Origin of the sequence: Nitrosomonas sp. Is37 (assembly GCF_033063275.1) — a bacterium.
GTDB lineage: Bacteria > Pseudomonadota > Gammaproteobacteria > Burkholderiales > Nitrosomonadaceae > Nitrosomonas.
This window is the reverse complement of sequence record NZ_JAWJYP010000004.1, coordinates 1-57,671: the sequence shown is the minus strand read 5'-3', so window position 1 is coordinate 57,671 and position 57,671 is coordinate 1. Positions and strand designations below refer to the sequence as shown.

At 44.3% G+C, this 57,671-nt stretch carries 54 protein-coding genes, 1 tRNA gene and 2 pseudogenes; 32 read left to right on the top strand and 25 right to left on the bottom strand.

Annotated features, from left to right (window positions below; genetic code table 11):
• The first annotated feature begins 61 nt into the window (after nucleotides 1-61).
• Nucleotides 62-820: a sulfite exporter TauE/SafE family protein gene (locus tag R2Q26_RS03005; RefSeq protein ID WP_317534909.1), complete on the top strand. Its 759-nt coding sequence runs from the start codon at nucleotides 62-64 to the stop codon at nucleotides 818-820.
• A 726-nt stretch (nucleotides 821-1,546) separates the two neighbouring features.
• On the opposite strand, the gene mgtE is transcribed toward R2Q26_RS03005, so the two are convergent.
• From mgtE to R2Q26_RS02985, 4 genes are all read right to left on the bottom strand, one after another.
• Entirely contained in the window at nucleotides 1,547-2,989 is a 1,443-nt protein-coding gene (gene mgtE, locus R2Q26_RS03000; RefSeq protein ID WP_090569748.1) for a magnesium transporter, read from the bottom strand.
• Between the two features lie 703 nt (nucleotides 2,990-3,692).
• On the bottom strand, nucleotides 3,693-4,517 hold the full coding sequence (aroE, locus tag R2Q26_RS02995) for a shikimate dehydrogenase (RefSeq protein WP_317534908.1): 825 nt from the start codon (nucleotides 4,515-4,517) through the stop codon (nucleotides 3,693-3,695).
• A gap of 78 nt (nucleotides 4,518-4,595) precedes the next feature.
• Nucleotides 4,596-5,501: an energy transducer TonB gene (locus R2Q26_RS02990; RefSeq protein WP_317534907.1), complete on the bottom strand. Its 906-nt coding sequence runs from the start codon at nucleotides 5,499-5,501 to the stop codon at nucleotides 4,596-4,598.
• A 293-nt stretch (nucleotides 5,502-5,794) separates the two neighbouring features.
• Entirely contained in the window at nucleotides 5,795-7,645 is a 1,851-nt protein-coding gene (locus R2Q26_RS02985) for a ribonuclease catalytic domain-containing protein (protein ID WP_317534906.1), read from the bottom strand.
• A gap of 868 nt (nucleotides 7,646-8,513) precedes the next feature.
• Between R2Q26_RS02985 and R2Q26_RS02980 the strand changes: the two genes are divergently transcribed.
• The 5 genes from R2Q26_RS02980 to grxD all read left to right on the top strand — a co-directional run bounded on the left by R2Q26_RS02980 (nucleotide 8,514) and on the right by grxD (nucleotide 12,750).
• On the top strand, nucleotides 8,514-8,927 hold the full coding sequence (locus tag R2Q26_RS02980; RefSeq protein WP_371113277.1) for a CreA family protein: 414 nt from the start codon (nucleotides 8,514-8,516) through the stop codon (nucleotides 8,925-8,927).
• Nucleotides 8,928-9,059: 132 nt separating this feature from the next.
• Entirely contained in the window at nucleotides 9,060-10,313 is a 1,254-nt protein-coding gene (gene hemA / locus R2Q26_RS02975) for a glutamyl-tRNA reductase (protein WP_317534905.1), read from the top strand.
• On the top strand, nucleotides 10,310-11,389 hold the full coding sequence (prfA, locus tag R2Q26_RS02970) for a peptide chain release factor 1 (RefSeq protein ID WP_317534904.1): 1,080 nt from the start codon (nucleotides 10,310-10,312) through the stop codon (nucleotides 11,387-11,389). Before hemA ends, prfA begins: the two co-directional genes overlap by 4 nt.
• A gap of 41 nt (nucleotides 11,390-11,430) precedes the next feature.
• Nucleotides 11,431-12,276 (top strand): peptide chain release factor N(5)-glutamine methyltransferase, encoded by an 846-nt coding sequence (gene prmC / locus R2Q26_RS02965; RefSeq protein ID WP_317534903.1) that lies wholly within the window; start codon nucleotides 11,431-11,433, stop codon nucleotides 12,274-12,276.
• Nucleotides 12,277-12,441: 165 nt separating this feature from the next.
• Entirely contained in the window at nucleotides 12,442-12,750 is a 309-nt protein-coding gene (gene grxD, locus R2Q26_RS02960) for a Grx4 family monothiol glutaredoxin (RefSeq protein WP_317534902.1), read from the top strand.
• 44 nt (nucleotides 12,751-12,794) lie between these two features.
• Here grxD and R2Q26_RS02955 read toward each other — a convergent pair whose 3' ends face one another.
• The 3 genes and pseudogenes from R2Q26_RS02955 to metE form a co-directional block, all read right to left on the bottom strand.
• Nucleotides 12,795-13,214 carry a YqaA family protein gene (locus R2Q26_RS02955; RefSeq protein ID WP_317534901.1) on the bottom strand — a complete coding sequence of 140 codons (420 nt, stop codon included), beginning with the start codon at nucleotides 13,212-13,214 and terminating at the stop codon, nucleotides 12,795-12,797.
• Between the two features lie 160 nt (nucleotides 13,215-13,374).
• Nucleotides 13,375-13,512, bottom strand: coding sequence for a hypothetical protein (locus R2Q26_RS02950; RefSeq protein ID WP_317534900.1), 138 nt, complete (start codon nucleotides 13,510-13,512; stop codon nucleotides 13,375-13,377).
• A gap of 173 nt (nucleotides 13,513-13,685) precedes the next feature.
• A pseudogene (metE, locus tag R2Q26_RS02945) lies at nucleotides 13,686-15,959 on the bottom strand (5-methyltetrahydropteroyltriglutamate--homocysteine S-methyltransferase).
• Nucleotides 15,960-16,075: 116 nt separating this feature from the next.
• On the opposite strand from metE, the gene R2Q26_RS02940 reads away from it, so the two are divergent.
• Nucleotides 16,076-17,047, top strand: a complete 972-nt coding sequence (locus tag R2Q26_RS02940) for a LysR family transcriptional regulator (protein WP_411182315.1) — start codon at nucleotides 16,076-16,078, stop codon at nucleotides 17,045-17,047.
• Nucleotides 17,048-17,332: 285 nt separating this feature from the next.
• Here the strand turns inward: R2Q26_RS02940 and R2Q26_RS02935 are convergent, their stop codons facing one another.
• The 3 genes from R2Q26_RS02935 to R2Q26_RS02925 form a co-directional block, all read right to left on the bottom strand.
• Nucleotides 17,333-17,728, bottom strand: coding sequence for a glycine zipper family protein (locus R2Q26_RS02935; protein ID WP_090569788.1), 396 nt, complete (start codon nucleotides 17,726-17,728; stop codon nucleotides 17,333-17,335).
• Nucleotides 17,729-18,088: 360 nt separating this feature from the next.
• Nucleotides 18,089-18,832: a CADD family putative folate metabolism protein gene (locus tag R2Q26_RS02930; RefSeq protein WP_090569791.1), complete on the bottom strand. Its 744-nt coding sequence runs from the start codon at nucleotides 18,830-18,832 to the stop codon at nucleotides 18,089-18,091.
• A 257-nt stretch (nucleotides 18,833-19,089) separates the two neighbouring features.
• A complete protein-coding gene (locus R2Q26_RS02925) occupies nucleotides 19,090-19,827 on the bottom strand; it encodes an RNA methyltransferase (protein WP_317534898.1) in 738 nt (245 codons plus the stop codon).
• Between the two features lie 47 nt (nucleotides 19,828-19,874).
• On the opposite strand from R2Q26_RS02925, the gene R2Q26_RS02920 reads away from it, so the two are divergent.
• From R2Q26_RS02920 to R2Q26_RS02895, 6 genes are all read left to right on the top strand, one after another.
• Nucleotides 19,875-20,690, top strand: a complete 816-nt coding sequence (locus tag R2Q26_RS02920) for an inositol monophosphatase family protein (protein ID WP_317534897.1) — start codon at nucleotides 19,875-19,877, stop codon at nucleotides 20,688-20,690.
• A gap of 47 nt (nucleotides 20,691-20,737) precedes the next feature.
• On the top strand, nucleotides 20,738-23,107 hold the full coding sequence (gene hsdR, locus R2Q26_RS02915) for an EcoAI/FtnUII family type I restriction enzme subunit R (protein ID WP_317534896.1): 2,370 nt from the start codon (nucleotides 20,738-20,740) through the stop codon (nucleotides 23,105-23,107).
• A 63-nt stretch (nucleotides 23,108-23,170) separates the two neighbouring features.
• The gene (locus R2Q26_RS02910) at nucleotides 23,171-24,643 is read left to right on the top strand and encodes a class I SAM-dependent DNA methyltransferase (RefSeq protein WP_317534895.1); all 1,473 of its coding nucleotides are present in this window, start codon (nucleotides 23,171-23,173) and stop codon (nucleotides 24,641-24,643) included.
• Nucleotides 24,640-24,810, top strand: a complete 171-nt coding sequence (locus tag R2Q26_RS02905) for a hypothetical protein (RefSeq protein ID WP_317534894.1) — start codon at nucleotides 24,640-24,642, stop codon at nucleotides 24,808-24,810. Before R2Q26_RS02910 ends, R2Q26_RS02905 begins: the two co-directional genes overlap by 4 nt.
• Nucleotides 24,788-25,558, top strand: a complete 771-nt coding sequence (locus R2Q26_RS02900; protein ID WP_317534893.1) for a transposase — start codon at nucleotides 24,788-24,790, stop codon at nucleotides 25,556-25,558. Before R2Q26_RS02905 ends, R2Q26_RS02900 begins: the two co-directional genes overlap by 23 nt.
• A complete protein-coding gene (locus tag R2Q26_RS02895; RefSeq protein WP_317534892.1) occupies nucleotides 25,555-27,384 on the top strand; it encodes a restriction endonuclease subunit S in 1,830 nt (609 codons plus the stop codon). Before R2Q26_RS02900 ends, R2Q26_RS02895 begins: the two co-directional genes overlap by 4 nt.
• On the opposite strand, the gene scpB is transcribed toward R2Q26_RS02895, so the two are convergent.
• From scpB to R2Q26_RS02865, 6 genes are all read right to left on the bottom strand, one after another.
• The gene (gene scpB, locus R2Q26_RS02890; RefSeq protein ID WP_317534891.1) at nucleotides 27,359-28,045 is read right to left on the bottom strand and encodes an SMC-Scp complex subunit ScpB; all 687 of its coding nucleotides are present in this window, start codon (nucleotides 28,043-28,045) and stop codon (nucleotides 27,359-27,361) included. The two genes, R2Q26_RS02895 and scpB, sit on opposite strands and share 26 nt — an antisense overlap.
• Complete coding sequence (locus R2Q26_RS02885; protein ID WP_317534890.1) at nucleotides 28,011-28,820, bottom strand: ScpA family protein; 810 nt, start codon at nucleotides 28,818-28,820, stop codon at nucleotides 28,011-28,013. Before R2Q26_RS02885 ends, scpB begins: the two co-directional genes overlap by 35 nt.
• 198 nt (nucleotides 28,821-29,018) lie before the next feature.
• Complete coding sequence (locus R2Q26_RS02880) at nucleotides 29,019-30,221, bottom strand: tryptophan--tRNA ligase (protein WP_317534889.1); 1,203 nt, start codon at nucleotides 30,219-30,221, stop codon at nucleotides 29,019-29,021.
• 102 nt (nucleotides 30,222-30,323) lie between these two features.
• Nucleotides 30,324-30,998 (bottom strand): site-2 protease family protein, encoded by a 675-nt coding sequence (locus tag R2Q26_RS02875; protein ID WP_317534888.1) that lies wholly within the window; start codon nucleotides 30,996-30,998, stop codon nucleotides 30,324-30,326.
• On the bottom strand, nucleotides 30,991-31,623 hold the full coding sequence (locus R2Q26_RS02870) for an L-threonylcarbamoyladenylate synthase (RefSeq protein WP_090569822.1): 633 nt from the start codon (nucleotides 31,621-31,623) through the stop codon (nucleotides 30,991-30,993). Before R2Q26_RS02870 ends, R2Q26_RS02875 begins: the two co-directional genes overlap by 8 nt.
• Nucleotides 31,624-31,698: 75 nt before the next feature.
• Nucleotides 31,699-32,541, bottom strand: coding sequence for a 3',5'-nucleoside bisphosphate phosphatase (locus R2Q26_RS02865; RefSeq protein ID WP_317534887.1), 843 nt, complete (start codon nucleotides 32,539-32,541; stop codon nucleotides 31,699-31,701).
• 155 nt (nucleotides 32,542-32,696) lie between these two features.
• Between R2Q26_RS02865 and R2Q26_RS02860 the strand changes: the two genes are divergently transcribed.
• From R2Q26_RS02860 to R2Q26_RS02845, 4 genes are all read left to right on the top strand, one after another.
• Nucleotides 32,697-33,935, top strand: coding sequence for an NnrS family protein (locus R2Q26_RS02860; RefSeq protein WP_317534886.1), 1,239 nt, complete (start codon nucleotides 32,697-32,699; stop codon nucleotides 33,933-33,935).
• A gap of 18 nt (nucleotides 33,936-33,953) precedes the next feature.
• Entirely contained in the window at nucleotides 33,954-34,403 is a 450-nt protein-coding gene (locus R2Q26_RS02855) for a GNAT family N-acetyltransferase (protein ID WP_317534885.1), read from the top strand.
• Between the two features lie 125 nt (nucleotides 34,404-34,528).
• Nucleotides 34,529-34,696 (top strand): phosphate-starvation-inducible PsiE family protein, encoded by a 168-nt coding sequence (locus tag R2Q26_RS15450; protein WP_411182314.1) that lies wholly within the window; start codon nucleotides 34,529-34,531, stop codon nucleotides 34,694-34,696.
• Entirely contained in the window at nucleotides 34,693-34,986 is a 294-nt protein-coding gene (locus R2Q26_RS02845; protein ID WP_317534883.1) for a hypothetical protein, read from the top strand. The genes R2Q26_RS15450 and R2Q26_RS02845 overlap by 4 nt, the downstream gene beginning before the upstream one ends.
• On the opposite strand, the gene R2Q26_RS02840 is transcribed toward R2Q26_RS02845, so the two are convergent.
• Entirely contained in the window at nucleotides 34,978-35,232 is a 255-nt protein-coding gene (locus R2Q26_RS02840; RefSeq protein WP_317534882.1) for a hypothetical protein, read from the bottom strand. The genes R2Q26_RS02845 and R2Q26_RS02840 overlap by 9 nt on opposite strands.
• 81 nt (nucleotides 35,233-35,313) lie before the next feature.
• On the opposite strand from R2Q26_RS02840, the gene R2Q26_RS02835 reads away from it, so the two are divergent.
• Entirely contained in the window at nucleotides 35,314-37,152 is a 1,839-nt protein-coding gene (locus R2Q26_RS02835) for a hypothetical protein (RefSeq protein WP_317534881.1), read from the top strand.
• A gap of 85 nt (nucleotides 37,153-37,237) precedes the next feature.
• Here the strand turns inward: R2Q26_RS02835 and R2Q26_RS15445 are convergent, their stop codons facing one another.
• The 6 genes from R2Q26_RS15445 to R2Q26_RS02810 all read right to left on the bottom strand — a co-directional run bounded on the left by R2Q26_RS15445 (nucleotide 37,238) and on the right by R2Q26_RS02810 (nucleotide 41,125).
• A complete protein-coding gene (locus tag R2Q26_RS15445) occupies nucleotides 37,238-37,516 on the bottom strand; it encodes an MBL fold metallo-hydrolase RNA specificity domain-containing protein (RefSeq protein ID WP_411182313.1) in 279 nt (92 codons plus the stop codon).
• Entirely contained in the window at nucleotides 37,434-37,712 is a 279-nt protein-coding gene (locus tag R2Q26_RS02830) for an MBL fold metallo-hydrolase (RefSeq protein ID WP_411182312.1), read from the bottom strand. The genes R2Q26_RS15445 and R2Q26_RS02830 overlap by 83 nt, the downstream gene beginning before the upstream one ends.
• A 75-nt stretch (nucleotides 37,713-37,787) precedes the next feature.
• Nucleotides 37,788-39,140, bottom strand: coding sequence for an adenosylmethionine--8-amino-7-oxononanoate transaminase (gene bioA, locus R2Q26_RS02825; RefSeq protein WP_317534880.1), 1,353 nt, complete (start codon nucleotides 39,138-39,140; stop codon nucleotides 37,788-37,790).
• Nucleotides 39,141-39,777: 637 nt separating this feature from the next.
• Entirely contained in the window at nucleotides 39,778-40,044 is a 267-nt protein-coding gene (locus R2Q26_RS02820) for a hypothetical protein (RefSeq protein WP_317534879.1), read from the bottom strand.
• A 113-nt stretch (nucleotides 40,045-40,157) separates the two neighbouring features.
• Nucleotides 40,158-40,805: a nucleoside deaminase gene (locus tag R2Q26_RS02815; protein WP_317534878.1), complete on the bottom strand. Its 648-nt coding sequence runs from the start codon at nucleotides 40,803-40,805 to the stop codon at nucleotides 40,158-40,160.
• A gap of 179 nt (nucleotides 40,806-40,984) precedes the next feature.
• On the bottom strand, nucleotides 40,985-41,125 hold the full coding sequence (locus tag R2Q26_RS02810) for a hypothetical protein (RefSeq protein ID WP_317534877.1): 141 nt from the start codon (nucleotides 41,123-41,125) through the stop codon (nucleotides 40,985-40,987).
• 267 nt (nucleotides 41,126-41,392) lie between these two features.
• On the opposite strand from R2Q26_RS02810, the gene groES reads away from it, so the two are divergent.
• From groES to R2Q26_RS02740, 14 genes are all read left to right on the top strand, one after another.
• The gene (gene groES / locus R2Q26_RS02805) at nucleotides 41,393-41,683 is read left to right on the top strand and encodes a co-chaperone GroES (protein WP_317534876.1); all 291 of its coding nucleotides are present in this window, start codon (nucleotides 41,393-41,395) and stop codon (nucleotides 41,681-41,683) included.
• A 55-nt stretch (nucleotides 41,684-41,738) separates the two neighbouring features.
• Nucleotides 41,739-43,382 (top strand): chaperonin GroEL, encoded by a 1,644-nt coding sequence (gene groL, locus R2Q26_RS02800; RefSeq protein WP_317534875.1) that lies wholly within the window; start codon nucleotides 41,739-41,741, stop codon nucleotides 43,380-43,382.
• A 265-nt stretch (nucleotides 43,383-43,647) separates the two neighbouring features.
• A complete protein-coding gene (locus tag R2Q26_RS02795; protein WP_090571745.1) occupies nucleotides 43,648-44,406 on the top strand; it encodes an SDR family NAD(P)-dependent oxidoreductase in 759 nt (252 codons plus the stop codon).
• 59 nt (nucleotides 44,407-44,465) lie between these two features.
• Nucleotides 44,466-44,551, top strand: a tRNA-Leu gene (locus R2Q26_RS02790).
• Between the two features lie 91 nt (nucleotides 44,552-44,642).
• Nucleotides 44,643-45,959 carry a trigger factor gene (gene tig, locus R2Q26_RS02785; RefSeq protein WP_317534874.1) on the top strand — a complete coding sequence of 439 codons (1,317 nt, stop codon included), beginning with the start codon at nucleotides 44,643-44,645 and terminating at the stop codon, nucleotides 45,957-45,959.
• 46 nt (nucleotides 45,960-46,005) lie between these two features.
• A complete protein-coding gene (gene clpP, locus R2Q26_RS02780) occupies nucleotides 46,006-46,584 on the top strand; it encodes an ATP-dependent Clp endopeptidase proteolytic subunit ClpP (RefSeq protein ID WP_317534983.1) in 579 nt (192 codons plus the stop codon).
• A gap of 91 nt (nucleotides 46,585-46,675) precedes the next feature.
• Nucleotides 46,676-47,962 (top strand): ATP-dependent Clp protease ATP-binding subunit ClpX, encoded by a 1,287-nt coding sequence (gene clpX / locus R2Q26_RS02775; protein ID WP_317534873.1) that lies wholly within the window; start codon nucleotides 46,676-46,678, stop codon nucleotides 47,960-47,962.
• Nucleotides 47,963-48,128: 166 nt separating this feature from the next.
• Nucleotides 48,129-50,552, top strand: coding sequence for an endopeptidase La (lon, locus tag R2Q26_RS02770; RefSeq protein WP_317534872.1), 2,424 nt, complete (start codon nucleotides 48,129-48,131; stop codon nucleotides 50,550-50,552).
• Nucleotides 50,553-50,824: 272 nt separating this feature from the next.
• On the top strand, nucleotides 50,825-51,208 hold the full coding sequence (locus tag R2Q26_RS02765; protein ID WP_317534871.1) for a DciA family protein: 384 nt from the start codon (nucleotides 50,825-50,827) through the stop codon (nucleotides 51,206-51,208).
• Nucleotides 51,209-51,954: 746 nt separating this feature from the next.
• The gene (locus R2Q26_RS02760; RefSeq protein ID WP_317534870.1) at nucleotides 51,955-52,704 is read left to right on the top strand and encodes an IS630 family transposase; all 750 of its coding nucleotides are present in this window, start codon (nucleotides 51,955-51,957) and stop codon (nucleotides 52,702-52,704) included.
• A 289-nt stretch (nucleotides 52,705-52,993) separates the two neighbouring features.
• Complete coding sequence (locus R2Q26_RS02755) at nucleotides 52,994-53,518, top strand: cytochrome C oxidase subunit II (RefSeq protein WP_317534869.1); 525 nt, start codon at nucleotides 52,994-52,996, stop codon at nucleotides 53,516-53,518.
• Nucleotides 53,519-53,564: 46 nt separating this feature from the next.
• Nucleotides 53,565-55,046, top strand: a complete 1,482-nt coding sequence (locus R2Q26_RS02750) for a cbb3-type cytochrome c oxidase subunit I (RefSeq protein ID WP_317534868.1) — start codon at nucleotides 53,565-53,567, stop codon at nucleotides 55,044-55,046.
• Nucleotides 55,047-55,183: 137 nt separating this feature from the next.
• Entirely contained in the window at nucleotides 55,184-55,810 is a 627-nt protein-coding gene (locus R2Q26_RS02745) for an SCO family protein (protein WP_090571733.1), read from the top strand.
• Entirely contained in the window at nucleotides 55,794-56,363 is a 570-nt protein-coding gene (locus R2Q26_RS02740) for a hypothetical protein (RefSeq protein WP_317534867.1), read from the top strand. Before R2Q26_RS02745 ends, R2Q26_RS02740 begins: the two co-directional genes overlap by 17 nt.
• A gap of 47 nt (nucleotides 56,364-56,410) precedes the next feature.
• Here R2Q26_RS02740 and R2Q26_RS02735 read toward each other — a convergent pair whose 3' ends face one another.
• Nucleotides 56,411-57,289, bottom strand: coding sequence for a formate/nitrite transporter family protein (locus R2Q26_RS02735; protein ID WP_317534866.1), 879 nt, complete (start codon nucleotides 57,287-57,289; stop codon nucleotides 56,411-56,413).
• A gap of 303 nt (nucleotides 57,290-57,592) precedes the next feature.
• Nucleotides 57,593-57,671 (bottom strand): annotated as a pseudogene (locus R2Q26_RS02730) (IS5/IS1182 family transposase); the annotation flags it as partial.

The window sequence follows — 57,671 nt, the reverse complement described above, 5'->3', positions numbered from 1 at the left end:
GTCGACACATACTTATGTGATAAGAACCAATGTCTGTTCAGAATATTACTCCAAAAAGTAAATGTCATTAAACGAAGCATTTCAGTTTTTGATCACGAGTCCATTACAGCTTATGCTGGCATGTTTCGTCGCATTCAGCGCTTCGATTTTGGCAGGATTATCTGGCTATGGCACTGGTTTGATTCTACCAGTCTTCTTGGTTCCGCTTGTAGGGGTAACCAACGTTATTCCCGTAATGGCTGTCGCTATGCTCTTGAACAATGGTAGCCGGGTCATCGCGTTCTGGCAAGAAATTCAATGGCTTCATGTGCGACATATACTTGTTCTGGGTTTACCTGCGTGTATCACTGGCGCGTACAGCTACACGCTGCTCAGCGCTGACTGGATTGCTCTCCTCCTTGGTTCATTCCTGCTAGCAAGTGTTCTATTGCGAAGAATCTTGCGCAATGCGCAACTCAGGTTTTCGACTACTACTGAACTTGGTGCAGGCGCAGCATTTGGGTTCATCAATGGTGGCATGACGGGCACGGGTGCTATTCTAATTTCTATGCTGATGTCAGTTGGGGTTAATGGCAGTGCTCTTGTTGCAACAGATGCGGTTATTTCTGTCACATTGGGTATAGCGAAAATTATTCTTTTCGGCAGTTTCGCCGTACTCAATCTAGAGCTGGCTCTGATGGGTCTTCTCATTGGACTTTGCACTGCACCGGGTGCGTTTGTTGCGCGTGTAATGTTAAAACATATTCCGGCAGGCATACACGCTTGGTTCATGGAATTAGTAATCATTGCAGGCGCTATTGCACTATTTTCACGTGTTTAATAGTAAATTCTCCAAAAAGATTAGATTGTTATGTTTATGTAAAGAGGTGGATTATCAACGGCTCGATACTGGCTGCATCGTAGCTCAACTTACGACGGGTATTCATTGCTCTTCGTTTCCCTGCTAGCTTCGCTGCCTTCATCACAGAGTAATCTGTGAGACACCTACCTAGTCAAGAGTTTAAAAGCTTTAGTGTCATGATAGTGCAATATTGAGCTCCTAAAATAATATAGACTAAGTGATTCTCTTATCTTAGTCAGGTGCCAGTGTTTCCTCCCATTCTGTGTCCTCGCTGGCACCTTTCATTTGAGAATAGGATCGTAGATCTTGTTCTTAATAACAAAAATAGATGGTTTCTCTGGACCAGTCAATATTACCGTTCCTACTAATATTAAGATTGATTTATGTATAACTTTGATTCTCTAAAGTATATTTAGGTATATTAATCAATTAGTTGATTATTCACACCTCGGTGCGCTCAGAGCATCACTTCCTTTTCGCCAAGCGTATAGCAATAAGTTTGATGTATTGAAAAAACTACAGGGGATTGGTGACGACAATAATGTAAATGCACACAATCTTATTTTCAATACTAAGAGTATTGTGAAAAAGCAGTTATGTGATCTGGCTGCTGTATTATTATTCCGCTTGATAATATTTTGTTTTATAAACTAAATTAATTTTCTATTGCCTATGAGTGCTATTTAGTGGTTGTTTCAGGATTACTCATAACAAGAAGAGCGTGGCAAGTCCCAGAAAAATGAAAAAACCACCGCTATCGGTTACTGCGGTAATCATGACGCTGGAGCCAATGGCTGGATCGCGACCCATTTTTATTCGAGTCAATGGAATGAGTACTCCTACTAATGCAGCTAGCAGCAAGTTCAGAACCATAGCGAAAGCCATGACGAGACCAAGTGGGATATTCTGATAGATGAGATAGGTAAAAAATCCAACGATACTCCCCCATACCAAACCATTTATCAGGCTGACACCAATCTCTTTACCAATCAGTTTAAGTGTGCTATCGGTGCTGACCTGGCCTAGCGCAATGGCACGAACGATCATAGTAATGGTTTGATTGCCGGAATTTCCGCCCACCCCTGCTACAATGGGCATCAGCGCAGCCAGTGCAACCAATTTCTCGATGGAATCCTCAAACAGACCAATAACACGTGATGCAATAAACGCTGTTACCAAATTAATGGCAAGCCATGCCCAACGGTTTTTGACACTTTTCCAGATCGGTGCAAACAAATCCTCTTCTTCACTCAGACCTGCCTGGCTAAGAGCTTCGCTTTCAACTTTCTCACGAATGAAATCTAACACCGAATTAACGGTTACTCGTCCTAATAGTTTCCTATCTGCATCAACTACTGAGGCAGAAACAAGATCATAGCGTTCAAAAGCCTTGGTTGCCTGTTGTGCTTTGTCATAGGGGTGAAATTTAACCATTTCAGCAGTCATTGCCTCGCTGACCATAACGTCAGGATCAGTTACCAAAAGCTGATTCAGTAGCAAGACCCCTTTGAGATGTTCATTGCGATCGACGACAAATAGTTGGTCGGTATGGTCTGGTAATTCACCCAGGCGCCGTAAATAACGCAATACCACCTCAAGCCTGACATTCTCGCGTATCGTAATGACATCAAAATCCATGAGTGCTCCCACAGAGTCTTCTGGGTAGGACATTGCAGCGCGCAGTTGCTCACGCTCTTCTAGAGGCAGCGCCCGAAATACATCCTCGATGACTTCGCTGGGTAAATCTGGTGCAAGATCAGCAATTTCATCTGCATTCAGTTGCTCAGCTGCTGCCACCAATTCGCTGCTGCCCATGTCTGCAATGAGTGTTTCGCGGACAGCATCGGAAACTTCAAGTAACACCTCTCCATCATTTTCAGTCTTGACCAGACTCCATATGAAGAGACGGTCTTCCAATGGCAATGTTTCCAGAATATGCGCGATATCTGCCGGATGAAGCTTATCAAGCACATTCTGCAGACTTGCCAGATTTTGTTTCTGGATAACAGATTCAACCAGTTCTTGACGCGGGGTATCTTGCAGGCGTACTAACCCTTCTACCAGTCTGTATTTACGGAGCAAATAAATTACCCGCTCCAGTTTGCTTTGCAAGTCTTCATTTTCATGAGGATGGCTATCTTCAGTCATAGCAGATCTCCGATGGGAGAAGGGTTGTCACAATAAACAAACGAAACAAACAGAAACTTAATTCCTATTAATTAAAAGAGACAAGGAAGCGAGCATTGTCTTTTTTTGTTATATCACAGGAATGAGAGTCTGTTTTTACAGATTTATTGACCGTGAAATTAAAGTAAAAGAACTAGCTTTTAAGGGAATGAATGTTAACTCAGTCTGGTACATTGAGCCAGTTAGTAAAAACTAGAAAGTTTTAAAGATGACTTAGAAACGAATTTCTTAAGGGGTGCTCGATCATGGGATCTGTGTCACGGGCATGCGGCTGAGAATGAGATTGTTTTTTCAGCAGCTTCTGCGCGTTGCGATTTCGATCATAATCGTGTGGATTAGCTGTAATTGAGGCAAGAAATGCCTCTTGATTATTTCATTTCAAAATCAAACAGATACGAAGGCGAGTCGCGGATAGTATAAATATTCCAGAAAGGAAAGCCTACAAAGTTAGATTTGATTTAGAATTGGAATTAGAGGTATTCCAGTAAGCAATATAGAACAGTATCCATAACAGATAGAGCAGGGGATGCTGAAAAATAAGAGTAAGCGTTGCCATAGCCAACAGTTGAGAAATTTTGCCGTGTATCCCTTGCGCGATTAGCTTCTTTAGAAGCTGAGATTAAGTGATTGATATTCTGCGCTCAATGAGTGACGTGGATATTGTTTAGTGTCTGTTATTCTTTAATATTTCAATCACCTTTTTCGTTTCTGGTCTGATGCCGCGCCATAAGAAAAAAGATTCCGCAGCTTGTTCGACAAGCATGCCAATGCCATCAACTAGCTGACTCGCTCCTTGCCGCTGGGCAAATCTTAAAAATGGCGTCAGCTCTTTACCATACATCATGTCATAAGCTAGTGATTCTTTGGAAAAGATACCTTCCGGTAAAGAAGGCAGCTCATCATGGAGACTTGCTGAAGTAGCATTGATGACGATATCAAAACTTTCTCCAGAGAAATCTTGATAATGTCCCGATAAGATATTGCCATGAGAAGAGAATTGTCTTTGTAACACTTGCGCTTTCTCTTTAGTGCGATTGGCGATGGCAAGTATGCGTGGCTTGAGTTCCAGCAGTGGTAAAATAGCACCTCGTGCAGCACCGCCAGCCCCCATTAATAGAATACTTTTGCCGACAATGACAACCTGTTGATTCATCTCGATATCCCGCACCAACCCGGCACCATCAGTGTTATCACCAAGAATGTCATGACTCCCATTAAATTTAAGTGTATTGACTGCTTGGGCGGCATTTGCTCGCTCTGTTAAGCATGTTGATATCGCATAAGCTTCTAGCTTGAACGGAAGGGTTACATTCATACCCTTACCTCCTCGTTGCTGAAATGCCCTAACTGCCACTTCGAATCCATCCAGAGGAGCCAGAATAGCCTCATACTGCATATCCTGCTGAGTTTCTTGTGCAAATTGCTTGTGGATGACAGGTGATTTGCTATGGTGTATGGGATTGCCAATTACGGCATAAAAATCAGGCATAACATTGTTCCGTAAAGTGTGAACTGAAGAATAAAATTTCAAATGGGAATCAGTAGACTGAACGTATTATTTTACTGATTATTCGCTGACTAATTTATCTGAGCGTTCAAATACCCAGGTACGGGTAATGTGTAAGATATCCGTATCTCGACTGATATCGGGTGGAAAAGGCGCAAAACCATTTTGAGCTGCTAGTCTGACTATACGAATGGCTGCATCATCGAGAATTTTTGTTCCAGAGGAGAGATCAATACTGATGGACTCAAGGCTGCCATCCGATCGAATGCCAACAGTTAGCTGTAAATTGCCATAAAGCTGCTGTTTCCTGGCTTCTTCGGGGTAGTTCAAATTACCGATGCGTTCGACTTTCAGTCGCCAGTCTTCTACATAGCGCGCGAAACGATATTCTTTTGTGCGTGCACCGATAAACTTGCGCTTGGGTCGTTTCTGATATTCTTCATATTCCTTGCTGATTTGGGCTTCCAGGCGAGCAATTTCAAGACTACGCTGTAACAAGTCTGCTCTGTCCAAAGAGGGTGTGGGTTTGTTTTCAGATTGTTCTGTCTGAGGCTCCTCGGCTTCAACAATGCGAGGTTTGCTTTCAACAGCACTCATGAGCTTCTTGACTTCATTTTCTAGTTGTTTTGTTTTTTTTGTTGCTTGAGCAAGATCAACTAATGGTTTGGTTTGGGGCAATACTGGCAAAGGCGATTTAGCACGCAGATCCTCGTTAACATTGCCACCTCCCTCCAAATTGGTTTGTGCCAATATATTCGTGTCGACAGGTTTTTGCTCAGATTTACTGTTGACCAGAATGATCTCCAGCGATTTTGCAACATTATTGACGACAGGTTCCGGTACCTTAAAAGTGATCCCCCATAGGATAACTGCGTGGAGGAGCAGTGAAATCAGTATTGCGACATAGAAGCGTTTTGGTCGATAAGATAACCCAGGATAGGGTATCGAAAGGCTGTAATCTAACATCTTAGAGCGAATAACGGCTAGATAAAGTTAACTAACTCATATGAGCGCTTGTGAGCAAATCTACAATACGTCCCGATAGCTGGATCGGTGAACACTTATTTCTCGCTTAGCTACTTGGAATGTGGCTTCACCAAAATTTGTTGTACTCATTTTATCATTATGGGGCTTTGCCTCCACTGCTCCCAAAGCGTTTATTATGATTTGTAACGAAATTTCGTTTACACATATTTTGAAGATGGAATAATCGACGATGGATGAAAAGTATCTCATAAATGAAAAATATATTTTCAAACTTATTCTTTATATAAAAATCGGATATTCAAGGTGCATTCAATTAAGTCAATTTGGGATAATTCTAACTTAACAACTGTACCCGGCAAGAGGTCTGGTAATGAAGGCACACGTACGATCAAAGGAATACGATCGACCTTTACCAAGTTTTCTTTAATGACTTGCCCACTAGTTACTTGAATATCTTCCTGTAGCAACCAACGCAGACACCAATAACGTTCCATGGCACGTTGGAAATCACTATATATACTATAAACTTGTTCGAAATCCCGTATTGATATCAACAATTCATCGTTCTCTTTCGAATAGAACGGTGCTGCATCTGTCAGTAATGCGATAAGTTGTCGCTGATTGATTAAGTCTACATAACGACGCATTGGTGAGCTGCTCCACGCGTACTGGGCCACACCGAGCCCCTGATGAGGGGCCGGAGAAAGACTCATTTTTACTTTTCCCCCATTCTGGCTGCGATAAATGCCTGCGATTCCCGCATCGGCAAGTTGTTTGCCCCATTCAGTATTCGCATAAATCATTAATTCAGAAACGACTCTGTCGATTGGTGAGCCGCGTCGACGCTCTTGAATAGTGATACGATCCTGCTCAATAAAGAAGCTGTAATCAATTTTTTCATTATTGATATCATTTTCCTTGCCGCGGAGTATTTCCATCTTGCGGGAGAAATTCCAAAGTAAACTCAACTCATGCGCAAAAGGGTAATTTGTGCGATTTTTTCTCAGTGTATCCTCATTAAATTGTTGCTCCAAGGCATCGTGACGCAGATTGGCGATGACTCTGATTTTTTCTATTCGGCTTTGAGAGGTTATTACAGTAAAATCGTCTGCTACATCCAGATAGAGTGAAACTGTCGGGCGTAATCGCGTTTCACTGAGAGTATAAAGATCGATCGTTTTTTCAGGAAGCATAGTAATCTTCCGCCCGGGTAGATAAACAGTTGAAAGGCGTTGTGCAGCAACTTTATCCAGAAGTGAGCCAGGAGTAATTCCTAAGGCTGGCGCCGCTATATGGATGCCAATACGGAAGCTTCCCAGAGCGAGCGGTGTAACTGAAAAAGCATCATCAATTTCAGTGGTGGTAGCATCATCGATACTAAAAGCTGCTACATCTGCTATCGGTAAATTCTCAGGATCACTAAATACACAATCTATTTCGGGGAGATTGAAGGCGGCTCCTTCCGGAAAATGCTCTCGCAGAAATTGATTAAAGTGATAATCGTGGGTAGAGGGTATGGCGCCACATTTTTCTAATAATTTGGGAACGCTGAGCTTGGTTGCAGTACAGACTGATTCGAGCGCTTTCCATTCAATGGTATTTTTATTTGGTTTATAAAGTAGGTCATCCAATTGTGATCTGAATTCTTCAGGAAAAATGAAGGTGCTCAATTGTTGCTTATAACGAGCTTGTTGTTCTGCTTCTAGTCGTTTCTTTTCTTGGCTGGCTAGTGCTGCTCGCAAAGCTTCAGCTGGAGCGGCTTTATAACGTCCTTGTCCTTTTCTGTAAAAATACATTGGAGCGCTATTCAGAAGAATCATGATTGCAGCCGCTTCCACTGGACTAGGTGAGTGTCCGAAGTAATCAGCAGCTAAAGTATGACTCGAAAATTCTTCGCTATTCGTGCAGCATTCCCAGAGAAAATCAGTATCCAGATCAGCAGCAACCTGCTGTGCCTGATACATGAATTCATATAAGGGTGGGACTTCAAATCGTAACAATACCGAGGAAGCTTTGATTTTGGAGCGTTTGCCGTGTGATGCTTCTACTTGTAAAGAGGTCGTATTGTCAGCAAGAATGGTGCCAACCTTAAAAATACCAGATTCTTCGTAAAAAACGTTCACGGCATGATCCTTTTAGACAAAATCGAGGAATTGTTAACAAGAACCCTTGACGCAAAGATCGCCAGAATTTTATTCATTAATCGAGTTAAATTAATAGTAAATGTTATCATGTTTAACAATATGATTATTAAATGTAATTTTCTGGGCATGAGCGGCCTTTTCTAGTAATACGTAATTTAACAGCGCTACAAAATAAGAAAAGATTAAATGAAGTAAAACAAGTATAAAGATTAGGAACTAAAAAAAGTATGAATAACTCGCATGACAGCTACTCCGCGACATTGCATGATACTCAGCTTTCCATCTATTAGTCTGGTATGCTCAGATTCTATGCGAATATTGATAGATACATTTTTTTATCATTATGTCTGTCGAGACAAATACTTTGCGATAAAGTTTGAATATTGGGGATTATCCATGCTATTTGGAAATGGAATTAGTTTCATTGGTGGGTTAGAGTAAGTTTGAGTCAATTTCTCTTGCATGTAATAAGAAGGTTAAGGTTTTACATGATATTGGGGCGATTAGAGTGATTTAAATAACAAAACACTTTTATCATTAGGAGATGCACGTTAAAATTCCTGTCCATTCATATGGATATCCCGTTTCGAGCCTACGCAATGGAGAGAGACAAGCTTGACATGCCCTGGATTGGTAGCGCGGTCTATATTAACCATCAATAAGTGCAATTAAACATTTATCGATTTATGTCATCTAAGGGTTCAACGAGATTTTGATTAAATACCTAACTGAGTAGTGATAGAGCATGATGAAACGGAGAAGCCATACTATGATTTGTCTCTTAAATATTCCAAAGCAAATCGAGTTTTTGATATTGGTTTTAATATTGTTGTTTGCTTCCTCTTCAATGGCTGAACAGATTGGTAGTGTATCCACCAAATTTAAGATTTTGGGTGCTAATGATAAAATTATTGTTGAGGCATTTGATGACCCGGAGGTTGTGGGAGCTACTTGCTATCTCAGTCGGGCAAAAACAGGTGGCATTAGTGGTACGGTAGGAGTGGCTGAGGATACTTCTGATGCTTCAATAGCTTGTCGTCAGGTAGGTCCAATCGAACTACCCGAGAATGTGAAAAATGGCCAGAAAGATGGTAAGGAAGTATTTAAAAAAAGTACCTCGTTGCTATTTAAGACATTACAAGTAGTGCGTTTTTATGACCCTAAACGCAATGTGCTGATTTATCTGGCCTATAGCGATAGAGTTATTGAGGGATCACCTAAAAACAGTATCTCTACTATTCCAATTATGTCGTGGCGTTAATTTAATAACTCAGAATCTATGCGGCTAGTAAGAAGAAGTGTGTATGACAAGCATATTCCTTTCATTGATGGTGCTTAAACTTCCGCTATAATTACGTATTTCCGATTTTTAGCCATTTAAAGATCATCTTTCATGCAGCTATTTGCTTTTGGTATCAATCACAATACAGCGCCGTTAAGCATACGTGAGCAGGTTACATTTACTGAAAATACAATGGTGCATGCCTTGCATGATTTAGTAGGGAATCATGCAGTTAAAGAGGCTGCCATTGTTTCAACTTGTAATCGCACTGAAATTTACTGTAATACTGACAAGCCAGACACGGCGATTCACTGGCTCACGGATTTTCATCATTTACCCCCTCGCGAGTTAGATCCTTATCTTTATCGATTGCCACGTGAGCAGGCAGTCAAACATGCTTTTCGGGTTGCCAGTGGATTGGATTCTATGGTGCTGGGAGAACCACAGATACTCGGCCAGATGAAAAATGCGATCAAGTCAGCGGAGAATGCAGGCACGCTGGGATTGTTGTTGCATAAGTTGTTTCAGCGTACTTTTTTTGTGGCTAAGGAAGTACGTACATCCACTGAGATTGGTGCTAGTTCCGTATCAATGGCTGCTGCCGCTGCTCGCTTAGCGGAGCGGATCTTTGGCGATATCAGTGAACAGAATGTTCTATTTATTGGTGCGGGTGAGATGATCGAGCTTTGCGCTAGCCACTTTGCTGCCAGGCGCCCCAAGCGGATTACAGTTGCCAATCGCACTGCTGAACGGGCCGAAGCATTATCGCGACGCTTCAATGCGCGAGCTATCCCGCTTAGCGAATTGCCTGAGCAGCTAGCGTTGCACGATATTGTAGTTACTTGTACCGCAAGCCCCCTCCCGATCTTGGGTAAGGGCATGTTGGAACGTGCCATCAAGATTCGCAAACATCGACCCATTTTTATTGTCGATTTGGCAGTTCCTCGAGATGTCGAACTGGAAGTCGCAGAGCTGGATGATGTGTTTCTTTATTACGTTGATGATCTGGCAGATATAGTCAAAGAGGGATTAGACTCACGCCTCAGCGCGGTTGCCCAAGCTGAAACCATTATCGATACCAATGTGATTGATTTTATGCGTTGGCTGGCAACACGCGAACTGGTTCCGACTATCAGAGCATTGCGAGATCAGGCGGAGCAATTTCGAAGGCATGAGCTTGCACGCGCGCAGAAGCTGTTGGCAAAGGGTGAGAATCCAGAAAAGATACTCGAATCGCTCAGTAATGGATTGACCAACAAATTCCTACACCTTCCTTCCAGTATACTGAATCACGCAGCCGATGATGAGCGAGATCAGCTGGTCGAGCTAATCAATCGACTATATCAACTACATTACCCACAATGAATAAAAGTATTGCAGACCGGCTCACTCGTCTGAGTGTGCGGCTGGAGGAATTGAATCAATTATTGAGCAGCGAGAAGATCACAGCCGATTTGGATAAATATCGCAAGCTTACTCGTGAGCGGGCGGAGATTGTTCCAGTGGTTGAGCTTTATCAGGCTTATCAGCAAACCGAGTTGGATATTCAAACCGCCAGAGAGATGATCGCCGATCCCCAGATGCGGGATTTTGCTGAAACTGAAATTGTAGCCGGGAAAGAGAAACTCCAGAAAACAGAAGCTGAACTGATTAAGCAGTTATTACCTAAAGATCCCAATGATGAGCGCAATATTTTTCTGGAAATTCGTGCAGGTACGGGTGGAGATGAATCTGCTCTTTTTGCGGGGAATCTGTTTCGTATGTATACACGCTACGCTGAGCGACAGCGCTGGCAAGTCGAGATCATTTCGCAAAGCCCTTCTGATGTGGGCGGATACAAGGAAATCATCGCTAGAATTATCGGTTATGGGGCTTACTCTCGACTCAAGTTTGAATCAGGCGCCCATCGAGTACAACGTGTGCCAGCGACAGAAACACAAGGGAGAGTACATACTTCTACCTGTACGGTTGCAGTTATTCCAGAGGTGGATGAAATTACCGGCGTTGAACTGAATCCGGCTGACTTAAGAATCGATACATTCCGGGCATCCGGTGCAGGCGGTCAGCATATCAATAAAACGGATTCGGCTGTGCGTATCACCCATTTACCAACGGGTATCGTCGTCGAATGTCAGGAAGGGCGTTCTCAGCATAAAAACAAAGCGCAAGCGATGAGCGTCTTGGCTGCTCGAATTCTGGATAAGCAAATGCGCGAGCAGCAGGCAGAGCAAGCTGCGACACGCAAATCACTGGTGGGAAGCGGAGAGCGCTCTGAGCGGATTCGTACCTATAATTTTCCGCAAGGGCGAGTTACAGATCATCGGATCAATCTTACGCTTTATAAGATGGATCAAATCATGGATGGTGATATCGATGAGCTGTGTTCAGCATTGATGGCTGAACATCAAGCAGAGCAACTGGCGTCTATGATGGAAAAATGACGACTAGAGGGGAGTAATCACTCTAGAGTAGCTGCGCAAATATGCAGGTTACGATAGCACAGACACTACAAGATGCACGTCGTCATATAGATGACATAGAGGCACGCCTATTGCTTCAATATGCGTTGAATGTAAATGCGGTCTTTCTTGCTGTTCACTCAAACAGTGTATTGAATCGCGAGCAAGTTGATGCTTTCCAATTGCTGGTAACGAGGAGAATTGCAGGTGAGCCAGTTGCCTATCTTGTTGGTGAGCGCGATTTTTATGATTTGACTTTTAAGGTTACGCCTGCCGTTCTGATTCCTCGACCGGAAACAGAATTACTGGTAGAACTAGCCTTATCACGTATTCCAGTTAATCAAACCTGTAACGTTCTTGATCTAGGTACAGGGAGTGGCGCAATTGCGCTCACCATTGCCAAGCATCGACCACTTGCACGTGTTACTGCAGTCGATCTCTCACCCGATGCGCTGTCAATTGCTCGGTTGAATGCAGAAAAACTGGGGATCCATAATGTGCAGATACGTGCGGGAAACTGGTTTGATGGATTGGATCAGGTAGAATTTGATCTGATCGTCTCGAATCCACCTTATGTGGCTGAGGGAGACCCCCATCTGGATCAAGGTGATTTACGTTTTGAGCCTCGTATAGCACTGACAGCAGTCGATGATGGCTTGGCATGTATTCGTAAAATTATCGTCAATGCACCTGATTTTTTGACCCCAGGTGGTGAGCTGTTACTGGAGCATGGCTATGATCAGGGCGTTATTTGCCGACAATTGCTAGCAGAATCCAATTTCATTAACATATTCTCCTGTCCAGATCTGGCAGGGATACTACGGGTGAGTGGCGGGCAACGTGATGATCGTGCGCTGGCAACAAGCTAACTGCCGCTGGCGATAAGCTAGCTGCTAGAATATGATTAATGAGGTATTCTTGCGGAATGATGAGATACCACAATAATTACTGATAAGAAATAGAACCAGAGTATTACCTAGTTATCTAATAATAAATTAGCTTTTAAAATAATTGCTTAAGGAGGATATTGAGACGTGAACGCAAATGAGCTGATTGAGCAGCAAATTAATACTTATCCGGTAGTGCTTTATATGAAAGGCTCACCTGAACATCCTCAATGTGGGTTTTCTGCTAATGCTGTAAAGATACTCAAAGCATGTGGCGTCCAAGACTTTTTTTCAGTTGATGTGCTCGCCAACCCGGAAATTCGTCAGGGAATTAAAGATTATTCTAATTGGCCGACTATTCCACAGCTTTATATAAACGGTGAATTTGTCGGTGGCTCAGATATCATGACCGAGATGTATCAAAGTGGAGATCTACAGAAATTATTTGAGAAATAATAGCTTAGTTAATAATCGGTTAACTCCCTCTCACTGTTTGGGGGTTAACCGATTACGCTAGCAATGACCCAGTAACGCGCAAATTTTCCTACAGCGATAAATATGACGGCCCAAAGCCAGTGGATGCGCAACCAGCCCGCAGCGACACACAATACATCACCGATCAAGGGTAACCAGGAAAGAAAGAGGATCGGCGCTCCATGACGGCGTGTCCATTCTAATCCACGCGCTTTGTTCCCAATTTTGCTGCGCATCGCTTCTTCATCTGGCAATAAACGGCCTATCACATAAGAGCTCATCCCACCCAGCGTATTGCCGAGTGTTGCGACGCTCAAGGCTGAGCTGTAAAGCTCAGGGTAAGCTATGAGCACGCTTACTAATACTGCTTCTGAACCTCCTGGAAGAAGAGTGGCAGCCAGGAAGCTGCTGGTAAACAATGCCAGCAGACTTGATTGTTCATCCATGATAATGCTGAAGATTGAGTAATAACTTGTTTATGCTCCTGGATTTGACAGAAAGCAGAATAAGTAGTTTTGTTGATTGATTCGGGGGCTTTCAAACTGCTGATTATAACTAATAGTAATTATAACGGCTAATGCATAGTGGTTAATGTATAGCAACTGTTCAACCTAAAAGCTGCGGTTGGACGAGGTAGAGCGTGTGGTGATCCAGGTGCGAGGCAAGGCGCGATAAAGCCGCAGGATCACCACCTGCTACGAAGAGCAACGCCGCATTCGCACCTGGAGCAACATTACCATGCACTTCGTAGCGGCATCACCATTCTGGTGAATGAGAAAGTTTCGAAAATGCTTCCATATGTCGGGGGCTTAGCTCTTCAATCAAGGGATCAGCTGCGGTTTTTAGGTTCAAACTTTTCCGATACCTGAATCGAAGGTAAGAAATATATTTGATACTGCTCTTCCTCAATGATGATATCAAGCAACTATCCTATTAGGCAGAATGTGTGCCGCGCTGACCATTTTCTTCAATGCGACATGGGTCTCAGCCCAATTCCGTGTTTTCAGGCCGCAATCGGGGTTGACCCATAATTGCTGTGGTGGGATGCATCGGAGCGCTTTTTCCAGTAATGCCAGCATTTCATCAGTATCCGGGATACGTGGCGAGTGAATGTCATATACACCCGGGCCAATTTCATTGGGATAAGCAAACTGCGCGAATGCATCCAGCAATTCCATGCGTGAGCGTGAGGTCTCAATGGTAATCACATCTGCATCCATTTCAGCAATGGCCGGCAAAATATCGTGAAATTCCGAATAACACATATGGGTATGAATCTGTGTCTCATCCTTTACACCTGAACTAGCGATGCGAAATGCCTTGACTGCCCACTGCAGGTATTCAGACCAAGCTGATTTTTTCAGCGGAAGCCCCTCGCGAAAAGCGGGTTCATCGATCTGAATCATGCCAATTCCCGCCTGCTCCAAATCTTTTACCTCATCGCGAATAGCCAGCGCAAGTTGCAGTGCGGTTTCAGAATAGGGCTGATCATCGCGTATGAATGACCACATCAGCATGGTTACCGGGCCTGTTAGCATTCCTTTTACTGGTTTGCTGGCCAGACTCTGGGCATAGCTGATCCAGTTGACCGTCATGGCTTCCGGGCGGTAAATATCACCATAGAGAATAGGCGGCTTAACACAGCGGGAACCGTAGCTTTGTACCCAGCCATTTTCAGTAAAAGCATAACCCCACAACTGTTCTCCAAAATATTCAACCATATCATTGCGCTCGGCTTCGCCATGCACGAGCACATCAAGCCCTATTTCTTCCTGTTGCTGGATGACATTTTGGATTTCAGCGCGCATAGCCTCAAGATAGTCCACATGACTGAACTCTCCTTTTCTGAAAGCGGCTCTGGCTTTGCGAATTTCGGTTGTTTGGGGGAATGAGCCGATGGTGGTGGTCGGCAGTAGCGGTAACTGAAAATATTGTTGTTGCAAAGATTGTCGTTGTGCAAAGGGGAGGTGACGCTGACAATCGCGTTGCGTTAATTTTTTCACTCGTTCTTGTACTACCGGGTGATGTATCCGTTTGGATTGCTGTCTTGCCTGCCTGGCTTCAACGGACTCTTGCAGAGAGGTTTGGATTGATGCTTCTCCCTGGTTTAATCCACGTCCCAGAATAACAATTTCGTTGAGTTTCTGGACCGAGAAAGCAAGCCAGTTTTTAATTTCACCATCCAGCCTGGTTTCCAGTTCGAGATCGACTGGGCAGTGCAATAACGAGCAGCTGGGTGCAATCCACAATCGTTCACCAAGGAAAGATTGCGCTTGTGACAAAGTTGCCAATGCTTGAGAAAGATCGGCGCGCCACACGTTACGCCCATCGATAATACCCAGTGAAAGTACTTTATTAACCGGATAATCGGCAAGAAATGCATTGAGCTGATGCGGTGCGCGACATAAATCAATATGCAGGCCATCGACGGGTAAGGCTTTGAGTCTTGCTGCATGTTCATCAATGGCATCAAAATAGGTCGTCAGCAGCAATTGTGGGCCGCTTCCTCGTAGGGTTGTATAGGCTTCACTCAGCTTTTCTAACCAGATTTCCTCCAGATCAAATGCCAAGTAGGGCTCATCTATCTGTACCCACTGTACGCCAAGCGCTGCAATTCTAGACAGAATTTCGTGATAAGTGGACAGCAAACGAGGCAATAAATCCAGACGATTAAAATTTACTTCTGTTTCTTTGCCCAGAAATAAATACGTTAATGGCCCAATCAATACCACCTTGGGAGAAATACCCAATGCCTTGGCTTCATTGATCTCGTCAAACAACTGCTCCGAGGTAATCTGAAAATGGGTATGGCTGTTAAATTCCGGAACGATATAGTGATAGTTGGTATTGAACCACTTGGTCATTTCCATCGCAGATTGATTGGCGGTACCCCGTGCCATGGCAAAATACAGATCGAGCATGGTGTCATACTGAGTCGAATTGAAGCGATCGGGTATTGCGCCAAGCAATGCAGTCATATTGAGCATGTGGTCATACAAGGCAAAATCGCCGACAGGAATCAGATTGAGACCGATTTTCTTTTGCAGAAGCCAATTTTCTTTCCGAATAGCTTTTGCTTGATCTTATAATTGTTTCGCGTCGATATTCTTGCGCCAGTATGCTTCAAGCGCTTGTTTCAATTCCCGGCGTGCGCCTATCCGCGGGAACCCTAGATTGTGTGTCAAAGCCATAATTGCTCTTTTTTAATTGTATGAAAAGAACAATCATTGTGTGGTATGTTAAACTATGAATAAAATGAAAATATTTATTAAATCTATGAATATAATTCATATTTACTTAAATTAATATGCTTGAATTATGTCACCTTCGCATCTTGAGCGCACTACAAGAGACCGGCAGTTTATCGCTCGCCGCTAAGCGCGTGCATCTTACCCAATCGGCGCTCTCCCATCAGATCAAGGCATTACAGCATTATTACCAGATACCGCTGATTCAACGACAGGGGCATGCTATCCAGTTGACTGATGCAGGAGAACGTCTTGTCCTGTTAGCGGAAAAAATTATCAAGGAAGTGCAGGCTGCCGAGCGGGATCTCGCCAGAATTGCCCAGCGAACGAGTGGAAATTTACGCATTGCGCTGGAATGCCATACCTGTTTTGACTGGCTGATGCCTATCATGGATACCTTCCGCAAGCATTGGCCGGAAGTGGAACTGGATCTGGTTTCCGGATTTCACGCCGACCCTATCAAACTGCTTAAGCGGGAGGAGACGGATATTATCATTGGATCAGAAAACAAACCGCAACGAGGCATTGTTCACCATCCCTTGTTTCGTTTCGAGATTCTAGCAGTACTTGCTCCAGGTCATGAGCTAGCCAAAAAACGAACTCTGGAGGCAACAGATTTTGCTGATATGACTCTGATCACTTACCCCGTCCCGGAAGAGCGTATCGATCTGATCAGCAAGATACTGAAGCCTGCGGGCATTTCTTGGCAGCGAAGGACAGCAGAATTGACCGTGGCTATCTTGCAATTGGTGGCAAGTCGCCGGGGAATCGCGGCGTTGCCCAATTGGGGAATCAAAAACTATGTCGATCACGATTATGTCATTGCGCGGAGCATCGGTACTAATGGCTTATGGAGCGATTTATTCGTGTCGACGCGCAAGGAAACTGCTTCTATGCCGTATCTACAGGATTTTCTGGTGACTAGTCGGGATCAATGTTTTGCCACTTTAGACGGGATTATTCCATTGAGCGGTTGTGAAAATAAAGTTTCGCCAAAAGATGGTAGTAAGCGGTGCCGTGAACCAGGCTAATGGAACACAGTGTTGAGAAAACAAACTAGGGATAGTATCGTGTATCGCTTTGGGTGCGAATACAGCATTACTCCTCGTTGCAAAGAGTGATCTTTCAGTTTTCTCATATCTTGCCACGTATCCGCATCAACGTGCGTGACACCCTATGAAGTAGCGGTATCTGGGGTAAAGGGGGAAATGCTCCCTTCTGTCATGTGCGCGAAGGGAGTTAACAATATTCCTGCTGAGTGATCAGGCTGGCTGAGATGTTAGCTCATTATAGTGCCAGCCTGAGGTCTAAAATAATTAATTCACGACTCTGTGGCCGCGGTTACGCAGGCAGTTCCGATAAGCACTTTTGAACGATTCTTCTGCTCCAAACCCTTGCTTAGCAGCTCCACCCAAACCACCAGCTGCGGCGCCAATTGCTGCGCCCTTGCCAGGATTGCCGGTGAAGGCACCGACTACCGCCCCGCCGGCCGCACCGAGTGCAGCACCGACCCCAGCGCCGACCGCTGTTTCTTTAGCTGTGCCACCAGAGGCTTCGCGCGCGAGTTGATCACATTCATACAAGTCTTGATTCAGTCGACTAGCATTTGGATTGTTGTAAGTATCGACAGTAGGTGTCCATCTAGTTTGAGAAGCGCAGGCAGATATTAGCAGGCTAGCGATCAGTGCTACTCTCATGGTTGTTTTGTTCATTATGTAAACCTCTTGTTAACTTGGTTGCAGCAAAAAATAATTTTATGAAATTGAATAAAGTGTAATCACTCAAACCTGAACAGATACTTAACAGGGTAACCGAGTCTATTAAATTACTTTGTTTAAGATCTCATTGTTTCAAATCTCAGTCCTGCTGAGCAAAGTTTCCAAAGAAATTTCCCATTACAGCTCATGTAAGGTAATGGGCATTGTACCGCATGCATTATATTTTTAGGTGAAGTGGGTGGTACTTATCGAAACCAATGGCTAATTACTATGGCAGGATTCTCTTTTCAGGAGAAAGAAGGTTCCTGAGACTGTTGGGTAGATAAAGTGTCTTATCCACCCATGTGTGTTTGATTAATGCAGTGTAACAGCCGCTTCTTGATCGCAGATCAGATTTGCGCAATAGGTTTCATGAATACCGTCCAGGAATTTCCAGAGGGCATCGCAGGCACGCTGGGTAGCAGCGAGCACTTGAGCCTGTTTTTCTGGGGTGTCAGCAAATCGCTCGATGATGGCCCATTCTGCTTGCGAATGGTAGATATCCGCTTTCTGGTGAACTGAGAAGAATTCATAATCTTTCGGATTGTTCATGCCGTAGAATTTGGCCAGCCCATCAATCTTAACTGCTGCAATATCGGGCACTTGTGATTCAAATGCATGTAGTGCTGCGAGGCCAGCATAGAAAGGCTGATTCAGGCAAATGTCACGGAAGGTTGAAACCAGATTTTCTGTTTCTGGTAGGGCAGGTGCATTGGCCAGGCTTTTATCATCTGCCCCCAGGGCAAATGCAAATGCTTTCCATAAAGCAGGATGATTACCGTCACCATGTTCTTCATCAATCAAATTCTTGAGTACTTCCTGGCGCACACTAATATCACCGCTATTCGTTTCAGCATGAATATGCGGCGTGTTGAAATGCACAGCACTCAGATAGGTCGGCTCAGCCAGCACATTATAAAAATATTGCTCCGCATAGTGGCGTAACTGATCTTTGGTCAGTTTGCCATCAGTCCAGGCCATATAAAAAGGATGTTTTAATAAGTGTTTGCTACTGATAATAGTATTAACTTTATGTTTGAAAATTGTGTTCGTTGTCATGATCGCTCCTTTTATTATAATGAGTGAGCTTGTGAAATAATTGACTATACGGTCTGTATAGTCTGATTATTTACAATCTCAAAAGGTGGATGAAGAATTACCAAGTGTAATCATCGCTAAATAAGCTAGCCAAGTCAATCCAAACGATATTATTCCATTTCTAAATCCAACCTGACTTTGTCGGCTTTACCTTGTCGTATTATTTATACTGCCTGCGGCTCGCCTTCGCGCCATCTTTGATTTGGAAATGGAATTACTCATACTGAACGATGCTTCTCCAATGCATTGAGTATACCGCGCAATATGTTTACTTCTTCTTTTTCCAGTTGAGTGCGCGCAAACATACGACGTATCCGCTGCATGAGTCGCTTGGGTTGCCTGGGATCGAGAAATTCACTGTCGATCATGGCCTGTTCCAGGTGGCGATAAAACAGCTCAATCTCGTTGAAGCTGGCGAGTTGATAAGCTGGCGGCTGAGGAGGTATGGGAGTTGTTTCGGTAGACACCATGCGCAGTTCATACGCCATGATTTGCACGGCAGCAGCCAGATTGAGCGAAGAATAATCGGGATTGGTCGGAATATGCACTGTGAGCTGACACATGCTGATCTCGGCTGTTGTCAGGCCAGAGCTTTCTCTGCCAAAAACCAGAGCTACTGGAGATTGTGATGCATGCTCAAGGAGCGCCTTTGCAGCCTGCCTGGTATCAAGAATCCGGTTGGAGAGATCACGTGGGCGAGCGGTCATCGCTATAGCGAGCACGGTATCATGCAGCGCTTCTTCCAGACTGTGCACCACACTTGCTTGTTCGAGGATGTCCCGTGCATTGCTAGCGCGCACGTCCGCTTCATTGTCTGGAAAGGATTTAGGATTGACCAGATAGAGGGTACTCAATCCCATCGTTTTCATCGCTCTTGCCGTTGCGCCGATATTACCGGGGTGACTGGTATGGCTTAATACGATACGGACATTAGCGAGCGGGGAGGAGCGATTCATATTAAAATTAGACTTTCTTCAATTTTTATATTTCTTGGTCTTTAAAAATGCATCCAATGCTTACAATTGCGGTAAAGGCCGCGCGCCGTGCAGGCAGTATTATCAATCAAGCTTCACGAAACCTCGATATTCTGACTGTTTCACGCAAATCGCACAGTGATTTTGTCAGTGAAGTTGATGGTGCGGCTGAAGAAGCCATCATCAAGGTATTGCTGGATGCTTATCCTACCCATTCGATTCTAGCAGAAGAAAGCGGTAATCGCGGAGACTCCAAAAAATCAGAATACCAATGGATCATTGATCCGCTGGATGGTACTACCAATTTTTTGCATGGTTTTCCTAAATATTCAGTATCGATTGCGTTATTACATCGTGGCATTTTGTCACAAGCGGTAGTGTACGATCCAGTCAGCAATGAATTATTCACTGCCAGTCGTGGGCGTGGCGCTTACCTTAACGATCAACGCATCCGTGTCAGTAAGCGTGCCCTATTAGCTGATTCCTTGATCGGGACAGGTATTCCCTTCCGTGATCTTTCCTTCTTGGATGCTTATCTCGCCATGTTCAAGGACATCATCCCTAAAACGGCTGGCATTCGTCGCCCTGGTTCCGCTGCGCTTGATTTGGCGTATGTTGCTGCTGGGCGGTATGACGGATTCTGGGAAATTGGCTTGTCTCCCTGGGATATCGCCGCAGGCTGTCTGCTTATTCTTGAGGCAGGCGGCATGGTCAGTGACCTGGAAGGCAATGAAAACTATTTGAAGAGCGGGCAAATTGTTGCAGGCAACCCCAAGATTTTCGTCCAGTTGCTGCAAATTATTGCGCCACACTTAACGCCTCAACTAATCGCAGCCAACAAGTAATCAGCAATCAGCATTGTAGCGGCGAAAAGAAGCGAGAGAGTTGAATAATGAGTAAAAAGCAACTCTCTGAACGCGATATCTGCACCAAATTCATCACCCCTGCCTTGCAACAGGCAGGGTGGGATATCACAAGCCAGGTGCGGGAAGAATTTCTGCTGACTAAAGGGCGCATTATTGTTCGTGGTCGATTGCACACTCGCGCCCAACACAAGCGGGCCGATTATGTGCTGTTCTATAAGCCCAACATTCCGATTGCCGTGATCGAAGTCAAGGACAACAATCACATCATTGGCGCTGGCATGCAACAGGGACTGAATTATGCCGAGTTGTTGCAGGTGCCTTTTGTCTTCAGCTCTAATGGCGATGGCTTTCTGTTTCACAACAAGATTGCGGCCGATGGCCTGATTGAACGTGAGCTGAACCTGCATCAATTTCCATCTGCTGAAATGCTGTGGCAAGAGTGGCTTGCGCATAAGGGCCTAAACACTAGTGGGCAACAGCACGGGCTCATCACGCAGGATTATTACAGCGACGGGAGCAACAAAGTCCCACGGTACTACCAGCTACTTGCCATCAACCGGACTATCGAAGCGATTGCCCAAGGCAAACAACGCATTCTGCTGGTCATGGCAACCGGTACCGGTAAAACCTTCACCGCCTTCCAGATCATCTGGCGTTTGTGGAAAGCCAAGGCCAAGAAACGTATTCTTTTTCTGGCAGACCGCAATATCCTGGTCGATCAGACCATGACCAACGATTTCAAGCCGTTTGGCGCAGCCATGACCAAAATACAGAAGCGGCAGGCAAACAAATCCTACGAAATCTACCTTTCCCTCTATCAGGCTGTGACTGGTACGGAAGAGGAACGGAATATCTACAAGCAATTCAGCCCGGATTTCTTTGACTTGATTGTCGTGGATGAATGTCACCGGGGCAGCGCAGCAGAAGATTCCGCCTGGCGGCAGATACTGGAATATTTTTCTGCTGCCACTCAGATCGGCCTGACCGCCACTCCCAAGGAAACCAAGGAAGTTTCCAACATTGATTACTTTGGTGAACCGATTTACACCTATTCATTGCGGCAAGGGATCGAGGATGGCTTTCTTGCGCCATACAAGGTGGTGCGCATTGATATCGATAGGGATCTGTCTGGCTGGCGGCCCGACAAAGGTATGGTGGACAAGTATGGTCATGAAATTGAAGACCGCATCTATAACCAACGGGATTTTGATCGTACGCTGGTACTGGAAAAGCGCACCCAGTTGGTAGCCAGAAAGATCACCGAGTTTTTAAAACAGACCAACCGTTTCGATAAAACCATCGTTTTCTGTGAAAACATCGATCACGCCGAGCGCATGCGTCAGGCATTGGTCAATGAAAACGCAGATCTGGTGACGCAGAATGCCAAGTATGTCATGCGTATTACTGGTGATAGCGAAGAAGGCAAGAATGAACTCGATAATTTCATTTTTCCTGAATCGAAATATCCTGTGATCGCGACTACCTCCAGGCTAATGAGCACCGGTGTCGATGCTCAGACCTGCAAGCTAATCGTGCTCGATCAGCGCATTCAGTCAATGACCGAGTTCAAGCAAATCATCGGGCGCGGCACGCGCATCAACGAGGACTACGGCAAATACTACTTCACCATCATCGATTTCAAGAAGGCCACCGAATTATTTGCTGACTCGGATTTTGATGGTGATCCGGTGCAAATTTATACCCCTAAAGCCGGAGAATTACCCGTACCTCCAGAGATACCCGATAGTGCTATGCCGGAGAATGATTTCAAGTATCCGCAATTGGCCACTGATTTTGCCTCGACAGGAATTAATGAGGGAGAAGAAGGGGAGAGTATTCGCCGTTATGTCGTGGCCAATATCGAAGTCAGTGTTGTTGCTGAGCGGGTGCAGTATTTCGATGTTCACGGCAAGCTGATCACCGAATCACTCAAGGATTACACGCGCAAGATGCTGGCCCATTCGTTCGCATCACTGGATGATTTTCTGCGGCGCTGGAACAGTGCGGCGAAGAAACAGGCGATTATCGAAGAACTGGCTAACGAAGGTATCTTCTTTGACGCGCTTGCTGAGGAAATCGGCAGGGATTGCGATCCCTTCGATCTGATCTGCCATATTGCCTGGGACAAACCACCCCTGACGCGCCGAGAGCGCGCAGAGCAAGTCAGGAAACGCAACTACTTTACTCGCTATGGCGAACAGGCACGGCGGGTGCTGGAAGCGCTGCTGGATAAATACGCAGATGAGGGTGTCACACAAATTGAAGAAACGCAGATTCTCGCTGTCTCGCCCTTCACTCAATTCGGCACACCGATCGAGATCATTCGCGCCTTCGGTGACCAGGATCACTATCAGCAAGCAGTGCATGAGCTGGAGCAGGCACTCTATAGCATATGAAAAACAAGTATAAACAACTGTCATTCCCGCGCAGGCGGGAATGACTGAAAACGGGAGTAGTTTATGTCAATCGGTACACTCGTCAAAACCATCCAGGACATCATGCGCAAGGACGTGGGCGTCGATGGCGATGCGCAACGCATCAGTCAGATGGTCTGGCTGATTTTTCTGAAAATTTTTGACGACAAGGAACAGGAATGGCAACTGACCACACCGGGATATAAATCGCCGCTGCCAAACCGATTGCGCTGGACGAGTTGGGCCAAAGACGCGGAGGGCATCACGGGGGAAGAGCTGATCGATTTCGTCAATAACGAACTATTCCCTTCGCTCAAAAAATTGGCTACTGCCGCAGGCGTATCACCCCATGGTAAGGTGGTCGGCTCAGTATTCGAGGATGCCTACAACTACATGAAATCGGGCACATTGCTGCGGCAGGTAATCAACACGATCGAAGCGGATGTGGATTTCAATTCTTCCACGGATCGTCATCTGTTCAATGACATCTACGAAAAGATTCTGGCCGATCTTCAGTCTGCCGGTAACGCGGGTGAATACTACACCCCACGTGCGGTGACCCAGTTCATGGTGGATATACTCAACCCGCAACTGGGCGAGATCATTCTCGATCCAGCCTGTGGCACGGGCGGTTTTCTCACCTGTGCCATTGAGCATCTCAAGCAGCAGATCAGGAATGCTGACGATCTTAGAACCTTGCAGGCAAGCATCCACGGCGTGGAAAAGAAACCGTTGCCGCACATGTTGGCGATGACCAATATGATGCTGCACGGCATCGATGTGCCTACTCACATTCGTCATGATAATACCCTCAGTCGCCCGCTCAAGGATTACAGCCCCAGGGAGCGGGTCGATATCGTCGTCACTAATCCGCCGTTCGGCGGTATGGAAGAAGACCGCATCGAGCACAACTTCCCGCGCAAATACCAGACTCGCGAAACAGCTGATCTGTTCATGGCGCTGATCATGCATCTGCTTAAGCACGACAGTGGACGGGCAGCCGTGGTGCTGCCTGATGGTTTTTTGTTTGGTGAAGGGGTGAAGACCACGCTCAAACAAGAATTGCTGGAAGCGTTCAACCTGCACACCATCGTACGCCTGCCCAAAGGGGTGTTTAGCCCTTACACCGGTATCGCCACCAACATCCTGTTTCTTGATAGAAGCGGGCCAGCCCCGGATATCTGGTTCTTCGAGCATCCTTACCCGGCTGGCTACAAATCCTACTCGCGTTCGAAGCCGTTGACCATTCAGGAATTCGAACGGGAAAAGGCTTGGTGGGGCGGTTCAGAACGTAAAGATCGCAAAACCACCGAACACGCCTGGAAGGTGTCTACGGTAGAGATCGCTGCGCGCAATTACAATCTCGACTGCAAGAATCCACATGAAGTAGCAATCGACCACGGTGATCCTGAAGAATTGATGCAAGAATACCAGCAGATCGTCCAACAGCTCGAAGCCGCTCAAGCTGCGTTGAAACAGGAATTGATCAAGGCGCTGGGAGAAAGCAGGGGAATATGAATGACGAGACAACCAGCCATCATCGCCGTTCCATCCGGTTACAGGGATACGATTATGCGCAGGCAGGTGCGTATTTCATGACCATCTGTACTCAGCAGCGGGCATGCCTGTTTGGAAAAATTGTTAACGGAGAAATGCAGTTGAATGGAGCAGGCAGGACGCGTTGAAACAGGAATTGATCAAGGCGTTGGGAGAAAGCAAGGGAACATGAATGACGAGACAACCAGCCATCATCGCCGTTCCCTCCGGTTACAGGGATACGATTATGCGCAGGCAGGGGCGTATTTTGTGACCATTTGCACCCAACATCGTTTATGCCTGTTCGGCGAGATTATTCATGGCGAGATGCAATTGAATGAGGCGGGCAAGATGATTCAAGAAGTCTGGCATCAATTGCCGATGCGGTTTGATACGTTAGCATTGGATGAATTTGTGGTCATGCCCAATCACATACACGGGATTTTGGTGTTGAAGGAGGGCGATTCTAAAACGGGCGATCACAAGGATCGCTCCTACGCAATGCGGAATATCGACCGTAGGGGCGAATCTTGTATTCGCCCCTATGCGGTGAAAAATGAAACCCATCTGGTCGATCCTTGTGATCGCCCGTTACACGATCTATCTATTAATCAATCCCATAAATCCACCATCCGCTCCCGCGGCACATTGCCGGATACGGTGGGACGCATTGTCCAGGCATTCAAATCGATCACCACGCATGCCTATATCACCGGCGTGAAACAACACGGCTGGCCGCCGTTTGACGGTAAATTATGGCAACGCAATTATTGGGAACATATCGTTCGCAATGAACCGGATTGGAATCAAATCCGCGCCTATATCCATAATAATCCGCTGCAATGGGAACTGGACAAATTGAACCCGTTATGTGGGCAAGGTGGGAGAGAGGCATGAGCCATCCTTTCGATTATTTTACTAGCCTACCCAATACCGAAATAGAGACAACGCCTACCTGGCCGCTGGAGCGCTATTTCGATGCGGCTTTTGCCGCGCCTGATGGCATCAAGAAACTGCGCGAACTGATCTTAACGCTGGCGATGCAGGGCAAGCTGGTACCTCAAGACCCGAACGACCCACCTGCTAGTGAACTGCTCAAAGCAATCGAAGCCGAAAAACAGCGGCTGGTGGAAGAAGGGAAGATCAAAGCATCCAAACCGCTGCTAGCGATCAAACCGGAGGAAATGCCTTATCAATTGCCAAAGGGGTGGGCGTGGGTGAGACTAGGAGAGATTGCTAACTACAATGGTAGAAAAAATGTAGGATCAGATGAAATTCCTCCTAACACATGGTTGCTGGATCTTGAAGATATTGAGAAAGATACGTCACGTGTGATTTACCGAGCTCAGTATTCAGAAAGACAATCGAAATCAACCAAATCTACTTTTAAAAAAGGGGATGTTCTATATGGAAAATTGCGACCTTATTTGAATAAGGTGATTGTTGCGGACAACGACGGTGTATGTACTACAGAGATTGTACCGATATTTCCGTACAATGGAGTAGATTCTAAATTTCTTAAATGGTTGTTGAAGTGTCCGTCCTTTCTGGCCTATGTTAATTCACTTATGTATGGTGTGAAGATGCCGAGGCTTGGGACTGAAGACGCGATAATGAGCATTCATCTATTACCACCATTTTCCGAACAACACCGTCTCGTCGCTAAAATTGACCAGCTCATGGCGCGGTGCGATGAGCTGGAGAAATTGCGTAACGAGCGTGAGCAGAAGCGGCGTGTTGTTCATACCACTGTTGTAGAACGTTTGCTCGATGCGGCTTCGTCATTCCCGAGCAGGCGGGAGTCCAGTTTTTCCGATGCTTCAGAGTTTACCGATGGTCTGGACTCCCGCCTGCGCGGGGGCGACACCCAGGAGTATGCGGGCGAGGAAGCTTTTACCGACGTTTGGCAGTTCATCATCCGGCATTTCAGTGCGCTTTACTTGGTTAAGGAAAACGTTACCGAATTGCGTAAAGCGATTCTGCAACTTGCGGTGATGGGCAAGCTCGTGCCGAAAGATCCCAATGATCCCCCCGCCAGTGAACTGCTCAAAGCAATCGAAGCTGAAAAACAGCGATTGGTAAAGGAAGGCAAGATCAAAGCAATCAAACCGCTGTCAGCGATCAAGACGGAGGAAGTGCCTTATCAATTGCCGCAGGGATGGGAGTGGGTGCGATTGGGTGAATTAGGTATAACTCAGACGGGAACAACTCCACCAAGTAAAGAGAGCCAAAATTACGGACGATATATTCCTTTCATTGGCCCGGGTGATATTAAAAATGGTGAGATTGATTACACCGGAGAAGGACTCTCGGAAATTGGTCTTTCCAGAGGTCGTTTAATTGAAAAGAACTCGGTGCTAATGGTATGTATCGGAGGAAGCATTGGGAAGCATGCTATCAATGATAGAAATGTAACATGCAATCAACAGATAAATACGCTGACCCCATACCTGCCTGTTCCAGTAACATATATTTATTGGGCTATGGCTACGATTTCATTTCAGGAAACAGCCATTAGTCAGGCTGGTGGTTCAGCAACGCCAATAATCAACAAACAGAAGTGGTCATCGATTCTTATTCCACTTCCACCCCTCCCCGAACAACACCGTATCGTCGCCAAAATCGACCAACTCATGGCGTTATGCGATAGGCTGGAGCAGCAGATTGATGCTGCCACCGATAAACAGGCTACATTGCTCAATGCGCTGATGGTGCAGATGTGAGGTCTTGGAGTGCCTCTCCTTGCTCGGTATCGGTCGTTTCTGTTGTTTCTGAATCGCTAGCTGGTCCCTGATCCAGGGGTTCAGTCAATTCGGTGAGTGCCGCCAGCTCATCCAATGGCGGCAGTTGTTCAAGCGATTGCAGGTTGAGATCGTTGAGAAAGGTTTGCGTGGTGGCGTAAAGTGTGGGTCTGCCGGGTACGTTGCGTTGTCCGACTGCTTCGATCCAACCGCGCGTTTCCAGTGTTTTAAGGATATTAGTAGAAACTACTACGCCGCGGATATCTTCGATATCGCCGCGTGTTACGGGTTGCCGGTAGGCGATGATCGCCAGCGTTTCTAGCACTGCGCGCGAGTAGCGTGGTGGCTTTTGCGGACTGAGCCGGTCAAGAAAGACCTGCATTTCCAGTTTGCTGCGGAAGCACCAGCCACCGGCAACGTTAACCAGCTCGATGCCGCTGTCACGCCATTTTTCTCGTAAATTCTCGAGTGACACCTGCAGCAGTTTGCTGCTCACTTCACCATCGAACAGTTTTTTCAATTCTGCTAGGGCGAGCGGTTCCTGGGTGGTCAGCAGCGCTGTTTCCAGGATTTTGATGATTTCGTGTTCGCTGAAGGAAGGTGATGTTTCAGAAGGTAGCAGTTGGCTGGACTGATTTGACATAGATCGTTCCAAAGTTTTCAGATTGGTCAATGGCAACAAGCGATTCCTTGGCAAGCTCCAGCAGAGCGAGAAAATTGGCAATGATTTCTATGACTCCGGCCTCCTGACTGAATAATTCATCAAAGCGTACCACCTTGCCTCCTCGCAGTGCGCGCAGGATCTGGCTCATGCAGGTACGCACTGAGATTTGTTCATGGCCGATATGATGATGGCGGTTAACCTTGGCGCGTTTGATCAGTGTGAGCCAGGCATGCCGTAAATCATCTACATCGACATGAGGGAGTTGCCTGACTGTGACCTGATCAATCGATACTTGCACCAGCGCAAAATCCCGATTGGCTTGTGGCAATTCATCAAGGCGCATCGCGGCCTTTTTCATCTGTTCATATTCCAGCAGTCGGCGCACGAGCTCAGCGCGTGGATCGGCTTCCTCTTCTATTTCAGAGACAGGGGGTGGCAGCAGCATGCGTGACTTGATTTCGATCAGCAGTGCGGTCATGAGCAGATATTCCGCTGCCAGCTCGAATTGATCGGCGCGCATCATTTCCACATAAGCCATATACTGCTGCGTAAGCTCAGCCATCGGGATATCCAGGATATCGAGATTGTGCTTGCGAATGAGATAGAGCAATAAATCGAGCGGGCCTTCGAACGTGTCGAGAAATACTTCCAGCGCCTCGGGCGGGATATATAGATCGCGTGGTATCTCTAATATCGGCTGACCACAGATCTTGGCGATGGGCTGGATATCGACCGCATCATTCAACATGTTCATGCACAGAGGTTAGTCATTTTCTCAATTTTGTAAACAATGAAAAAGAAGATATCAAGGAAAGTTTGAGTAAGTGAGCAAGATGGATACAGTACAAGGTGCACGGCGCGCAGGACCTGAAATATATCATGTAGATAGGCGAAGGGACGAGTATCGCGCAACGAAGCAATGTACCGCCACAGTCACTTATCCGGACCTTCCTTAGGAATAATTCAATCCCATTACCTCTCTCACATCGCGCATGGTTTCCTCTGCGAGTTTGCTTGCTTTCTCACAGCCATCTTCCAAAATATTCCTGACCAGTGCCGGATCTTCCTCATACATCTTGGCCCGCTCGCAGATAGGCGCTTGTTCAGCCAGGATGGCGTCAATCACAGGCTGCTTGCATTCAAGGCAGCCAATACCCGCGCTTTTGCAGCCCCATTGCACCCAGTTCCTGACCTCATCGTTGGAATAAACGGTATGAAATGACCACACTGGGCACTTGGCTGGATCGCCCGGATCGCTGCGCCGTATCCGCGCCGGATCAGTCTGCATGGTGCGGATTTTTTTCACGATACTGTCAGCGTCTTCGCGTAAACTGATGGTGTTGTTATAGGATTTGGACATTTTCTGACCATCCAGTCCCGGCATTCTCGAGGCTTGCGTGAGCAGTGTTTGAGGTTCCGATAAGATGACTCTGCCGCCTCCTTCCAAGTAACCAAATAAGCGCTCCCGGTCACCCATATTGAGATTTTGCTGCTCATCCAGCAATGATCTAGCTTCTTCCAGCGCACTTTCATCACCTTGTTCCTGAAAGCGAGTGCGTAATTCACTATAGAGCCTGGATTTTTTGGAGCCAAGCTTTTTGATGGCTAGTTCTGCCTTTTCTTCAAAACCATGTTCTTTACCAAAAATATGATTGAAGCGACGCGAGATTTCCCGGGTGAACTCGAGATGGGGCGCCTGATCTTCACCGACAGGAACCAGATTGGCGCGATAAATGAGAATATCTGCACTTTGCAGCAGGGGATACCCCAGGAAACCATAGGTACTTAAATCTTTTTCAGTCAATTTTTCCTGTTGATCTTTATAGGTGGGGACGCGTTCCAGCCAACCTAGCGGTGTAATCATTGAAAGCAACAGATAGAGTTCGGCATGGGCAGGTACCATCGACTGAATGAACAGGGTTGCGTGCGCAGGATCGACGCCAGCAGCCAGCCAGTCGATAATCATGTCCCAGGTATGCTGCTCGATTAGTTCGGGTGAGTCGTAGTGAGTGGTCAACGCATGCCAGTCAGCAACGAAAAACAAACACTCGTATTGCTGTTGCAAGGTGATCCAATTTTTCAACACACCATGATAGTGCCCTAAATGCAAATTACCGGTCGGGCGCATTCCCGATAAAACGCGATCAGCAAACATGCTATAAATCCTAAATTAATACATAGTTAATTGGAGATAAAATAAGAAAGAGCATTTGTTCGTCATTTATTTATGAAAGGTGAGTCATTTTGCGTTGCGAGATCAGACATACAATCCAAACACCCAAGCAATGAGCTGCTTCATAAGGGTAATAAATGGCAGGATGATTGCACCCAGCACGCCAGTCATCAACAATAACAATAAAATCATAAACCCATAAGGCTCGATTTTCGAGAATTGATAGGCAAGTTGGTGGGGCAGTAAACTGACAGCCATACGTCCACCATCCAACGGTGGTAAGGGCAATAGATTCAATACCATCAGAATGAGGTTAATTTCAATCCCAGCCATACCCATCAGAATCATTGGTTTAGCGTAAATGTTTTCTGGGAAAATCAGTCCCAGCTTGATGATCAACGCCCAGCAACAAGCCATGAAAAGATTAGCGCCAGGCCCCGCTGCTGCAACCCACAGCATGTCGCGCTTAGGGTGCCGTAACTGGTTGAAATTAACGGGTACTGGTTTGGCCCAGCCAAACAGAAAACCGGTACCCATAGTCAATTTGCCAATGATGAATAGCGTCAGTGGCACAATAATGGTTCCCATTGGATCGATATGCTTGAGCGGATTCAATGTGATGCGTCCCGCCATGTAAGCGGTCAAATCGCCATGTTGCTTAGCAACATAACCATGTGCCGCTTCATGTAAAGTAATGGCAAAAATGACGGGGAGTGCGTAAATCGCGATCCCAAGAATAATACTATCTAAGCTATCCATGTGCTATCCCAAATGGTGCGAGACTGCCCTTACCTGTGCGAACTAATTCAAGCATATCACCTGTTAAGTCAATTACGGTTGTCATCTCTACGCCACAAGGACCAGCATCGATCACCAAGTCTACTTGATGTTCCAGACGCTGCCGGATTTCCTCGGCATCATTTAGCGGTAGCTCATCCCCAGGCAGAATCAGGGTGGAGCTTAATAACGGTTCATCCAATTCTGACAGCAAGGCGTGGGCAACTGGGTGATCCGGTATACGTAAACCGATGGTATAGCGTTTGGGGTGCTGCAAACGGCGGGGTACCTCACGGGTAGCTTTAAGTATGAACGTGTAACTGCCCGGTGTGCACGCTTTGAGCAGACGGTATTGGATATTGTCTACTTTGGCATATTTCGAAATCTCAGCCAGATCACGGCATACCAGCGTGAAATGATGATGCTCATCAACTTGCCGTATGGCCCGTATGCGTTCCATAGCATCTTTGTTACCGATCTGACAACCCAGCGCATAACAGGAGTCTGTCGGATAAACGATGACACCGCCATCACGCAGAATCGTAACAGCCTGTCGTAATAATCTTGGTTGGGGGTTTTGTGGATGAATAGAAAAAAATTGTGCCATAATTTATTAAGATCCAGTTCTTTTGATATTTGATTGTAATGTAGCGCAAACTTATTTCAGTTGTTCACTGATGATTTATTTTTGCTCAATATTCCAATTGTGCCAAATGGGAATACATCCAGCTGGTAATGGTGGTAATTGACCGAGATCAAAATAGCTTTCACCAGGTCCATGATAATCAGAGCCACATGAAGCCAGTAAATTCATTCGCTGGGCATGATGTGCAAACAGTTTTATCTGGTCGGATGTGTGGCTGGGTGAGATAATTTCTAAACCCACACCGCCAAGGTCACGAAATTCGTGCAACAGTGCTTCCAGAACGTTCTTACCTAATTGGTAGCGCGCTGGATGGGCGATAACTGCCTGACCACCACTACCGCGTATCCAGCTGACTGCATCATTTAAGGTTGCCCACTGATGTGGGGCATAACCTGGTTTACCCTTTACAAGATATTTCTTGAACACCGACCGAATATCTTTAGCATATCCTTTTTCAACAAGAAAGCGCGCAAAATGGGTACGACCAATTAATTGTCCTTCAGTATAAGTATAGGCACCTTCGAGGCTGTCATGAATGCCATAACGCTCCAGTTGAATGGCAATGTTACGCGCACGCTCCTCTCGTCCTGCTCGAATCGATGCCAGACCTTGCTCCAATGGAGGATATTCGGGATTGATTCTGAGGCCAATGATATGTAAGGTTCTGCCTTGCCACGTGACAGAGATTTCCGCGCCGTTAATAAGTGTGATATTTTTTTCACGTGCTGCAATACGAGCTTCAGCCAATCCTGTAACGTCATCATGATCAGTTAACGCAAGTACGTTGACACCCCGCAAAGCTGCATGCTCTACCAGGCGAGCAGGCGTCAAAAGACCATCTGAAACGGTGGAGTGACAATGCAAATCAATGTTGAGCATTAAATAGTGTACTTACAGGGCTTTTATACAAATAATAAGCACATCATAACAAATATGTAGCATGATAAAAACGATAAGAGAGAAAGGCTGATATAACTTAAAGATTATTCATCTCTAAGAAAAATAGAGGTTAAATTAAATTATAAGGAAAATGTATGAATAAACAAGCAACTATCTGGCATCACTTGTCTGCTGCACCCCATCGCAGCTTGTTCCTGGTGGGTGCATTGCAGGGTGTGCTTACCCTTTTATGGTGGACGCTTGATCTGATGGGACGCTATGGCGTAATTGGCAATGCACCAGTATTGAGTCTGGCGCCAATCTGGGCGCATGCTTTTTTAATGGTGTATGGCTTTTTCCCTTTCTTTATTTTTGGCTTTTTGTTTACTACCTTTCCAAATTGGATGAATGGTGAAAAGATCAAACCGCGCCATTATCTTGCAACATGTATGTTTATGGCTGGGGGTGTGGCTCTGTTCTATGCTGGCTTGTACCTCGGTAAGCCTATACTGGTAGCCGGGATCGCAGTGATGCTGACAGGATGGGGGATTGCGATCATGGCGCTGTTACGAGTTTTGTTGCAGACACAAGCGCAAGATAAGCGCCATGCGCAAGTGGCCAGTGTCGCATTTATCTTTGGTTGGCTGGGTGTGGCTGCTTATCTTGTGTGGCTTTTGACTGATCTTTCGTTATTTCTGGATTTTTCACGTCAGGCAGGTATCTGGTTTTTCCTGCTGCCGATCCTGTTAACTGTTTCGCACCGTATGATTCCCTTTTTCTCTAGTCGGGTGTTGGAAAATTACGTAATTGTCAGACCTTATGCATTGCTCTGGTTGATGCTTGCCTGCTCAGCTGGCCATGGCCTATTGCAACTCATGGGGATGCCGCAGTATGTATGGTGGGTGGATCTGCCATTGGCTGGGTGTGCGCTCTACCTGTCATGGGCCTGGGGATTGTTGCGCAGTTTTAGTGTGAGTCTGCTGGCGGTGTTGCATATCTCTTTTGCTTGGCTGACTATAGCGATGTTGCTATTTGCAGCGCAGAGCCTCATGATGTGGCTGAACGTGGGGGAGCGCATCTGGTTTGGGCTTGCGCCCCTTCATGCACTAGTGATTGGTTATTTTGCCAGCATGGTGCTAGGTATGGCTTCGCGCGTGACGATAGGGCACTCGGGTCGTCCGTTGGTGCTGGATCATTTTACCTGGCTACTCTTTCTCGGCTTTCAGGCTACCGCATTGCTCAGAATGCTGCCAGACATCATACCAGCCGTTTCCGCTCTTGCACCGATGCTTTATCTGCTTGCCGCAGCGGTATGGCTCATTTGTTTCACACTATGGGCAGCGCGCTTTGCTCCTACCTACTGGCGGCCAAGGGTGGATGATAAACCGGGTTAATTAAAGAGAGAATGACTAATGAAATGGCAGCAAGATGAATTCATAGTAACGGATAATCGAGAAGATCTGGATATAGAAATGATCCATGATTTTTTGTGCAAAGCGTCTTACTGGGCAAAGCATATCCCTAGAGCAACCGTAGAAAAGTCAGTAAATCATTCGCTCTGTTTTGGGTTGTATCACAATGCAAAGCAGATCGGTTTTGCTCGCGCTATTACGGATTGCGCTACGTTTGCCTATTTAGCTGACGTATTTGTTGTGCCAGATTATAGAGGACGTGGCCTCGGTAAGTGGCTGATTTCTTGTATCCTTTTGCATCCGGAGTTGCAGGGGCTGCGCCGTTGGATGCTAGCAACCCTGGATGCGCACGGTCTGTATGAACAAAATGGTTTCGTGGTGGTGCAAAATCCAGAATGGTTCTTGGAAATCCATAACCCTCACATATATACGCAGAGTAGTACATCTTAATGTTCAGTTTGACTTTGGCGAGATCATGACGCTATTGATTGCGCTGGAATTCAATCATACGCTTCAATATGTCGTTACCCGTCAGCAAAGCATCCTCCAAACGAAGGTTGTCTTGTTGATAGCCTTTGCTGGCGCTGGCTCGCAAACTCATTATCCTGGATCTCAAATTAACGACGCCGGAGACATTGTTTGGCTTGGCTGCCATTATCTTGGCTGTTGGTATAACTTATTGGTTAATGCGTGAACGTGATGATCATCTTTCTCGCAATGCTGAGAAAGAAGTGAGGGCTTGAAAACGTATACAGGGGCAGCAGCAATGCTCACTTTGCGTGTGCATGATGGCGCTGCTGCGTTAGAAAGCTATTGCCCTTATACAAGCCCCGGTGCGTATGTGCCAACCGTTATACGGAAGCATCACAGTGGCGGCAACGGAAACCCTGGCTGCCCATTTTTTGGAAGAAGTCATGCTGCCGATTTATCTATGATTATTTCCTGCACAGGCTGCGCTCATATTATGAGTGACTATTTTCACAAGCTCGCCTCGGATATTCAAAATTATTTGCATGAACAAATGCTAATATAGCGTACTCAGTAATCTGATGTTGAATACAAGAAAATCGCCGTTATGGGCTATGTAGTCAATGGTCCCGATTATCAACATGTCGAAAAACGGTGACATCCCAAGACGATGGGATTGCTGAAGAATCTCAGGAAATTGTGTAACGGTATATCGAAATTCATTACGCGCCTTAGGCGCATACTCTCTGTCTCCGTACAAAGTGTCGCTTTGTGCGTAAGCATCGTACTTGTGTTGGGTTTGCGAAATCATGACTCGCCTAACTTTTTGATAAAGCCTTAATATTTCATTCTTTATTAGGTGTACCGGAATTGCTGGTACAAGGTTTGCTCTATGTCGATTCCTTATGTTTCTTATTTAAGATTGAGTGTCATTGCTGCGGTAGTATTGGTTGGGTGTACCTCAGTGCGTCAGCTTGCTGTTGATTATCCTACTGCGGAAACTGGTGATTCAAAAACACAAACAACAAAGCAGCGTCCTTTTTCGCCCGTTTCAGGATTTTCAGTGATTGATGGCGATGATTATTATGTGCGTCTGGTTTCTGAATTTGAATACAAAGGTGAAAACATTCTAAAAAAAGGCTGCACCAATATTGTGCCTTCTTATAAAGAAGGCGATTTTTCTTCAGCCTTGGTTTTTAGTGTGCGCAATGATATTTTAAAATTTAGCAATGAAGCCACTGGCTTTATATATCATTCGGCAGGTGGCAAATGTAATTTTAAATTTGATGCCAAAAAAATTAACCTAACTCCTTGGATGCGGCTGGATACCGGAAAAGAAACGCTGGTCGATTATAGTTTTTATTCGAGCGCCAACAGTGATGTAGATGTTTCAGGCTTAATTGGCGATGTTACAGCTGCCGGCAGCTTACTGTCTCTGACTGGTGTAGGTGCAGGTGTAGCTTTAATGGGACAGTTTTCAGCTCAATGGCTTAACAATAATCAGCAGCAACACGCCGTTTTAAACAAAGTAAAAAACAGCTCTGAATCATATTCTTTGCCTGCCATAGTCACTTATTCTGGTAAGTCGGGTTCACTCAATCAAACCGTGTTTAAAGTTTATGCGGTTGCAGAAGGAGGCATCAATATTTTAAGTTCAGATACCCTCCCTTTGGGAGAACTGAATATTTATCCCGAAATTATTCCTTCATTATTGCTTAAAATAAAAGGGGATGGTGCGCCCAATGCACGTGATTTGTCATTTGATGAAATCGGCTACTCGCCTATAAAAACAACGACCGGCGAAATAAAATTACTGGATTTAATTCAGCAATCTAATCATCCGTCTAAACCTAATTTAAAACCTGATTGGAGCAATTATGCTGATGTTGAAAGCAATTGCCGCAAATTAAAATTGGTGATGAAAGATTTAGGGTTTAATAAATTTGATCGTAATGCTTTGATTTATTATTTCTTGCACAACAGCAATGACTGGAAAAATTACAATCTGGATCAAAAAAAATCCTTAAGCAGCCACTTAAACTCAGAATTGATAAGCAGTTACAGTAGCAAGGATTTTGGTAACTGTCTGGCCGATGATGATTATGTGGTAATGAAAGCAATGGGACTTTCTGTCAATCTACCTTCTGATTGGCGGCAAACTATCGAGTCCAGTGAGAAAAAAGAGCGGTTGTTTACACACCTCAAATCAATTGAACGACAATTGGTTTCAGTATTAAAAAATTCAAATGAAACCGAAACGGAGCGGCAGATTTATCCTTTGCTGGCAACGGCAAAAAATGGTGATGGCACAGTATTACTGCAAAATCATTTGGGCGATTTTGGTCTTGAGCAAATGTTAAATGCGCCCCCGGCAACCGAAGTCAAGTCAGTCAAAGCCGCAGCAGTGCCAGCTACTATACCTGGCGAAGGGCTTGTTGTTAGCGCACATCAGCTGGTTCAGGTGTTTTCCGGCTTGTCTCTTGATAAGCTCAGCTGTGCTAGACCAGTTCCCAATCAACAGGTAAGTAATATGGGGATTTTACTGTTTACGACTAAAGAAGGTAGCCCCTGGGCTAAAGGTGGTGCAATGGAATTTGAGTTTGCTTCAGGAAAAATAAATCGGATTAGTTTTCAGTTGCCTAGCTTCAGGGATTTCAAGCAGGATTTGCTGAATCATCCCGAAATTGCAGGTTGTAAAATAGATTCTTCATTTGTTGATAAGCTGCACTAACCCTTTGACTTCATGAGTGTATAGTTGATAACCCATTAGCAGTTCAATGTATGATTCTTGGAATGTGACATTTTAGCTCACGGCTTTAAAGTGGAATTGAGGTTAATCGTTCTGGCACAGTGGCATGCCACTTCAGCTTTTGTTCGATAGCGTTCGCCAAGGCAGCGGCATTACTCGGTTCACTATGAACGATAAAGATTCTTTCTGGAGCTTTATTGAAGTGTTTCAACCAATTCAGTAAACCTGCCTGATCGGCATGCGCGGCGTCGGAGCGCTTTGTTTTACCACTCAGCCTCTTTTTCTTGAATATAAGCGCTATCTTTGAGCATGACTTTGAGTAGGTCGCTGGTGGCTTTAGTGGCATAGACAGGGCCTCTGAGCCCCCAGGTGCTGAGGCGGGACAGGAGGCCGGAGTGATCAATGTGAGCATGGGTGAGCAAAACGAAATCAATCTGTTCTGGATCAAAATTGAAAGCAGCTTTATTCTTGCGATCTGCCTCGCGCCCGCCTTGGAACATGCCGCAATCAACCAGAAAATGTGTGTGATTTGTTTCAATCAAATAGCTTGGCCCTGTGACTTCGCAGGCCGGCCCAGAAAAGTAAGTTGCATACGGTAGCTTCTTTTCCTTCTTGGTTTAAAATGTATCAAGAATGTGTACAACACTTTTTACCAGCCATGTCATTTCTTCCTCATTAATGATATATGGAGGCATGAAGTAGACGGTATTCCCAAGTGGACGAAGCAATAGCTGTTTGTCGAGAGCCCTTTTAAAAAAGGTATTCGTAAAGTCAGTATCATCTGTAATGACTTCGAATGCCCAAATCATGCCGCAGTTGCGAAAGTTTTTTACTTTTGGGTGAGATTGCAACGGTTGCGACAATTGGTTGAGATAGTTCGCTTTGGCACGATTGGTTTCAATAATGTTGTTCTGCTCGAATAGATCGAGTGTTGCTAGAGCCGCGCGACATGCCAAGGCATTGCCTGTATGAGAATGTGAATGCAGAAAAGCCTGTGAAGTCTTGTCATGATAAAAGGCCTGGAATACATTAGGCGTTGTCAAAACGACCGAAAGCGGCAAATAACCGCCGCTCAATCCTTTTGATAAACATAAAAAATCCGGGGTGATGCTGGCTTGCTCGCAAGCGAACATTGTTCCTGTACGACCAAATCCAACAGCAATTTCGTCAGCAATCAGATGTACCTGATATTTGTCACAAATTTCTCTGGCACGCTTTAGGTAAGCGGGATGATACATAGCCATTCCTGCAGCGCCTTGGATAAGTGGCTCAAGAATCAGAGCTGCAATGTGTTCATAATGTTCAGCTAGATAGTTTTCCAATTCATTAGCTACTCTTAATGCATAATCCTTGGGGGATTCTCCTTGCGAAGCATTGCGCCAGTCTGGCGAAGGCATATGTTGGGTATGTCGCAGTAATGGGGCGTAGGTTTGTTTAAAAAGAGCGACATCAGTCACTGATAGCGCACCCAGTGTTTCGCCATGGTAGCCATTTTGCAGGCTGATAAAATCAATTTTTTTGGTCAAGCCACATTGTTGCCAATAATGAAAACTCATTTTCAAGGCAATCTCAGTAGCCGAGGCACCATCGCTGGCATAAAAGCAATGTCCGAGATTTCCTGGGGTTAATTTACTTAAGCGCTCTGATAACAATACCACTGGTTCGTGTGTGAACCCTGCAAGCATGACATGCTCAAGTTTGCTGAGTTGATCGTTCAGCGCGCTATTGATATAGGGATGGCAATGACCAAACAGATTGACCCACCATGAGCTGATCGCATCGATATAGCGATTACCATCGGAATCATATAGCCAGACTCCTTGTCCTCTTACAATGGATATAAGTGGAAGATCTTCATGCTGCTTCATTTGGGTACAGGGGTGCCAAACAGCTTTCTGACTACGTTCTGGCAAATTTTTATCATGAAGGGGGGGTGATGATTGTGGAATTCCAGAGTTAGTGTTAGACATACGAAATTATTTATTAAATATAATAGATTAAAGTCACTAAGTGCTTGGAAAAACACTTTTAGAAAATGACCAAAAATGAAACTTTTTAGGCAAAAATAGAAAATAAATATGGAATTATTGCATGTGATTGATATTTTCCTGTTCAGGAATGATTGCTAGATACTAAATAGGAGGATATATGAGGATTTAGATTCATTTCCCATGCACAATACTTTCCTTTTTATAGAGATAAACCTGCATCTCTACACGGGTTAACGCCGTTTTTATGGTCAATGCCAAATAACATGCAAATTTATCACCATAATAGCAGCGGCAATATATCGTTAAAACTATTTGTACTTTACCGTTCCACTGAAAACCCTGTCACTGCTTGATCTTGCTATGAGCTTCCAGGTTGTTCTGAATGATACGTTGTGGCAATAATGAGGCAGTTATGAGCTGACGAGCATAATGACTTCTTTTAGCATCTTATTGTCCACTTTACCACTTGCTTTGAATATTTGATAAAGCATTATTAAAGCTTTAACTTTTTTATCTGTTGCAAGCTTTATTCCTGTTGTCTCGACATATGATTCAATTTCAGCTAAGACAGAGGTAAATAAATCAAGATCAAGACAGCTATCTGGATTAGTAGAAGTTAAGAGTCATTCCTTAACATTTTCAATCCAAGGTTAAATAGATACTTCATTTTGACTTGTAAGACTCTCAATTTCTTGTTGCTCATCAAGCTCAACGCGCTGATGGCAGAGATACGGAATTTGCCCTTCAAACCTAGCAATATTTCTATCTGATAAAGCAACTTTGATGAGGCTCTTGCATAAGCCAAATCATTACCGCTTCTCTCACCGGTAAGTATATAAAGCACATCGGCTCCTGCTTTGCGTGCTTCATTTAAGTATGACAAAGTGGGCGCCAAACCTCACGATCATCGCTCCGCTAACCCCTGCTCAGTGACAACAGAGCAATTCGCCGTAGCAGAGGATTAGGCAATTTCCGGCAAGATTACCTTCATCCGGATTAGATTTGTGGTCTTGCTTCTCGAGATGATCTGTGGAAGCGACGATGCAGTTCGCGCACCTGCTCCGCGAGATCGGGGATCGGGCCCTCTACCAATAAATCGGGAACAATCTCCCGAATTGACAAGCTACGCACCGGAGATGGTGGAACTCCGAGTTCGGCAAGCCAAGTCATCAGTTGATCGGAAGAGCTCACATACACGATGCGACCCAATCTGACCCAGCCATGCGCGGCGGCGCACATCGGGCAGTGTTCACCTGAGGTGAAGACGGTAGCTGCAGCTCGCTCCTCAGCAGTCATGTTCGCCGCGGCCCAACGCGCCAACTCGAACTCTGGATGACGAGTCCGGTCACCGGAAGAAACCACACGATTGCGGTCCTCGGCGAGAACAGTGCCGTCCGCCGCCACGAGTACAGAACCGAACGGCTCGTCACCTGCTTCCAAAGCTTCGGTTGCCAATTCGATACAGCGATGCAGATGCTGCCATTCGGCTGGTGTCAGATTCAATGGTGTAACCATAGAATGCTCATTAATGGGTTTACATCCTCCTAACAAGGTCGAAAAAGTCAGCCCTAAGCTTGCGTAATAACTCATGCCTTTAATAAAGGCTCTGCGGTTCTCATCCTTGATTTGGTTAAAGGTATTCATTATCGTTTTTGACTCCTTTTAATGATAGAGTCGATTCGACCGCTCGACTAGGCTCAATTGACATTTTAGTGAAGCTAAATCAACGCTGAGACAAACTGTATAAACTCCATGTAATTTCTGCCATTTTCTCAAATCAAGAAGATATTTTTCTGTAATATTTAATTTTTTGGAAGAAACACTCAATCAAAACCAGTCAATATAAAATCCAGGGGACTACTCAGTGCATCGATAATGGCATGAATTTTAGTGGTAAAACCACTTTTCAAACGCCCCCGTGTTTCAGCCTTTGCTGAATTCCTTGTCGCTCCAGCATGCTTCATAAACAATTAGCATACCCAGTGTTTTTTATTCCGCTTTTTCTTTCTTAATCATTCCGGTTTTATTCTCCTCCTTACAAACTTATTGACTTTTTATCACTCATTGACTTGAATTTCCTTCTAATAGATTCTATTATTAGCACTCGTCGGCGATGAGTGCTAATAATATTTATGTTTATTGCCAACATTTTTGTAGGACTTTCTGTGTCCAGGTCAATATTATTAATTTAATGATGTTCATGTTTTTAATCACTATTAGGAGAAACAACTATGAATATTCGCCCCTTATATGACCGTGTTATTGTTAAGCGGTTGGAAGAAGAACGCAAGACTGCTTCTGGAATTGTGATTCCCGATACTGCTGCAGAAAAGCCAGATCAAGGTGAGATAATTGCGGTAGGAAAAGGCAAGGTGGGTGATGATGGGAAAATTCGCGCGCTGGAAGTAAAAGTGGGCGATAAAGTACTGTTTGGAAAATATGCTGGCCAAGCCGTTAAGATAAAAGGTGAAGAGTACCTGGTAATGCGTGAAGAAGACATCATGGGAGTGATCGAAGGTTAATTGGATTTAAGATTACTAGCGATTAGATAATTAACTGTAAATTAGGAGAAAGATTATGGCAGCAAAGGAAGTAAGGTTTGGTGATGTGGCCCGTCATAATTTGGTCAATGGGGTTAACATTCTAGCAGATGCGGTTAAAGTTACATTGGGTCCAAAAGGACGTAATGTAGTGCTGGAGCGTTCTTATGGCGCGCCCACGATCACCAAGGATGGCGTTTCAGTAGCGAAAGAGATCGAACTGAAAGATAAATTTGAAAACATGGGCGCCCAGATGGTCAAGGAAGTAGCGAGCAAAACATCTGACGTGGCCGGTGATGGCACCACAACAGCAACCGTATTGGCGCAGTCCATCGTAAAAGAAGGCATGCGTTATGTCGCAGCTGGCATGAATCCGATGGATTTAAAACGCGGTATCGATAAAGCGGTTATAGCAACCATTGAAGATTTGAAAAAACTTTCCAAGCCATGTTCCACCAGCAAGGAAATTGCGCAGGTTGGCAGTATTTCAGCCAATTCTGATGTGGAAATAGGTAAGATCATTGCCGAGGCAATGGAAAAAGTTGGGAAAGAAGGGGTAATTACGGTTGAAGATGGCTCAGGTTTACAAAACGAGCTTGAAGTCGTCGAAGGTATGCAATTTGATCGTGGCTATCTTTCACCTTATTTTATCAGCAGTGCGGAAAAACAAATCGCATTACTGGAAAATCCTTATATTTTGTTGCACGACAAGAAAATTTCCAATATTCGTGATTTACTGCCAGTACTGGAACAAGTAGCCAAGTCAGGCAGACCGTTGTTGATTATTGCTGAGGATGTAGATGGCGAAGCGCTGGCCACGCTGGTGGTAAACAATATACGTGGAATACTTAAAACTTGCGCCGTTAAAGCGCCAGGCTTTGGCGATCGTCGTAAAGCGATGTTGGAAGATATTGCAATCCTTACAGGCGGTACAGTGATTGCCGAGGAAGTTGGGTTATCACTCGAAAAAGCTAAATTGGAAGATTTGGGACAAGCAAAACGCATCGAGATCGGAAAAGAAAATACTACCATTATCGATGGTGCGGGTAGTGCTAAAAATATTGAGGCGCGCGTGGCTCAAATTCGTACTCAAATCGAAGAAGCTACGAGCGATTACGATAAGGAAAAACTCCAGGAGCGGGTGGCAAAATTGGCGGGTGGGGTAGCTGTCATTAAAGTGGGCGCGGCTACCGAAGTTGAAATGAAAGAGAAAAAAGCCCGTGTCGAAGATGCGCTGCATGCTACACGCGCAGCAGTCGAAGAGGGGATCATCCCTGGAGGTGGCGTTGCATTAATGCGAGCTATTGACACCCTAAGTAAAGTGAAAGGTGAAAATCACGATCAAGATGCAGGTATTAAAATCGTTTTACGTGCATTAGAAGAACCATTGCGTCAAATTGTGGCTAATAGTGGTGAAGAACCTTCAGTAGTAGCAAACAAAGTGAAAGAAGGCCAAGGCAACTTTGGTTACAACGCTGCTACAGGTGAATATGGGGATATGGTTGCCATGGGTGTGCTGGATCCTACCAAAGTAACACGTTCAGCATTGCAAAACGCTGCTTCTGTTGCTGCTCTCATTCTGACGACTGATGCCATGGTGGCGGAACTGCCAAAAGAAGAAGCTGCTGCTCATGGTGCTGGTATGGGCGGTATGGGCGGTATGGGCGGCATGGAAATGTAACCCTATTCTTTTTGGTTATGATAGGATCGCTACAGTGGCAGATTTTGTTTCAGCAATTTGTTGCTGTAGCGTTTAATTTTTATGGATCACTTTTAAGCATAAACTCTTCATACATTTATTAGTTCTGCATCAAAGATCTGCTTTAGAAATTAATTGACCTTTTCCCCTCTCTGTCGAACAAGCAATAGCATGCATGGTATTGCAATTGATTTTGCATGAGATGGTTATAAAATAAATCGTTTTCCATGTTACTGCTCTATTTTTGATGAATAATTTAAAGAATTATCAGGCCGATAAAGATTTACTCAGCGAGCGAGTCATTTTAGTTACCGGAGCGGGACAAGGGATTGGGCGTGCTGCTGCGATAGCTTACGCAACTCATGGTGCTACGGTAATTTTGCATGGTCGCAAAGTTGAAAAACTAGAACATGTCTACGATGACATTCAAGCACTAGGTAGAGAAGAAGCAGTCATTTTCCCTTTTGATTTTGAGAAAGCGGTAGAGAAGGATTTTCAGGCCATCGCTGACGCAATTGAATCACAATTGGGGAGATTAGATGGAATACTGCATAATGCTGCTTTTGCTTTTGGTCCAATGCCATTGGAGAACCATACGCTTGAGCAATGGCAAATAATCATGCAAGTTAATTTACTTGCACCAGCTGCGCTTACTCGAGCTTGCTTGCCATTGCTTAAAGCTTCTTCTGATGCTAGCGTTATTATGACATCAGATACACATGGCCATGAGCCATCTGCTTACTGGGGTGGATTTGCAGTAGCTAAAGCGGGTATAGAAGCATTGGTTAAAATTCAATCCCAAGAATGGGAATTATTGCCAAATTTACGTATCAATACACTCATTCCTGGCCCTGTTCATTCGCCTCAACGCATGAAAACTCACCCAGGTGAAATGAAACATCTATTGCCTCAGCCTCAGGATTTGATGAGAGCTTATCTTTTCTTCATGGGGCCAGATAGTAAGGGAGTGAGCGGCAAAGTAATATCTTGTCAAGATGCAAGATAGTCCGGCTGTGATATTATGAATAACAAGGTATAATTAAAGAGTAAAAAGCAGAGTAATGCGCGAAAGTGGCGGAATTGGTAGACGCACCAGATTTAGGTTCTGGCGCCGATGAGGTGTGGGGGTTCGAGTCCCCCCTTTCGCACCAGGGAAGCAAGATTGAATCCATTTCTGCTTAAACTACATAAAGCAATTTATTCGTCTTGGCAATTATATTAGCGGTTATTTAGGAAGATTTAATGCAATCAAACGTTGAAAATCCCAATCCTCTGGAACGAAATCTTGATATTTCGATTTCTCAAGAAAAAATCCAAGTGGAATTAGATGATCGTCTAAAGCGCTTGGCTGGAAAAGTAAAAATACAAGGTTTTCGTCCCGGTAAAGTGCCGCTGAAAATAGTGGCTCAACAATTTGGCGCGCAGTTGCGCCAGGAAGTGCTGGGAGAAATATTGCAGAAGCACTTTCAAGAAGCGGTTCAGCAGCAAAATTTACGAATTGTGGGTGCTCCACATTTTAAGGCTAAGCAGTCTGAAGAAAATAATGCTCATTATGAATTTAGTGCAACATTTGAAGTCTATCCAGATATAACGCTTGGAGACTTGAGTGTACTTAATGTGAATAAGCCCGTCGTAAAAATTGGTGATCAAGAAGTTGAAAAAACATTGCATGTCTTGCAAAAACAGAGAGCCGAATACGAATTGACTGATCATCCAGCAGCATTAGGTGATCGAGTTAATATCGATTACGTAGGTCTGATCGATGGAAATGAATTTCGTGGCGGCACGGCACAAGATTTTACTTTGATTCTGGGTGATGGAAACATTTTAAAAGATTTTGAAAATGCTATTATCAGTATGAGTGCGGGAGATGAGAAATCATTTCAGATGGTTTTCCCAGCTGATTATCATGATAAAGAAATTGCAGGAAAATCTGTTACATTTAATATCAAGCTCAACAAAGTTGAGGCGCCTGTGCTGGCTGATATCGATAATGAATTTGCCAAATTACTTGGTATCGAAGATGGCGACGTAAAGAAAATGTATGAGGAAATTCGATTGAGTCTTGAGCGTGAAGTTTTCCAAAGGACGCGAGCAAAACTGAAGGAACAAATCATGCAGTGCTTACTTGATACGACCGTATGTAATGTACCAAGAGTTTTAGTTGAGCAAGAAGTAAACTATTTGATTCAGGATGCTAAAAACAGCCTTGCAGCAAAAGGGATAGCTGATAAGGATATTCCTATCTCCCCTGAAATATTTTGGGAAAGAGCTGAACGGCGGGTGAAATTGGGTTTGATTTTAGCTGAAATTGTAAAAATCCATAGTTTGAATGTTAAACCGGAACAGACAAAGAAATATGTAGAGTATTATGCTCAGAGTTATGAGAATCCTGAACAAGTGATTAAGTGGCATTACTCATCACCTGAGCGTTTAAAAGAGATTGAGTCATTAGTACTGGAAGACAATGTCGTTTCGTGGGCATTGGAGCAGGTTAAAGTAATTGATCAAGAGATGACTTTCGAGGATTTGATGGGATATTCTCAGGCATCAGCTTAATCAGGAGTGAGTTATTTTGGATACAAGAGGTTTAGGTTTGATCCCGATGGTTATTGAAACCAGTGGGAGAGGTGAGCGAGCTTATGATATATATTCCCGATTATTAAAAGAAAGGATTATTTTTCTGGTAGGGCCTGTTACTGAGGTATCAGCAAATTTGATTGTGGCTCAGCTATTATTTTTAGAATCAGAAGGTTCGGATAAAGATATTTATTTTTATATCAATTCTCCTGGTGGTCTGGTTTCTGCGGGACTAGCTATTTACGATACCATGCAATTTATAAAACCGGATGTCAGCACTTTTTGTGTTGGTCAGGCTGCAAGTATGGGTTCTTTGTTGTTGGCGGCTGGAGCAAAGGGTAAGCGCTTTTGTTTACCTAACTCTCGCGTCATGATTCACCAACCTATGGGGGGATTTCAGGGGCAAGCTTCGGATATAGAAATTCATGCTAGAGAGATTTTGTATCTGAAAAGTCGTTTGAATGAGATCATGGCTAAGCATAGTGGTCAATCAGTAGAAACCATCGAAAGAGATACGGACCGTGATAATTTTCTTAGTGCCGAAGAAGCAGTAAAGTATGGTCTCGTAGACGCTGTATTTACGAGTAGAGACAATAAGAAATAAATTGGGCATATGCCTCAAGAGGTGTAATTAGATTTGAATAGTTTTATTTCTTTATTAAAGTCGCGTTGCTCAATGGTCATGGAGTCAAATTATGTCTGAAAAAATGGATGGCGATAAACTTCTCTATTGTTCCTTTTGTGGCAAAAGTCAGCATGAGGTGAGGAAGCTCATTGCAGGGCCGTCTGTATTTATTTGCGATGAATGTATTGATCTTTGTAACGACATTATTCGTGAAGAAATGCAACTTAATGAAACTACCAAATTAGTGAAATCTAATTTACCCACACCTCGTGAAATTTGTAAGATTCTTGATCAATATGTTATCGGTCAAGAATCAGCCAAGAAGATTCTTTCTGTAGCTGTCTATAATCACTATAAGCGTTTAAGGAATTTTACCAAAGTCAGTGATACTGATGATATTGAGCTTGCAAAAAGTAACATTCTTTTAATTGGCCCCACTGGTTCCGGTAAAACGCTGCTAGCACAAACATTGGCAAGATTATTAGATGTGCCATTTATTATTGCCGATGCAACAACACTGACCGAAGCGGGATATGTGGGAGAGGATGTAGAAAATATCATTCAGAAATTACTGCAGAAGTGTAACTATGATGTAGAAAAGGCTCAGCGCGGTATTATTTACATTGATGAAATAGATAAGATTTCACGTAAATCTGATAATCCTTCTATTACGCGAGATGTTTCAGGCGAGGGTGTGCAGCAAGCTTTGTTAAAGTTAATAGAGGGGACAATTGCTTTAGTCCCTCCCCAAGGTGGGCGTAAGCATCCTAATCAGGAGTTCATTCAAATAGATACCACCAATATCTTATTTATTTGTGGGGGAGCATTTGATGGCATTGATAAAATAATACGGTCGCGATCGGAAAAAGGCGGTATAGGTTTTGGCGCTGAAATAATCAACCGTAATAATCATAAAGAGATTAATGAAGTATTAAAAGCTGTTGAGCCTGAGGACTTGATTAAGTATGGTTTAATTCCAGAGTTTGTTGGACGTTTGCCAGTCATTGCAACATTAGATGAACTTAATGAGGCTGCTCTGATCCAAATATTAACTGAACCTAAAAATGCTTTGATTAAGCAATACTGGAAGCTATTTAACATGGAAGGAGGTGTTGAATTAGAGTTCCGGGAGCAAGCGCTCAAAGCGATAGCTAAGAAAGCATTGATGCGTAAAACAGGCGCACGTGGCTTGCGATCAATTCTGGAAGAGATATTATTAGATATAATGTATGATTTACCCTCCCTTGAAAACGTTTCTAAAGTTGTGATTGATCATGGATCTGTAAATGGTGATATCAAACCAATTTTGATTTATTCAGAACAACCAAAGATTACTAAGAATTCAAAGCAAGCTTAAAGAATTATGATGGCCAAGTATAACTAGTATATCTAGAGTAAAGTTGGTAAAAAACATCAAATTCAGAAGCGCATGAAATAACTACTGTACACTGTAGTATTCCTAATTCTATATTTTTGAATAGCACCATAATTTAGACCGGTGGTGCTTAATCTAAAGTGAAAATATGACCTCGGTAGCTAACGATAACGAATCCAATCAATTGATTTTGCCATTATTACCATTACGTGATGTAGTTGTTTTTCCACATATGGTGATCCCACTATTTGTCGGGCGACCAAAATCCATAAAGGCATTAGAGCTTGCTATGGAATCTGGTAAGAATATTTTGTTAGTAGCCCAGAAATCAGCGGCCAAGGATGATCCTACACCACGAGATCTTTATAGCATATGCTGTGTTTCGAGTCTTCTTCAAATGCTTAAACTTCCTGATGGTACTGTTAAAGTGCTGGTGGAAGGGAGCTATCGGGGGCGTATTTTAGAATTTATTGACTCGGAATCTTATTTTTCAGGAAAGGCAATTCAGATCTCGACTGAAAGTGCTACTAACACACCAGAAATAGAGGCTGCTCGCCGTGCTCTAGTATCACAGTTTGATCAGTTTGTAAAATTAAATAAGAAAATACCGCCTGAAATTCTAGCATCTCTTGCGGGTATTGATGAAGCCGGACGACTGGCTGATACTATCGCTGCATATCTGCCACTGAAATTAGAGAAAAAGCAGGAAATACTTGAAATTTTTGATGTGCAGAAGCGATTAGAGCATTTACTTGGTTTGTTGGAAACGGAGCTCGATATTCTTCAAGTAGAAAAGCGTATTCGCGGAAGAGTTAAGCGTCAGATGGAGAAGAGTCAGCGAGATTACTATCTGAATGAACAGGTAAAAGCCATTCAGAAAGAATTGGGGGAAGGAGAGGAAGGAGCTGATCTAGAGGAAATCGAGAAAAAAATTAAAGCTGCTTCACTGCCTAAAGATGCTCTTGCGAAAGCTGAGTCAGAGTTTAAAAAATTGCGTCTTATGTCACCGATGTCAGCTGAGGCAACGGTGGTCCGCAATTATATTGACACGTTAGTTTCGTTACCGTGGAAGTTGAAAAGTAAAATTTGTAAGGATCTTAATGCAGCAGAAGCTGTGTTAGAGCAAGATCATTACGGATTAGAAAAAATTAAAGAAAGAATAGTTGAATATTTGGCAGTACAACAAAGGGTTAGCAAACTAAAAGCACCAATCCTTTGCCTTGTCGGTCCCCCAGGAGTTGGTAAGACCTCTCTTGGAAGATCTATTGCTCGTGCGACTAATCGGAAATTTGTGCGTATGTCTTTAGGAGGGGTACGTGATGAGGCAGAAATACGAGGTCATCGTCGTACTTATATAGGGTCGATGCCAGGAAAAATTCTACAAAATATGACTAAGGTTGGTGTCAAAAACCCACTCTTCTTATTGGATGAAGTAGATAAGATGGGAATGGATTTTCGCGGAGATCCAGCATCAGCGTTATTGGAGGTGCTTGATCCAGAGCAAAATAGTACTTTTGTTGATCATTATATTGAGGTTGAATACGATTTATCCGATGTGATGTTTGTTGCGACAGCAAATACACTGAATATACCCTCTGCACTGCTTGATCGTATGGAAGTGATACGTTTATCGGGTTATACGGAAGATGAGAAGCTTCATATTGCCAAACGGTACTTATTACCTAAACAAATACAAAACCATGGACTTAAAGAAAATGAACTGATACTGTCTGAATCTGCTCTACGAGATATTGTCCGGCATTATACGCGCGAAGCTGGTGTGCGTAGTATGGAGCGTGAAATATCCAAGATTTGTCGTAAGGTGGTAAAGACTATCGTAAGTAATAAGAAGGAAGAGAAAGAGGGACTTACCGTTAATTCGCGGAATCTTGCTAAATATTTGGGAGTTCATCGTTATACGTATGGAGTTGCAGAAGAGAAGAATCAGATAGGACAAGTGACTGGTTTGGCATGGACTGAAGTAGGCGGTGAGTTGCTAACAATTGAGGCGGTAGCGCTGCCAGGTAAAGGAAAAACGATTACTACAGGGAAATTAGGTGAAGTTATGCAGGAATCAGTGCAAGCTGCACTATCTGTGGTCCGTAGTCGTGCAGCAATACTTGGCATAGCAGAGGATTTTTATTTAAAAAAAGATATTCATATTCATTTGCCAGAAGGTGCCACACCCAAGGATGGGCCAAGTGCAGGTATTGGGATTTGCGTTGCTATGGTTTCTGTACTGACGGGTATTCCAGCGCGTGCAACCATAGCTATGACTGGAGAGATAACACTACGTGGAGAAGTATTGCCAATAGGGGGGCTCAAAGAAAAATTATTAGCGGCTCATCGCGGTGGTATTAAGATGGTGCTGATACCAGAAGATAATATTAAAGATTTAAATGAAATCCCGGCAAATATAAAGAGCAAGCTGAAAATTCAACCAGTAAAATGGATAGATCAGGTTCTGGAATTGGCGCTAGAGCATAGACCGGAAACGCTTCCATCAGCAGTTCAGAACACACTAACAGCCATTAATGAAGATGATGTTAGTAATGCTATTATTAAACATTAGCTAGTGTAATATATGAGAAATGGGGTTCGCGAGTGTACATGCCGATGTCGTATTCGTAAACAAGTTCTATTTCAATTATCCTGCAAGCGGGGAAAATAATTCTCGTGAAGGGTGTAGTATTGCCTGGATGACATGCATGGGATAGCTTGTTCAGCTGCGCTTTTTAGGTTAAATTAACGTATTTTGGAATGGCGGTAAAGTTTATGACTGCGCACAGAGTGAGCGGCTTTCTAAACGTCCTTAGCAGGATGCCGGCTCATCAGAGCTTGTTCGTGTCAGCAAATCAAATTATTGAGATACAATGCACATTTTTTAGAATTGTTTCTCCTCAACTAGCTAAACGATGCATTATTGGTAAATTTTCTGATGGATTGCTCGTAATCTATGCAGATAACAGTACTATAGCCGCAAAATTAAAATATATTACCCCATCATTACTAAGAAAGTTTGGTTCACAAGTAGAATCTATTCAAATTATCGTGTATGCCGATTACCGTAAAAATTTGTTTAGCATTTCATCTAAACAGAAACCACAACTTAGCCAAAGGGCCGCGCAAAATTTGAATCAATTTGCTTTGGCAATGCCTCTATCTCCCCTTAGAACTGCGATCGAATCATTGCTCAATAACTGTAAAACTGAACCGAATCACTCATAGAAGTGAGAAGATCTCGTGTAATCAATTTGATAGCGTGAGTTAGATCAATAGCATTTTGCATCAAATCTAAAAGCTATCCACAAAAAATTCTATTCTAAATCAGTTACCTGTGTTTGTGACCGGGTTTTGCGGCGCACCGATTTTGAAGATGGCGCGATTTCCTAAAATCGGCTAATGATAGCGTTGCGCAATCAACAGCAATCAGTTTGATTTCATCTGGATAGAGCGTTTGTTTGCGGATTGGGCATCCATCCTGCAGTTGTTTTCCTTAAATTGTCGATCATAGCAATAATCCTAAAAACTGTGATTGGATGCGACGTGGCATGCGTTTAGCTGGGGGTAAGCAAGGTGCGATGAAAGGCTGCTCCCTCATAACAAAGAGCAACGCAGTATTCGCATTTGGCGCAACATGGGATGCGCTCTCCTAGTAGCCTCATCGTGCGGTTGCAGGAGGGATTTATGCCGAGGCATTAACTTTTCAACTAAACGGTCCCCCATGGTTTCCAGGATAACACAAACACAGCGCAGTACAGATAAGGTAAATACGGTTTGCAGCTACTGCGACTATTGATGCGGAAACAATTTGTCTGTAATCGGGTAGCTGGACGGCTATACCATGTTGGATGTTATGCAGGTGAAGTTATGTTTTGCACCAGAAGTACTGGAATCTTTTTTTGCTGTCATTTCGACTTCTGTATTCCCGATTGATATAGCAAAACAAGATAATTATGATTATGATAGAAGGCATGGCATATACGCTGGATTTTCGCCGTAAAGTTCTGTCTGTTCGAAAGAAAGAAGGACTCACAATAGCGGAGGTGGCGGCCCGGTTTGATGTTGGTGTGGCAAGCGTGGCGCGCTGGATTAATAATATCTATCGCAAGCCACAAGGGCTCAGAAGACGCAAGATTGATCTCGACGCGCTGCGCCAGGATGTTCTCGATTACCCCGATGCTTACCAGTTTGAGCGAGCAAAGCGTCTGGGTGTTACGCAAAATGCGATTTTTCTTGCCCTGAGGAAATTGCGCGTGAGCTATAAAAAAACACTGCGGCACCCTGGGGCGAACGAAGGCGCACGGCTTTCCTTCCAGGAAAAAATCAAGGCGCATGAAACTGTCGGTCGCACGATTGTTTACATTGATGAAAGTGGATTTGCCCATGATATGCCGCGCATGCATGGATATCCTCCCCTGGGGCAAAGATGCTACGGCGTCCGGGACTGGCATGCCAAAGAGCGGACAAACGTCATCGGTGCGCTGATCGGAGAATTCCTGCATACCATCGGATTGTTCAAGACGAGCATTAATGCCGATGTTTTCTACGCGTGGACCGTGCAAGACCTGTTGCCCAAACTTCCTCCGGCTTGCGTCATCGTGATGGACAACGCCGCTTTCCACAAGCGACAGGATATCCAGGAGGTCATCGCCAAAGCTGGGCACGTGCTCGAATACCTACCCGCTTACTCCCCGGACCTCAACCTCATAGAACACAAATGAGCGCAATCAAAAGTCCTGCGCAGAAAATTTCGATGCTCCATCGAGGGTCTCTTCAATGAGAATGCTCTTTGAATCATTCCTAACTGGTTTAGCTATAGTTGATGTTATCTTGGTTTTATGCATATATACTTACGAAAGATTCCTGATCTGTCAGGGGTAGATCGAGCGTAACTCAATAAACCACAAGGCAAAAATGGATTTTTTTATGTCAAGAATAAGTTGACAGCACTTTATATCAAATGTAGATTCGCGGGTTTGAACGTCAATTAAATGGAGGGAGAAATTTAAAATGGTTTCAACAGTATATGCTGTCACACTTGTGTGCATGGGTTTGATCGTAGCAGTTTTTTACTTTGTTATTGTTAATTCAAAGAAAGTTGAAGCAGATTATCCGTCAATCACAAAGAAATGGTATGGGGTACGTAGCAAATGGTTTCTTTTCTTACTTACCCTTGGTATTGCCGTTTCATTTGTTTCAACTAATCCGTTCCCAATCCCAGATCAGAAAAAAGATTATCCTGAGAATGACCACCAGGTTGTAAAGGTAGGTGCATATCAGTGGTATTGGACGATAGCGCCTGATACCGTGGATGCAGGCAAACCGGTTACTTTCCTTGTGACTGGAGAGGATGTAAACCATGGATTCGGCATCTATGATGAAAATTTGAATTTAGTTGGACAAACCCAGGCTATGCCAGGCTACACCAATAAACTTTTGCATACATTTGATAAGCCAGGGAAATATAAAATTCTGTGCCTGGAGTATTGTGGTTTGGCACATCACGCCATGATCACAGAGTTAACAGTAAAATAAGCAGATCAACAGTAATATTGAGAACAATTAAAGAGTGGAGGGGGTTATGAGTAGTACAGCGGTAGCGAGTGGAAAAATTGAATATAGCGATTCAGAAAACAAGAATGCCCTGATTGCTGTCAAGGCGCATCTGATCGGGGGATTACTGGTATTTCTGTTAATGATGCTAGCTGGGCTGACCATGAGGGCAGTGCAAGGTACCTGGCTGGAAATTGGCGCTGACTTGTTTTATCAAATCATGACAGTGCACGGTGTAGGGGTTGTGGGTGCGGCAGGAATCGCCTCGACCGGGGTATTATGGTATTTTTTACGTCAATATGTACGCTTAAGCAATAGCATATTCTGGATCAATTTCATCATTTTTCTGACCGGCGTCGTCATGATTCTGGGCTCCATTTTTCTGGGTGGTTATGGAGGCGCGTGGACCTTTCTTTATCCCTTGCCAGCCAAATCTATGGGAGTCTGGTCTACAGGAGCAGCAGCTGTTTTTCAGTTAGGGTTGCTGGTCATTGGAACTGGATTTCTGATTCTTTATCTGGATATGGGCAGAGGCATTCTAGCGCGCTATGGTAGCCTCTCTAGAGCGCTTGGACTCACTCAGCTTTTTGGTAAGGAAGCAGTTGATTATACCCATCCAGCAACTGTAGTCGCCGGTACCATGGTGATGATTGTCAACTTTTTAGGTATAGCTGCAGGAGCGGTGGTATTGGTCATGGGCCTGATTAATCTTTACACGCCAGAGTTCCAGCCTGATGCATTACTGATGAAAAATTTAATTTATTTCTTTGGTCATGTCTTCATTAACGCTACCATTTATGCATCTGTTACTGCAGTGTATGAATTATTGCCTCGATACACGGGTCGCCCATGGAAAACTAACAAGGTCTTTTATGCAGCCTGGTTTGCTATTGTGTTCATGGTGATGGCAGTTTACCCACATCATTTAATGATGGATTTTCCGATGCCTCAATGGGCATTGATAGTCGGGCAAGTGCTTTCTTTTGGTAGTGGCATACCAGTTCTGGTAGTTACTGGCTACGGTGCATTAATGATCGTTTATCGTTCTGGTATTCAATGGAGTACCACTACAAAATTATTGTTCTTATCTATGTTTGGCTGGGCCGCAGGTGTAATCCCTGCTATTCTGGATGCGATGATCACCGTCAATCGAGTATTCCATAACACCTTGTGGGTGCCAGGGCATTTCCACTTCTACTTGCTACTTGGATTGCTGCCGATGATCTTTGGTTTTACCTATCATCTTACTGGTGAGGGACGTCAAGGTGATCAACTCAAGGCAACTGATAACTTAGGATTCTATGCTTACTTAATCGGTGCCCTCATGACATCCATGGTCTTTCTTGCCAGTGGCGCAAACGGTATTCCTCGTCGCTGGGCAACCCATATGACAGAATGGGTAACCTTTGCACAGGTTGGTACTGTGGCTGCTGCATTGGTTGTAGTGGGAGCACTGTTATTTACGTTGCGTGCGCTTATCAGCTTGCCTCGGGCTGCTGATCCGCGCTAAAGTTACAATTCTCCCTCATCAGGGAGAATTGTTAAAAAAGGTCTTAAATATCACTCAGAAAGCAAGTGTGGCTATAGGTAAGATAAGCAACCGGTTTTGAGATATTTTTGGCCTTTTGGCTAAAGGAGAAATAAGGAGTGAGAACTTTCCTGGCAACGATTTTCATAGTTATCACTGGATTGCTCATTCTGTGGGTAAGCACAGATGGCGGGCGTGCTTTTACTGTAGAAGAAGCACGCCGCCTCGAAGTGCGTGAGAATCCTCGTTCTGTACCTAACTGGCGTTTACAGAATCAAGATTCAGAGCTTGTTAGTTTGCACGACTGGCACGGTCAATTTATAGTTATAGATTTTATTTATACGAGCTGCCCAAGTGTATGTCTGATACTTAGCAGCGGCTTAAGAAGCCTACAAAATGATTTTGCTGCGCAACTAGAGAAAAATAATTTACGTTTCTTGAGTATCAGTTTCGACCCAGAAAATGATACTCCTCAGAGACTAAAAGAACACCTTTCTCACTTTTCTGCCAATTTAAAATACTGGATGGCGGCGCGTCCAACCAGTTTATCGCAGAAAGAAATTATTCTTGATTTCTTTAAGGTAATCGTTATCCCTGATGAATATGGTGGTTATACACATTCTGCAGGCTATCATGTTATTGACCCAGAGAGTAGGTTAGTTGCTATTTTTGGCGTAGAGCAGCTTAATGAGCTAAAAGAATATCTAACTCAAGTAATAAATAAAGAAAATGTCCATCAAGATTAAGCAGGAATGGTTGTTGCTGGTAGCGTTTGTTGCACTGGTTTTACCTCCTTTGCAACAATTTCTGGAACAAAGTATGGTGACACACATGCTGGTTCAGATCCCAATATTGACGATAATTGGATGGATGATCGGAAAATCATTATCTGAGCATTGGAAAAGCAAGATAGTACCATGGAATCGATGGGGAATAACAGGTATGGCGTTGGCTATTGTTATCATGACTTACTGGATGTTGCCACGCGCCCTGGATGCAGCGGTATCAGAATGGTATTTCGAGTTAGTAAAATTTATTACGATTCCTTTAATGGGTATTTCGCTTAGTTTAAGTTGGCCATTGCTTCATCCTATCGCGCAAGGAGTTCTAAAATTGGAATTTTGGGCTACTTTTATGCGTCTAGGGTGGTTATATCTAGATCTGCCAGATCGCCTTTGTGCAAATTATCTGCTGAGTGACCAACGTATTCTAGGACAACTGCTTTTATTAGGTGGAAGTGCTTGGGCTGTCGCCTGGACGCTACGCATTATGTTCGGAACCAGGATCGTTAAAACTTGAATGTGCGCGGTAGAGGTACATTAAATACATTGCCGCGCTATTCTGTTTTATGCACTATGTGTGCGGTACCACAACACTGAATTAAATGCTACTGCTCCCAGAATATTGCCTATCGTTACTGGAATTTGATTCCATAGCCACCATTGTGAAATGGTTACATCAGCGCCAGATAGAATTCCTACCGGAAAGACAAACATATTTACGACAGCATGCTCAAAACCAAGCGCAAAGAAGGTTGCAATGGGTAGCCAGATCAGCATCACCTTGCCAGGCACACTTCGCGATGCCTTCGCGAAAACTGGTCCGAGGCTGACTAGCCAGTTACATAACACTCCCATACCAATAGCCGCAAACCAGCCAGTCATGCCATATTCGGAATAAGAGGCTTTCTTTTCAGCGAGTCTAGCTAGCGTGGTCAATACACCAGGAATTTCTCCTGCACCTCCCTTGGTCAAGGCAAACCAAAGCAACCAGGCGAAGAAAATGCCGCCAACCAGATTGGCTATGAATGTCCATGTCCAGTTACTTATCACGCTTAATAATTTGATTCGCCCAGCAAGTAAAGCCATGGGCATAACGGAGAAACTGCCAGTCGCCATTTCAAGACCGAGTATTGCCAGCATGATATAGCCAACTGGGAAAAGAAGACCAGCGGCTGCTGTCGGCCATCCTTGAGATGCCAGCAATGCGGAGAGAGCTGTGGCATAGGCAAGAAATGGTGTGCACAAAAATCCCCGTACCAGAATCTGGGAAACGCTAAATTTACTTTTCTTGACTGCATCTTCAACAAGGTCACGCCCCATCTGCAAAGGTGGGACGCTATCGATGAAAGTTGAATCACCTGCTTTAGGCGGGATTGCGCTACCACCAGCTGACATGGTTTCTGCGACTACACTGGATTGAATGGCATGTTCGGATTCTTTCATTTTTTCTCTTAGATAGCGTTAATCAAGGAAATACTGACTGTTATACTATGCGATTAAGTGCATAATAGGCAAGGATTCTGCCACATCTTAGAGTAAGTGGCAAGCAAACAACTTGACCGTTTAATCATTTAAGTCACTGAAAGAGCAAGACCAAATTCGTAGAAGATGATAGAGACAAACGTGAAATGTTGATTTCATTGATTCAGGTGATAGGAGAACTCCTTAGTTGGTTATTTGCAAGCCGGTTATGTTTTATAGCTTGAAGTTTGATGTGTTGCTTATTGACTAGGGTCTGTTGACATTTTACATAGGTAGCCACAGATATCCACATGCCATGGCAATCATACTTTCGTAATTTCTTTTCAATTTGTCATATCGCGTA

What these genes read in the sequence shown, in the direction of transcription:
- R2Q26_RS02900 (WP_317534893.1), top strand. Translation starts at nt 24,788, where the DNA reads ATGGAGCAGGCAGGACGCGTTGAAACAGGAATTGATCAAGGCGTTGGG.
- R2Q26_RS02855 (WP_317534885.1), top strand. Translation starts at nt 33,954, where the DNA reads ATGAAATGGCAGCAAGATGAATTCATAGTAACGGATAATCGAGAAGAT.
- R2Q26_RS02810 (WP_317534877.1), bottom strand. Translation starts at nt 41,125, where the DNA reads ATGAAGCATGCTGGAGCGACAAGGAATTCAGCAAAGGCTGAAACACGG.
- R2Q26_RS02865 (WP_317534887.1), bottom strand. Translation starts at nt 32,541, where the DNA reads ATGCTCAACATTGATTTGCATTGTCACTCCACCGTTTCAGATGGTCTT.
- R2Q26_RS02880 (WP_317534889.1), bottom strand. Translation starts at nt 30,221, where the DNA reads ATGTTTGCTGATCGCGTTTTATCGGGAATGCGCCCGACCGGTAATTTG.
- R2Q26_RS02990 (WP_317534907.1), bottom strand. Translation starts at nt 5,501, where the DNA reads ATGTTAGATTACAGCCTTTCGATACCCTATCCTGGGTTATCTTATCGA.
- clpX (WP_317534873.1), top strand. Translation starts at nt 46,676, where the DNA reads ATGTCTGAAAAAATGGATGGCGATAAACTTCTCTATTGTTCCTTTTGT.
- lon (WP_317534872.1), top strand. Translation starts at nt 48,129, where the DNA reads ATGACCTCGGTAGCTAACGATAACGAATCCAATCAATTGATTTTGCCA.
- R2Q26_RS02870 (WP_090569822.1), bottom strand. Translation starts at nt 31,623, where the DNA reads ATGGCACAATTTTTTTCTATTCATCCACAAAACCCCCAACCAAGATTA.
- R2Q26_RS02905 (WP_317534894.1), top strand. Translation starts at nt 24,640, where the DNA reads ATGAATGACGAGACAACCAGCCATCATCGCCGTTCCATCCGGTTACAG.
- scpB (WP_317534891.1), bottom strand. Translation starts at nt 28,045, where the DNA reads ATGTCAAATCAGTCCAGCCAACTGCTACCTTCTGAAACATCACCTTCC.
- prmC (WP_317534903.1), top strand. Translation starts at nt 11,431, where the DNA reads ATGCAGGTTACGATAGCACAGACACTACAAGATGCACGTCGTCATATA.
- groES (WP_317534876.1), top strand. Translation starts at nt 41,393, where the DNA reads ATGAATATTCGCCCCTTATATGACCGTGTTATTGTTAAGCGGTTGGAA.
- hsdR (WP_317534896.1), top strand. Translation starts at nt 20,738, where the DNA reads ATGAGTAAAAAGCAACTCTCTGAACGCGATATCTGCACCAAATTCATC.
- hemA (WP_317534905.1), top strand. Translation starts at nt 9,060, where the DNA reads ATGCAGCTATTTGCTTTTGGTATCAATCACAATACAGCGCCGTTAAGC.
- R2Q26_RS02935 (WP_090569788.1), bottom strand. Translation starts at nt 17,728, where the DNA reads ATGAACAAAACAACCATGAGAGTAGCACTGATCGCTAGCCTGCTAATA.
- R2Q26_RS02955 (WP_317534901.1), bottom strand. Translation starts at nt 13,214, where the DNA reads ATGGATGAACAATCAAGTCTGCTGGCATTGTTTACCAGCAGCTTCCTG.
- R2Q26_RS02920 (WP_317534897.1), top strand. Translation starts at nt 19,875, where the DNA reads ATGCATCCAATGCTTACAATTGCGGTAAAGGCCGCGCGCCGTGCAGGC.
- R2Q26_RS02910 (WP_317534895.1), top strand. Translation starts at nt 23,171, where the DNA reads ATGTCAATCGGTACACTCGTCAAAACCATCCAGGACATCATGCGCAAG.
- R2Q26_RS02755 (WP_317534869.1), top strand. Translation starts at nt 52,994, where the DNA reads ATGGTTTCAACAGTATATGCTGTCACACTTGTGTGCATGGGTTTGATC.
- R2Q26_RS02885 (WP_317534890.1), bottom strand. Translation starts at nt 28,820, where the DNA reads ATGAACATGTTGAATGATGCGGTCGATATCCAGCCCATCGCCAAGATC.
- clpP (WP_317534983.1), top strand. Translation starts at nt 46,006, where the DNA reads ATGGTTATTGAAACCAGTGGGAGAGGTGAGCGAGCTTATGATATATAT.
- R2Q26_RS02815 (WP_317534878.1), bottom strand. Translation starts at nt 40,805, where the DNA reads ATGAATACCTTTAACCAAATCAAGGATGAGAACCGCAGAGCCTTTATT.
- R2Q26_RS02980 (WP_371113277.1), top strand. Translation starts at nt 8,514, where the DNA reads ATGGCTGAACAGATTGGTAGTGTATCCACCAAATTTAAGATTTTGGGT.
- R2Q26_RS02930 (WP_090569791.1), bottom strand. Translation starts at nt 18,832, where the DNA reads ATGACAACGAACACAATTTTCAAACATAAAGTTAATACTATTATCAGT.
- groL (WP_317534875.1), top strand. Translation starts at nt 41,739, where the DNA reads ATGGCAGCAAAGGAAGTAAGGTTTGGTGATGTGGCCCGTCATAATTTG.
- R2Q26_RS02750 (WP_317534868.1), top strand. Translation starts at nt 53,565, where the DNA reads ATGAGTAGTACAGCGGTAGCGAGTGGAAAAATTGAATATAGCGATTCA.
- R2Q26_RS03005 (WP_317534909.1), top strand. Translation starts at nt 62, where the DNA reads ATGTCATTAAACGAAGCATTTCAGTTTTTGATCACGAGTCCATTACAG.
- R2Q26_RS02940 (WP_411182315.1), top strand. Translation starts at nt 16,076, where the DNA reads ATGCTTGAATTATGTCACCTTCGCATCTTGAGCGCACTACAAGAGACC.
- R2Q26_RS02840 (WP_317534882.1), bottom strand. Translation starts at nt 35,232, where the DNA reads ATGATTTCGCAAACCCAACACAAGTACGATGCTTACGCACAAAGCGAC.
- R2Q26_RS02740 (WP_317534867.1), top strand. Translation starts at nt 55,794, where the DNA reads ATGTCCATCAAGATTAAGCAGGAATGGTTGTTGCTGGTAGCGTTTGTT.
- R2Q26_RS15445 (WP_411182313.1), bottom strand. Translation starts at nt 37,516, where the DNA reads ATGCCACTAAAGCCACCAGCGACCTACTCAAAGTCATGCTCAAAGATA.
- R2Q26_RS02895 (WP_317534892.1), top strand. Translation starts at nt 25,555, where the DNA reads ATGAGCCATCCTTTCGATTATTTTACTAGCCTACCCAATACCGAAATA.
- R2Q26_RS02875 (WP_317534888.1), bottom strand. Translation starts at nt 30,998, where the DNA reads ATGGATAGCTTAGATAGTATTATTCTTGGGATCGCGATTTACGCACTC.
- R2Q26_RS02735 (WP_317534866.1), bottom strand. Translation starts at nt 57,289, where the DNA reads ATGAAAGAATCCGAACATGCCATTCAATCCAGTGTAGTCGCAGAAACC.
- prfA (WP_317534904.1), top strand. Translation starts at nt 10,310, where the DNA reads ATGAATAAAAGTATTGCAGACCGGCTCACTCGTCTGAGTGTGCGGCTG.
- R2Q26_RS02760 (WP_317534870.1), top strand. Translation starts at nt 51,955, where the DNA reads ATGGCATATACGCTGGATTTTCGCCGTAAAGTTCTGTCTGTTCGAAAG.
- R2Q26_RS02925 (WP_317534898.1), bottom strand. Translation starts at nt 19,827, where the DNA reads ATGAATCGCTCCTCCCCGCTCGCTAATGTCCGTATCGTATTAAGCCAT.
- mgtE (WP_090569748.1), bottom strand. Translation starts at nt 2,989, where the DNA reads ATGACTGAAGATAGCCATCCTCATGAAAATGAAGACTTGCAAAGCAAA.
- R2Q26_RS02860 (WP_317534886.1), top strand. Translation starts at nt 32,697, where the DNA reads ATGAATAAACAAGCAACTATCTGGCATCACTTGTCTGCTGCACCCCAT.
- aroE (WP_317534908.1), bottom strand. Translation starts at nt 4,517, where the DNA reads ATGCCTGATTTTTATGCCGTAATTGGCAATCCCATACACCATAGCAAA.
- tig (WP_317534874.1), top strand. Translation starts at nt 44,643, where the DNA reads ATGCAATCAAACGTTGAAAATCCCAATCCTCTGGAACGAAATCTTGAT.
- bioA (WP_317534880.1), bottom strand. Translation starts at nt 39,140, where the DNA reads ATGTCTAACACTAACTCTGGAATTCCACAATCATCACCCCCCCTTCAT.
- R2Q26_RS02835 (WP_317534881.1), top strand. Translation starts at nt 35,314, where the DNA reads ATGTCGATTCCTTATGTTTCTTATTTAAGATTGAGTGTCATTGCTGCG.
- R2Q26_RS02795 (WP_090571745.1), top strand. Translation starts at nt 43,648, where the DNA reads ATGAATAATTTAAAGAATTATCAGGCCGATAAAGATTTACTCAGCGAG.